The sequence below is a fragment of the Bacillus sp. AK031 genome (assembly GCF_053903065.1).
In genome coordinates, this window is the sequence record NZ_CP096424.1 from 1,089,059 (window position 1) to 1,146,729 (window position 57,671).

The window sequence follows — 57,671 nt, forward strand, 5'->3', positions numbered from 1 at the left end:
ACATTAGCTTAAAAGAAAAAGGCTATCTATAAGCAGTGGTTAGGGGACTACCTGAATGGGTTGTTCCCCTTTTGTATTGTTCATTTAAGTGTACTTTTTAGAACAGTCCATTAAGCACCTTTATACAGTATTTTTCTTGTTCGTTAATGTTCAAAAACACTTTACGTCCATTCATTAAGTTGTATGGGTGTTTACGAACACTTATTAATAAATCAAATGAAGGGGAGAGAAATAGAATGCAAATAAAGAAATTTGGCTATGTACGTGTAAGCAGTAAAGACCAGAATGAAGGTAGACAAATTGAATCCATGAAGGAGCAAGGCATTGAGGAAAGGGATATATTCATTGATAAGCAATCAGGGAAGGATTTTGAGCGTAACGACTACCAACTTATGAAAAGGTCATTACGTGAAGGAGATGTTTTATATATACATTCTCTTGACCGTTTCGGCAGGAACAAAGATGACATTCTGCATGAATGGCAGGAAATCACCAAGAGCATAAAAGCCGATATTGTCGTGCTGGATATGCCGTTACTTGATACGACGAAATATAAAGACAACATGGGGAGCTTCATATCTGACCTTGTGCTACAAATATTGTCATGGATGGCCCAGGAAGAAAGGGAACGCATCCGTAAAAGGCAGCGGGAAGGAATAGATGTTGCTTTAAAGAAGGGTGTTCAATTCGGCAGGCCAAAAGCGGAACCAACAGAAGAATTTTACCAAGCATACGGCAAATGGAAAGCAGGGGAAATAACTGCCACAGCTGCCATTGAGGAGGCAGGAATGAAGCGCACAACATTTTATAAGCTGGTGAAGCAGTTTGAAGCAGAGGAGGAGGGAGCGTGAGGACTTTAAGCCAAATACATTAAGCTTATGAAGAGATTATGCATGATATAGAAGGAGAGCCTTTCAGAAGCTTGAGTCTAGCTAAACTAATGGAAGAAATGGAGATGTATTACAAGGTCCCTGCTTTACGAAATGCAGCCTGGGAGAGCCAGGACAGGACTGTCACAGCATTATACAGAACGATTAGTATGAGCAGAGAACTGTAGTTAAAGCATTTCGCATATTTCTTTGTTTAACACCAGCTTTAACACAAAAAGAAGCCCTCTAACCTTCAAAGCATTGGTATCAAGGGGTAGAGGGCTTCTTTTATTTGAATAGGACCTTATTTACAAAGAGCTTACGTCGACGCCTCTGGGAGGGAGGGGTTATCTTTTAAATAAATATCAATAGCTTAATGAGATTTTCTTTATTGATAGTGTTTTCGCTCCGTCAATCCTAACCTACTATTTAACAATTATATGAATTAATTTACAATGGTATATAAGGACGAAAATCTTCTGAATAGATTTGAGGTATCGTAAATGCTGAAAAATATTAAGTCAAAGCAATTATCAATGTGGTTGCAAAATAACGTGAACGAATCAAAAGATAAAAAATACAGGCATCGCCTTTTAAAAGAAAATAAAGATAAAAGAGTGGATATAATCGAAGAACTAAGAGATATTGTTTCGGAAGCTCATGATGACGCTAGATTGCGCCTTAGAAAAGTAGTAGACACATCTTTGCATCCACTTGAAAATGAAGAAAGCTTTGACCCTGCTCAAGGCTATCCTGAACTTTTTGATTTGACAACCCTTAAAGGTTATTTTGGCGAAGTGTTTGCTGGATTAATTGCAGAGAATTTTTCCCCTTTTGGAGAAGACTGGAGAGTACCTGTCTTTTCATTTAGATACCATGAAATTGCATTTGACCAATTGGAAATGTATAGGCTTACTGGAGAAAAACTTAATACCATTCCTGGAAGAACAGGAGACGACTGTTTAGCATTTGTAATGGATAAATCACATAAGATAAGTAAAGTCCTTTTTTGTGAAGCTAAATGTACAGCAAATCATAAAGCGAGTATGATTTCGGATGCACATATTAAAATTAGTAGTATGAATCTTATTCCTGTGGAAGTGAGAAGATTGATTGATACATTAAAAGATTACGAGGACAGTGAGTCACGGAAATGGGTTAAATCACTTCGTGAACTATATATTAAAGGGACGCAAAATGAAAGATATGACTTAGTTAGTTATGTATGTGGAAAGTCCCCAGTAAGGTCTAAAACAAGGAAGAGCTGGATTCCGTCAAATATGCCTCACCCATCATATGAAGGAAAACGGAAGTTAGAAGCCGTGGAAGTTCATTTAAATGATGTGGAGGATTTAATTAGAGAAGTATATAGGAAGGTAGATTAATTTAATGGCAGAGCATGATGAAGTAAGGGACTTATATAAGGAACTTAAACAACAAATTCACAAGAGTATTTTGCCCCCTTCAGTTGCGAAACTGTATAGTCAATTTACTAGGCTTAATATGAAGCAACCAGGTTTGAAGGGTTGGGAAAATGAAGAAGAATTTTCTCATCGCTTAAATGATGCTGTTACATTAGTTGATGCAGGATTATTTGAAAAAGACTTTAATGGCGAAGAGTGGAGAGACCTTTTAAAAAGGGCTGGAGAAATACTAGAGTGGTTATCCCATCCTGAATTAAATACAAATCAGTTGCCACTAAAGTTACTGGCAGCATCAGCTTATCAATTAGCGGGATTCCCAGCTCTTGCTATGGGATTATTGAAAACCCGTGCGGTTGAGCAAAATGAATCGCTTTTACTTGAAGCTTTGCTAAAGGCTGATTTCCAAGGGTTGATTGAATTGATAGTAAAATATTGGGAATCTGAAAAAGAAGCAATAAACCAAGAAGACGACTATTCTCTCTCAATTCAACACTGGATAATTAATGAAACGGTAAAAACTCTAGGAATTATTGCATCCTACATGCGGTGGGGAGAAGAAGACCGTGTTGAAAAAGCCAAAAAGAAATTTTTAGCGATTACAGATGTGATTATTGATGGAAAAGACCCATACTCATGGTTACTAGCTAAGTTATGCAGTGAGGTTATTTTAGAGTTTAGTGAAACATCTTTAAGGCGCCATGTTGGAGAACTTTCTCTTGGTATTCCAATATCTGGTCAGAGAGCTTTTCAAAGATATTTGCGAAATAACTATCTTGAAGGAAAAACATTAGCATGGAATTCACAAATAAAAGGTATAGAACGTTTAAAGCAAGATGAATCTTTTGCGTTATGTACGCCAACAGGTTCAGGTAAAACAACTATCGCCGAATTAGCAATTATAAAAAGTTTGTTCATTTCTGAAGAGAAAAAGGATGAATTTTCAAGTGCAATAAATATTAGGTCTAATGCTGCTCCTATTGTGATGTATCTAGTACCATCAAGGGCACTTGCCACAGAGGTAGAAAACAAATTGTCTAAAGTACTGCAAAACCTAAGCGATAGCTCAATTATTGTTAGTGGCTTGTATGGTGGTATAGATTGGGGACCAACAGACGCCTGGATTACATCTGATAAACCAACTGTTCTTATATGTACATATGAAAAGGGAGAAGCGTTATTACGGTTTCTTGGTCCTTTATTTTTAAGTAGAGTCGAATTAGTTGTGATAGACGAGGCTCATTCTGTGCAGTTTGATGGAAACTACGATACATTAATTACTTCTGACAACCGAGGGTTACGCTTAGAAATGCTTGCTAATCGATTAATTTACAATATGGAAAACAAAAAGGTTATTGCATTGTCAGCGGTGGCTGATGGAGGAATTCAGGCATTATCTAACTGGATTTCAGGAGAATTAGAAACACAACCAGAAGTTACGCAGTATAAAAGTACCAGGCAATTAATCGGTCGTCTAGAATGGCAACCCACAGGTAATTTTGAATTTAGATACGACATTCTTAACGGTTGCCACCTAAAATTCGCTGAAGACGGCGGCAAAAATGATGTTCCATATATTAAAAACCCGTTTGATGCTTTTCCAAAGAATTTTAGTGATTTAAAAAAGAAGTATGCTAATCAGACAGTCGGTAAACGACAGCGTCCATACTTGTTCTGGGCGGCCATTCAAATGGTGAAACCTGATAAACAAGGTCTCCAACATACTGTATTAATTTCAATTACCCAGCACATAAGTGGGTATGCTGAAGACTTTGTGGACTTTTTTGAAAATATAATGAACGATGTTGAATTACCCCAATTTTTCACCCCGCCACAAGAACAGAAAAAAGCTATTTTGTGGGAAAGATGTCTCAGGTCTTGTGAAGATTATTTTGGAGTTGACTCGTTTGAGTATAAGCTTTTAAAGAGAGGTATTGTAGTCCATCATGGCAGCATGCCTGGTTTAATGTCTAGGCTTCTAATCGAAGTTATAAATGAACGTATAGTAAAGCTAGCATTAGCAACATCTACATTATCTGAAGGGGTTAATTTGCCTTTTGAAACTGTAATTATACCTACTATTATAAGAAGTGGAAAACCAATAGGGTTATCTGAATTTAAAAATCTTATAGGAAGAGCTGGGAGGCCTGGAGTAGGTACGGAAGGAAAAAGTTTAGTCATGCTGGAGAAGTTAGGTGGAGATTACAGTGCGGAAAATGCCCGTAATAATTATAACGGTATTATAAATGAAATAACAAAACAAAATGAAATATCTAACGCTGAAGAAAGTGAGAGTCCGCTTGCTGAATTAATCAGATATCTTGTGAAAAAGTGGGCGGAATTAACTGGTTCAAATTCAGTAGAAGAGTTTTACAAATGGATAGAAGAAGTAAGTCCTTTGAATATGGATTCTTCTGATATAGAAAAGGAAGAAGTGGTTATGTCATTAGATTCCTTAGACAGCATTTTACTTCCTTCAATTGTAGAATTCGAACAAATGGAGTTTGAAGAAGGCGATATTGTTAATAGGTTGAAAATTGAGGAACACCTCAAGAGTTTATGGGAGAAAACGTATGCTTATTACACTAATTCAGATATTGGTGTAATGAAAGAAGTTTTCTCTATTAGGGGCGGAACAATCTTTGAAAATATCTATCCAGATAAAGATTTAAGAAGACGTTTTTACCGTACTAGTTTATCTCCTGTGAATGCTAATCAATTGATACAAGAATATATGGAAATTAATGAGCACTTAAAGGTGGGTGCTGATTATGCTAAATGGACTAAAGAGGAGAAAATTTCCTATATTTCTAAAGCGATAGAGGTTATTACGAGTCTAAATAAGTTCAAAATTCAAGATGGCGTCGGAAAAGTGAAGTCTACTGATATCCTTCATTGGTGGTTGAGTCCCAGTACAGCAAGTAAAAAGCCTAATAGTAAGCAGAAGTCAAAATGGATAAAATATATAAAAAGAAATTTTGAATATATATTTAATTGGGGACTAGGAAGTGTTATTTCTTTATCACTAGATGATGCCCATGGAAGTGAGCTAAAAGAAACTAAAATTGAGGAATGGCCTGAGACAGGGCTACCTTGGATTGTATTTTGGTTAAAAGAATTAATAGTCTGGGGAACATTGGACCCAGTAGCAGCATATTTATTAGCTCATGGAATAGACTCCACACGTTCAGATGCTGAAGAAAGAGCGAGTGAATATTATGAAAATAATTCAGACTTCGAGTCTAATGATGATATTTTAAATGCCTCCAAAATTAGGGCATGGGGAGAAGTCCATTCTCATAATAAAAAGAAGAATCATTTAGGTTTAGAAACTAAAATAAATGCTGCTTTATCTGCGGACTTTAAAGGAACGAAGGTAAAAAAGTGGAGAGTACTACCTGTTCTTTCTAAAATGAATATAATTTGGATTGACCCAGCTGGCTATGAATTAGCAACATCATTAATTCCTGAAGGATGGAGCGAAAATTATATTAAGAAATATGATTTTGTATTGGATACCAGGGAAGCTGTCATAGTTATTTCACCATATATTTAATTCTGGATAAGTTGTTTATGTACACAATTCACATTGAATTTTAATAGCCAAATTACTGTGAATGTGGTGGTTGGATGCGAAGTGGGCGATTACTGTGTAACTACCTAGCTAAACAGCCCCCTTTAACCCCCATGCTTTCACCGCATTCATAGCTTTTTACTACTAATCGTGGCGGAATTGAGAGAAGCGAACGGCTAAAATCCTGTTTTAGTACTAAACTGATAATATTGAATTAATATGCGTGCTCAATTATAATAGGATGAAAGTCAATCGGTCAAAGTTCGAAAAGTGACCGTTATACTAAAGGAATGAAAAACGCAGCAAGTCCCAGTAGCTCAGCAGGATAGAGCAACGGCCTTCTAAGCCGTCGGTCGGGAGTTCGAATCTCTCCTGGGACGCCACTTATATTACATAAACCGGCTTTAAGGCCGATTCACAGAAGCCTTCTGAATCACTTGATGATTTAGAGGGCTTCTTTTTTGTGTTTTACCACCCAGGCACATTGATTGTTATCTTAAATATGCAGGGTACCTTCTAGGTGTTTTCCATGAAAGTCAACCCCATTCTTTTGTCTAATTGGAATAGTTTTGCTAAACTGAAACCATAAAATTGAGTAGGGCGGTTACGCTGATGAATAAAGGAAGAAAAGGTAATAAAATTGTTTACTTCCCCCAGTTAAAGGAGAGGCTTTTTGAAAAAGGGATCGATGCCCTCCAGAACAGCAATCTGGAGGAGGCTGTCAATCTGATTGAGCAGGCATACGAGATGGACCCGGCAGACGGTGAAATCGGTGCAGCGCTTGTCGTCTCCCTTTATGAGAGCAAACGTTATCAGAAGGCGAAAGACCTTTGCAAGGAACTGCTGCATGAGGGGCAGGGGGATTATTTTAAAATTGTCGAATTGTATTTGATGATTTTGATACAGCTGAATGAACATAAAGAAGTGGTGGGAACCATTAGTGCATTATTTGATGAAAAGGAAGTGCCTGTTGATAAAGAAGAGCATTTCAGTAAATTGCTTTCTTTCAGTACCAAGGTCCTGCAGGGAAAAGAGCCTCCCTCTTCGCTCGAGCCTGTCCAACCCGTTGAATCCACGAAAATTCTGGAAGAAAAGGATTTGCAGGAGCAAACATTCATTTTGGCTGAGCTGGTGAATCGAAATATCCGGCCTTACATTCCGGAACTTCTAAATGCATTGGAATCAGAAGAGACTCACCCGTTTATCCAGACCATGATTGTCAATGTAATGAGGGAACATGGATTCAATGAAGAGGTAGAGGTAAATAAGTTTGGAAAAAAGACTTCCTGTATCCCGGGCGAATTGGAAGACGTTTTTCAAACTGACTTTTACCTGGGAGTACTCCAGCAAATTGAAGACCTGATGGCACAGAGAAATCCTTCTCTTCAGCAGCAAGTGACAGACTCTTTCAGCAGGCACAGCTTTTTGCTTTATCCATCCCGAATGGATTGGTCTTATGAGCTTGTGGCATTGGCTTATCTGGAATACGGGCTTAATCTTTATGGAGAAGGCTTATCCTCAATAGGCCTGGAGGAGAGAAAGGAACAAAATTGTGAAGAACTGGAATCTATCCTCTCATTTATTTCTGAACTGGAGACTGTGACATCTCCTGTGATTTAAAGCAGGAGTAACCAGAATTTAAGGCTTGGAGTTGAAAGAAGGATTTCATATGTTATAATATAATGGTTGCAATGTGAAGATTTTTCATATTCGAGAGATAGTGTTCTGTTACATAGGCAAACCTATCTAAATATTTATTTTGTACTAACTATAATCATTTATAGATTGTTGGAGGGAAAAGTATGTCTGCTAAATGGGAAAAAAAAGAAGGGAACCAAGGAGTTCTTACAATTGAAGTCGATGCAGATACAGTGAACACTGGTCTAGACGCTGCATTCAAAAAAGTAGTAAAGCAAGTTAACGTACCTGGATTCCGTAAAGGGAAAATGCCTCGCGGAATGTTCGAAAAACGTTTTGGTGTTGAATCTCTTTACCAAGATGCTTTGGATGTTATCCTGCCGGAAGCTTATGCTAAAGCTGTAGAAGAAACAGGAATTCAGCCTGTTGATCGTCCTGACATTGACATCGACCAAATGGAAAAGGGCCAAAAACTTATTTTCACTGCGACTGTCACTGTAAAGCCAGAAGTAAAACTTGGTGACTACAAAGGACTTGAAGTAGAGAAAATGGATACAGAAGTTACTTCTGAAGATGTAGAGAACGAATTGAAATCTCTTCAAGAAAAGCAAGCTGAACTTGCTGTTAAAGAAGAAGGAACAGCTGAAAATGGCGATACTGTCGTAATCGATTTCGAAGGATTCGTTGATGGTGAAGCTTTTGAAGGCGGTAAAGCGGAGAACTATTCTCTTGAATTAGGTACAGGTTCTTTCATTCCTGGTTTTGAAGAGCAATTAGTTGGCGTTGAAGCTGGAACAGAGAAGGATGTTGAAGTAACATTCCCTGAGGAATACCATGCAGCTGAGCTTGCTGGCAAGCCTGCAGTATTCAAAACAAAAGTTCACGAAATCAAAGCTAAGGAACTTCCTGAACTTGATGATGAATTTGCGAAAGATGCAGATGAGGAAGTTGAATCTCTTGATCAATTAAGAGAGAAAATCCAAAAGCGCCTTGAAGAATCAAAGAAAAATGAAGCTGAACAAACAGTTCGTGACACACTAGTGGAAAAAGCTTCAGAAAATGCTGAGATGGAAATTCCTGATGCAATGGTTGACACTGAAGTTGACCGCATGATGCAGGAGTTTGAACAGCGCCTTCAAATGCAAGGTATGAACCTTGAGCTTTACTTCCAATTCTCTGGTCAAAAAGAAGAGGATCTTCGCGGTCAAATGAAAGAAGATGCAGCGAAGCGTGTACGCACTAACTTAACTCTTGAGGCAATTGCTGAAGCAGAAAACCTTGAAGTTTCTGACGAAGAAGCTGAAGAGGAAGTTGCTAAGCTTGCTGAGCAGTACAATATGGCTGCAGAAAACATCAAGCAGGCTCTTGGCGGTCTTGATAACCTGAAAACAGATCTTAAAATCCGTAAAGCAGTAGAAATTCTTGTGGATAACAGCAAGACTGTTGCATAATAATAACTATAGAAACAAGGCGCGAGTGAAATCGTGCCTTGTTTTATAAAACAAAGGATTTTTCCGCTCTTCTTGTGCCTTGTGCTGCATAACCCTCAAGGGAAAGAAACATAAATCTTATTACAATCTCTTTACATAATTAGAAATAAGGGAATAGGAAAGACGGTTTTTGGATAAAGCTTAATAAGCGGGCAGAAAGTTGGTCAAATCTTTAAATTTCCTTTCCGGACATATAGTATGATAAAATGCAATACATAAACTTAAGAAATTTCGAAACGACATAGCTTTTTATAAGGGGTGAATTTCATTGTTTAAATTTAACGATGAAAAAGGACAATTGAAATGTTCTTTTTGTGGTAAGACACAAGATCAGGTCCGAAAGCTTGTAGCGGGACCAGGTGTTTATATATGTGACGAGTGTATCGAGCTTTGCACCGAAATCGTGGAAGAAGAGCTGGGAACTGAAGAAGAAGTAGAATTCAAAGACGTTCCAAAGCCTAAAGAGATCAGGGAAATCCTTGATGAGTATGTCATAGGACAGAATCAGGCAAAGAAATCCCTTGCGGTTGCGGTTTACAATCATTACAAGCGAATCAATTCCAACAGCAAAGTGGATGATGTTGAACTATCAAAAAGTAATATCGCTATGATCGGGCCGACAGGAAGCGGTAAAACCCTTCTTGCCCAGACATTAGCAAGAATACTCAATGTGCCGTTTGCAATTGCGGATGCAACATCACTTACTGAAGCAGGATATGTTGGTGAAGATGTAGAAAACATCCTTCTTAAACTGATCCAGGCTGCTGATTATGATGTTGAGAAAGCGGAACGCGGAATCATCTATATTGATGAAATCGATAAGGTTGCAAGAAAATCGGAAAACCCTTCGATTACGAGAGATGTTTCTGGTGAGGGTGTACAGCAGGCGTTGCTTAAGATTCTTGAAGGTACAGTTGCAAGTGTTCCTCCACAAGGCGGAAGAAAGCATCCGCATCAGGAATTCATTCAAATCGACACTTCTAACATCCTGTTCATTTGCGGCGGAGCATTTGACGGTGTGGAACAAATTATCAAGAGACGTTTAGGCCAGAAGGTAATCGGTTTTGGTTCAGACCCGAAAACAGTCAATGTTGATAACGATAAATCATTATTAACGAAGGTTGTTCCGGAAGATTTGCTGAAATTCGGTCTGATTCCTGAATTCATCGGGCGTCTTCCGGTAATTTCCAGCCTTGCGCCTCTTGATGAGGATGCTCTTGTTGAAATCCTGACAAAGCCAAAGAATGCACTTGTAAAACAATACCAGAAGATGCTTGAGCTTGATCAGGTCGAATTGGAATTTGAGGAAGATGCACTTAGAGAAATCGCAAACAAAGCGATTGAACGCAAAACAGGTGCCCGCGGCCTTCGTTCCATCATTGAAAGCATTATGCTTGAGGTAATGTTTGATCTTCCTTCAAGAGAAGACATAAAAAAATGTATCATTACTCAAGGTACGATCACGGATAACGAATCACCTAAACTTCTATTGGAAGATGGTACAGTTATCGAAGGAAATGACGAAGAAAAAACTTCAGCATAATAATCAGTCCCCCTGGAAGGATATCCAGGGGGCTTTTATATGTGCTAAGCAATAGAACTCCTGCCTGTAAATGATCGAACGAATATTACATGAAATGATAATAGTAATCAGGTGGGGAAATTCAATACTTTGATGTCTTCTCTGAATAATGTTTGTTCTTTAATTATTTTTATTTTAAATACTGATCGATTAGAGTCGCACGCCTGGAGAGGAAATCAATCTACACACTAAATTCCAATTCACTGCATATCGTTCATCCCTTCCCAGAAAAACTTGTTTATTCCTCCAGGCTCGAGGAGATACTACTCTATAACAACAAGTAATTACTGGAGGGAAAGACATGAGTTGGACAGGAATTGCACTGATCATCCAACTGTTTTTTGGGGTGATTATCGGTTTATATTTTTGGAACTTGTTAAAGAATCAAAGAACACAGAAGGTCTCTATTGACCGTGAATCAAAAAAAGAAATGGATCAGCTGAGAAAAATGCGTTCGATCTCTTTATCAGAACCGCTTGCGGAAAAAGTACGGCCGCAAAGCTTCACTGATATCGTAGGCCAGGAGGATGGAATAAAAGCATTGAAAGCAGCTCTTTGCGGTCCAAACCCGCAGCATGTCATCATATATGGGCCGCCTGGAGTAGGGAAAACAGCGGCTGCAAGGCTGGTCCTTCAAGAAGCTAAAGAGCAGCTGCAGTCTCCTTTCAAACGTTCTTCCGTTTTTGTTGAACTGGACGCCACTACCGCAAGATTCGATGAGCGGGGTATTGCTGATCCCCTGATTGGTTCGGTACATGATCCGATTTACCAGGGAGCGGGTGCAATGGGGCAAGCAGGCATTCCCCAGCCAAAACAGGGAGCAGTTACAAATGCCCATGGCGGCGTCTTATTTATTGATGAAATCGGCGAATTGCATCCTATACAAATGAATAAATTGCTGAAAGTGCTTGAGGATCGAAAAGTCTTCTTGGAAAGTGCCTATTATAGTGAAGAGAATACACAAATACCTACCCATATCCACGATATATTCAAGAATGGCCTCCCGGCTGATTTCCGACTGATTGGAGCCACCACAAGAACACCTAGTGAAATTCCTCCTGCTATCCGTTCGAGGTGTATGGAAGTGTTTTTCAGGGAATTAGATAAGGAAGAAGTTATAAAAGTTGCTCAGAATGCATCGGAAAAAGTGAACATTTCCATCAGTAAAGATGGGGTGGAACTCCTGGCTTCCTATGCCAGAAATGGACGGGAAGCGGTCAATATGGTCCAAATTGTCGCAGGTCTAGCCATTACAGAAAATAGACAAAACATTAATGACAGAGACATTGAGTGGATGATCCAATCCAGTCAGCTTTCCCCTAGAATGGATCGGAAAATCGGCGGTAAATCAGCGATCGGCCTTGTTAACGGCCTGGCGGTTACAGGCCCGAACACCGGTTCATTGCTCGAAATCGAGGTAACGGTCATACCGGCTAAGGAAAATGGAAGCATCAATATAACAGGAATTGTTGAGGAAGAAAGTATCGGAGATAAAGGCAAGTCAGTCAGAAGAAAAAGTATGGCGAAGGGATCAATCGAAAATGTCCTTACCGTTCTGAGATCCATGGGAGTGCCTGCCGACCAGTATGATATTCATGTCAATTTTCCGGGGGGGATTCCTGTAGACGGACCTTCTGCAGGAATTGCAATGGCAACAGGTATCTATTCATCAATATATAGAATACCGGTTAAATCAGACATTGCCCTGACTGGGGAAATCAGCATTCATGGTTTTGTTAAACCTGTTGGAGGCGTGTATCCAAAAGTAAAAGCGGCAAAATTGTCTGGAGCATCTGCAGCTGTCATTCCTGCTGAGAATATGGGAGCGCTGCTGCAGGAGATTGAGGGAATAGATGTCTATCCGGTCAAGCACTTGCAGGAAGTTTTCAATTTAGCTCTTGATAAAGACAAAGCTGAAGAGGAAAAAACATATACTGAAGAGGCAAACAAGAAAAGTGTATAAATATCAATAGGATAGCCTGTTCTTCAGACACAGCACAAGCAAAATTCATGAAGGTTTTGCGGATTATCGTTACAATTGAGAGGGAGGGATTCTTCAGTCCTCCCTCTCATCTGATGAGAGAACTTATTGTGTAATTTGGACTGAATCTTTCCAAAATGGACACCTATATACAAATAAGATAGAATTGTACAAAGACTAGTGAGATGCAAAAGGGCAAGAATATTTGGAGGTGTATTTATGGCAAAACAAAAAGAAATAACGCTCCCCCTCCTTCCATTAAGAGGTCTGCTTGTTTATCCAACAATGGTCCTTCATTTAGATGTGGGGCGTGACCGCTCCGTCCAGGCACTTGAAAAAGCCATGGTGGACGACCAATATATTTTCCTGACTACACAAAAAGATATGAATATAGATGAGCCAGGTGTAGATGACTTCTATGAAATGGGAACATTGACGAAGGTGAAACAAATGCTTAAGCTGCCTAATGGGACAATCAGGGTCCTGGTAGAGGGTATTCAAAGAGCGGAGATAAGCAGCTTCACAAATGAGGAGAATTTTTATGAAGTAAATATCTTCACCCATGAAGATACGGAAGAAAAAGAATCTGAAACAGAAGCACTCATGAGAACATTGTTAAATTATTTCGAGCAATACATAAAGCTTTCGAAGAAGGTATCTGCTGAAACCTATTCAACTGTTTCAGACATTGATGAACCCGGAAGGCTTGCTGATATTGTTGCTTCCCATCTTCCATTAAAAATGAAAGAGAAACAAAAAGTTCTTGAAACACTGGATATTAAAGAAAGATTGCAGCTTGTCATACAGACAATCAATAACGAGAAAGAAGTCCTGAATCTTGAGAAGAAAATCGGCCAGCGCGTAAAACGATCAATGGAACGCACCCAAAAAGAATATTATCTGAGAGAGCAAATGAAGGCGATTCAGAAAGAACTGGGTGATAAAGAGGGTAAAACCGGCGAAATTGAAGAGCTGACACAAAGAATTGCTGAAGCAGAAATGCCTGAATCAGTTGAAAAGACAGTTCTTAAAGAACTTGGCAGATATGAAAAAGTTCCATCCAGTTCTGCTGAAAGCTCTGTTATCAGGAATTACATTGAATGGCTGGTTTCTCTCCCTTGGTCTGCACAGACGGAGGACGATCTTGATATCATCAAGGCGGAAGAAATTCTTAACAGGGAACACTTCGGGCTGGAAAAGGTAAAAGAACGTGTGCTTGAATATCTGGCTGTTCAAAAGCTGACACAGTCACTAAAAGGACCGATCCTTTGTCTTGCAGGTCCTCCCGGAGTCGGTAAAACAAGCCTTGCCAAATCGGTTGCGGAATCACTTGGAAGGCACTTTGTCAGAATTTCGCTTGGCGGAGTTCGCGACGAATCTGAAATTCGCGGCCATCGACGCACCTATGTAGGGGCAATGCCGGGAAGGATTATTCAAGGCATGAAAAAAGCGGGAACGATCAACCCGGTCTTCCTGCTGGATGAAATCGACAAAATGTCCAGTGACTTTAGAGGAGATCCTTCTTCAGCAATGCTTGAAGTCTTGGATCCGGAGCAAAACTCCAATTTCAGCGATCATTATATTGAAGAAACCTATGATTTATCAAAGGTCATGTTCCTTGCCACAGCAAACGACCTTTCTACCATTCCGGGACCATTGAGAGACCGTATGGAAATCATTACGATCGCCGGTTATACAGAACTTGAAAAGATCAATATTGCCAAAGACCACTTGCTGCCAAAGCAAATAAAGGAAAACGGCTTAACGAAAGGCCAGCTTCAAGTAAGAGATGAAGCTTTGCAGGCCGTAGTCCGTTATTACACAAGAGAAGCCGGGGTCAGGGGCTTGGAACGCCAGCTTGCCACTCTTTGCAGAAAAACAGCTAAGGTGATTGTCTCTGGAGAAAGAAAAAAAGTCGTTATTACAGAGAAAAACATCGAGGATTTCCTTGGCAAGAAAAATTTCCGTTACGGCCAGGCAGAGACTGAAAACCAGGTCGGGGTGGCAACTGGGCTTGCTTACACTTCAGTCGGGGGAGATACCCTGCAAATCGAGGTTTCTCTATCACCGGGTAAAGGAAAGCTCGTGCTGACAGGAAAGCTTGGAGATGTCATGAAAGAATCAGCACAAGCTGCTTTCAGTTACGTGAGATCAAAAGCAATGGAATTAGACCTGGAAGAGAATTTTTATGAAAAATATGATATTCACATCCATGTTCCAGAAGGCGCCGTTCCTAAAGATGGGCCATCAGCAGGTATCACGATTGCCACAGCACTTGTATCGGCACTCACTGGACGCGAAATCAAAAGAGAAGTCGGCATGACAGGAGAAATTACCTTGCGTGGAAGGGTTCTGCCAATCGGCGGTTTGAAAGAAAAGTCGCTTAGTGCCCATCGTGCAGGACTTCGGACAATCATCCTGCCAAAGGACAATGAAAAGGATATTGACGATATCCCTGAAAGTGTCAGGAAGGATCTGAAGTTTGTCCTTGTATCACATATAGAAGAAGTATTAGAAACAGCTTTAGTAGGTGAGAGAAGTGAAAGTAAATAATGTAGAGCTTGTCATCAGTGCCGTAAGACCAGAGCAGTATCCAGGAGATTTCCTGCCGGAATTTGCGCTGGCTGGACGCTCTAACGTCGGGAAATCTTCCTTTATCAACAGGATGATCGGACGGAAAAGCATGGCGAGAATTTCATCCAAACCAGGGAAAACACAGACATTGAACTTTTATAAAATCGAAGAAAGTTTATATTTTGTCGATGTGCCCGGTTATGGGTTCGCAAAGGTATCCAAAAGTGAACGTGAAGCATGGGGCAGAATGATCGAAACGTATATCACATCAAGGGAACAGCTTAAGGCAGTTATCCAGATAGTTGATTTGCGCCATCCCCCTACCAATGATGATATTATGATGTATGATTTCCTGAAACATCACGGCCTTCCATGTGTCATCATTGCCACAAAGGCCGATAAGATTCCTAAAGGCAAATGGCAAAAGCATTTGAAGGTAACAAAAGAGACATTAGAGCTTGAAGAGGGAGACGATATCATTCTCTTTTCTTCAGAAATAGGCTTAGGCAAGGACCAGGTCTGGTCTGCTCTTAATGCAAGGAGATAATAATAAGTTGATCATGAGGCAGATTCCTACGGGAGTCTGTCTTTTTTGTTTTTTCTTTGGTTTGAAAACAGTCGAGGAGGTTGGGGGTTCGGACAGAACTCGAGGAGAATGGTGAGTTGCAGTCCGAATGAGAGGGGGATTCGGACAGAACTCGAGGAGAATGGTGAGTTGCAGTCCGAATGAGGGGGTGATTCGGACAGAACTCGAGGAGAATGGTGAGTTGCAGTCCGAATGAGGGGGGGATTCGGACAGAACTCGAGGAGAATGGTGAGTTGCAGTCCGAATGAGGGGGGGATTCGGACAGAACTCGAGGAGAATGGTGAGTTGCAGTCCGAATGAGAGGGTGACTCGGACAGAACTCGAGGAGAATGGTGAGTTGCAGTCCGAATGAGAGGGTGATTCGGACAGAACTCGAGGAGAATGGTGAGTTGCAGTCCGAATGAGGGGGTGATTCGGACAGAACTCGAGGAGAATGGTGAGTTGCAGTCCGAATGAGGGGGTGATTCGGACAGAACTCGAGGAGAATGGTGAGTTGCAGTCCGAATGAGGGGGTGATTCGGACAGAACTCGAGGAGAATGGTGAGTTGCAGTCCGAATGAGGGGATGGTTCGGACAGAAATCAAGGAGAATGGTGAGTTAGAGTCAGAATAAGGTGGCATTCGATATGGCTGATAAATAAGTAGCGCCTCGTTGGCCGAAAAAGCGAAGACCAACTTCTTTTCGGAATACTGCCTGCGGGCTTAAAGGGGCGGTGAACGCTTTTATTGCATAATTGCATTTTTTATTTCATAAAAGTAATTGATGTTTAAATTTTGTTACAAGGGGAAAGGAAAAGTAAGGATATTAAGGCATGTCAGTGGATTTAAAAGGATTTGACGGCTTATTTATTGTGGACCCTATTTTTGCCAATATTTAAATGAATCTCAATTAATTTGAATTTTGAGAATTATCCATTGATTTGCTAACATAATAAATAGGTCAAAAAAGTTTCGAGGGGGAATTAGTAGAAAATGAGAAAATTATTCAGTTTTGCAGCGTTGTCACTCTCGGCAGCATTAATTACAGGGTGCGGTTCGAGTGAAACAGGATCCGGCAGTGCATCTGACAGCGGATTTGATTTAGTGGATGAAGGGAAATTTACATATGCAGCTTCAGGAGAATTCAAACCCTTCAGTGTAACCAGCGGAGACGGAACAATGACAGGCTTTGACATTGAAGTCGCTGAGGCGGTTGCAGAAGAACTTGGTCTTGAACCTGAACAAAAGAAATTTAAATTTGCGGGGATTGTAGAAGGTGTGCAGGCAGGCCGCTTCGATGCCGCTGTAGCCAGCCATACAATCACGGATGAAAGAGCGGAAATGGTCGACTTCTCTACTCCGTACTACTATTCAGGACCTCAGATTTTCGTGCGTCCGGACAGTGGAGTAGAAACACTGGCAGATCTGGAAGGCATGGAAATTGCTGTCTCTAAAGGATCGACTTATTCAGACACTGCAAGTGAAGTGACAGATCAAATCAAGACATATGACAGTGATGTTGTAGCACTTGAAGCTTTGAGCAAAGGTAAGCATGATGCTGTCATCACCGACTTTATCACTGGTAAGGAAGCTATCGGTGCAGGTCTTGAAATCGATGCAAGAGAATTGATTGGCCGAAGCGAGCAGGCTATCGCTGTTGCTCAAGACAACGATGAATTGCTGGAAGCCATTAATGAAGCATTAGAAACACTTAGAGAGAATGGAACATTAGAAGAGATCAGTCAAGAATACTTTGGAGAAGACATTACAACTGACCCTGAGGGAGAATAAACATCATCAACATTAGGGCGGATGTGTTGAATTTCAGCGCATTCGCTTTTTCTATCCAATTTTTGAAACCACAGGCGAAGTTGCAGAATGGATGTTCGCTTTAAGCAAAAATCCACCCAAAAATATATCAATGAAATGATTAGCAAATACTTCAGAAGCAGGAGGGAATAAGGTGAACTTTTTTGAAACATTTATAGATACCTCAGATGTTTTTCTTAAAGGGATGCTGCTTACATTTGAGCTGACTGTGGTATCGGTTTTTATAGCTATATTTATAGGACTATTCTTTGCCTTTTTAAAAATATCGAAAATAAAAGTTTTAGAGTTAATAGCTGATCTTTATATTTTCGTAGTGCGGGGAACTCCGCTTATCGTACAGATCTTCATCTTCTACTTTGGCCTGACGGCATTGCAAATCTCCGGTTTCTGGTCTGTTGTGCTGGGACTTGCTTTTCACAACGGTGCATACATAGCCGAGATATTCCGGGGTACCATCCAGTCAATCGATAAAGGCCAGATGGAAGCTGGGCGTTCACTGGGAATGTCTACAGGATTGACAATGAGAAGAATTATACTTCCACAGGCCTTCAGGAGGGCTCTTCCCCCGCTTGGCAACCAGTTCATTATCGCCTTGAAGGATTCCTCTCTGGCATCTTTCATCGGAATGTATGAACTATTCAGTGTAGCGACAACTCTGGGATCTAATAATTTCGATTATATGACATATCTGTTGATTGTTGCTGTTTACTACCTCGTATTGGTATTGTTCTTCTCTGTGATTGTTAATTTTGTTGAGAAGCGCATGTCTTTAAGCGATTAATTGAACTGTACTTCCAAAATAGATGGAGGGATATAAATTGAGTCAGGAAATGATTAAAGTAGAAAAATTAAATAAATCCTTTGGCGATCTTCACGTGTTAAAGGATATTGATATGAATGTCAAAGAAAGTGACGTAGTTTGCTTGATCGGGGCCAGTGGCTCAGGAAAAAGCACACTGTTGAGATGCTTGAACTTCCTCGAAATGAAAGACAGCGGTAAGGTTATCATTGAAGGAGAAGAAGTTAATAAGGGAACACATGATTTAAATGAAGTAAGGGCAAAAGTGGGAATGGTGTTTCAGCATTTCTATCTCTTCCCTCATAAGACGGTCTTAGAGAATGTTATGGAAGCCCCGGTGCAAGTGAAGAAAGTCTCCAAGAGCAAGGCTAAACAAGAAGCAATGGATTTATTAAGCAAAGTAGGCCTTAAGGATAAAGCAGATGTTTATCCTTCCAAACTTTCAGGCGGCCAGAAGCAGCGTGTTGCCATTGCCCGGGCACTGGCAATGAAGCCGGACATCATGCTGTTTGATGAACCTACGTCAGCGCTTGATCCTGAACTGGTGGGAGAAGTCCTTTCGACTATGAAGGAATTGGCACTGGAAGGGATGACGATGGTTGTCGTAACCCATGAAATGGGCTTCGCACGTGAAGTCGCCGATTGGGTAGTATACATGCATGATGGCAGAGTGGTCGAGGTCGGCCCTCCGGAAGAACTTTTCGGCAACCCGAAAGAACAGAGGACACAAGAGTTCCTCGATTCGATTTTATAAGAAACAAAAACAGGAACCGGCTAGTCCCGGTTCCTGTTTTTATTTTGAGGTCAGAAGACATATACTTTGTGGTTTTGAGGTTAGGAGCTGGTTCTGATCCAGCTTCAGCGACCGATGGGTCTTAACTGGGCGATTACGTTTTTATTTCCTCTTCATCAATAAATAGACTCCTATCAAGACGATGATCAACGGCCAGAACTCGCGGATCATGTTCACTCCGCCTTGAAGGAATCCCAACCAAATTAAAACTTTATCATAAAACAAAAGAATAATAGCTAGAATAAGAAAGAGTACACCTTGGAACAAGCCATTGCCAGTCCTTTGATACCTCAGCAGAAACCCTAAAGAGATGATAAGGATGAATATACCGATATGGTCCGGCCAGAGTGCAGCCATTTTTGTAACATGAAAATGCAGGCCGAAACCAGTGAGTATTGTCCCAGGGAGGATTGACTCATAATCTTTCCCTTTGTAACCTTGAGCAAGAAAAGCTGCACCGACAATAATGAGAAGCGTCGGCCATGTGTAAAACTCTCTGAAGATCGTCACATTGGATTGCTCCAGATAAAAATAGATGCCGAACCCTATTAAAATCATCCCGGGGAATAGTCGTTGTCCTTTCATAATTGCCTCCAATTTGTATACTTGAATAATGATGCCGGTTTTGTTACTCTAACATAGGTAAGTATGTCGAATAGAATAAGATTATGTAAATTTTTAAATATAGTGCTTTATCTGAAACAAAGGTCGGACATATGAGTGATAACAGGTACGGTTACTCGCGATAGCGGTATATAGATAAGCCGACTCCACTTTTAATGTTAGCACAGGTTTCATCGTATGTTCACATTTATTTAAATGGGATATTTGTCGTACATGTTATACTATAGTCAATGATTAATTTTGGGGGTGTCATTTCTGTCATGCATATTATTACAGTCGGATTAAACTACAAAACGGCCCCTGTCGAGATTCGTGAGCGTTTATCTTTTAATGAAGCAGACCTGCAAGCAGCGATGAAAGCACTTAAGGATAAGAAAAGCATTCTTGAGAATGTGATCGTTTCTACATGTAACAGGACGGAAGTATATGCGGTCGTAGATCAGCTTCATACAGGTCGTTATTATATTAAAGAGTTTCTATCACAATGGTTTGATATCGAGAAAGAGGAGTTTACTCCTTATTTGTTCATATATGAGCAAGAAGGTGCGGTTGAGCACTTGTTCAATGTTACCTGCGGGTTGAATTCCATGGTGGTCGGTGAAACGCAGATTCTCGGGCAGATCCGCTCAAGCTTTTTGTCAGCCCAGCAGTCAGGCACTACAGGCACTGTCTTCAACCACCTTTTCAAGCAGGCGATTACACTTGCCAAGAAAGCCCACTCTGAGACGGAAATCGGATCAAATGCTGTTTCTGTCAGCTATGCTGCTGTTGAGCTTGCTAAAAAGATTTTCGGTGATTTAAGCGGGAAGCATGTTCTCATTCTGGGTGCAGGCAAAATGGGAGAACTGGCTATCCAAAATCTTCACGGCAGCGGCGCTACAAAGGTAACGGTCATTAACCGTACCTTTGAAAAGGCTGTTTCTTTGGCTGACAAGTTCAATGGACATGCAAAAACACTTCAAGAGCTGCAATGTGCTCTAGTAGAAGCTGATATTCTTATCAGTTCCACAGGTGCAAAAGGCTACGTAATTACAAAAGAACAGATGGCCGGCGTTGAACGAATGAGAAAAGGCCGTCCACTTTTCATGGTGGATATTGCGGTGCCGCGAGATATCGACCCTGCGGTTGAAACTCTTGATAGTGCATTCCTTTATGATATAGACGACTTGGAAGGCATTGTTCAAGCGAATATGGCAGAAAGGCAAAAAGCAGCTGAAACCATTTCCATTATGGTGGAAGCAGAAATTGTTGCTTTTAAAGAATGGCTCAATATGCTGGGAGTCGTCCCGGTTATTTCCGCACTTCGTGAGAAGGCTTTAGTGATTCAGGGGCAGACAATGGAGAGCATAGAACGTAAAATGCCGAACTTGACTGATCGTGAACGCAAAGTTTTAAACAAACATACTAAAAGTATCATTAATCAACTATTGAAAGATCCAATTCTCCAGGTGAAGGAATTGGCAGCACTGCCTGACGGACAGGAGAAACTGGACTTATTCATCAAAATTTTCAACATCGAGGAACAGTTGCAGCCACAGACAGATGCACTTGAGAGCAAGGGGAAAGAAAAGACAGGAATTGCGACTCAACTTACGCCTTCTTTTCAATCATAAGCGAGGTTAATGCCGATGTTTGAACAAGTGATGACAAGGCTGCATGAACTAATGATCGTTCTGTATGCTATCAGTATTCTTTTTTACTTCATAGATTTCTTAAACAAAAACCGGAAGGCGAATATGTTCGCCTTCTGGCTTCTTGCGATTGTTTGGGTACTTCAAACAATCTTTTTGTTTCTTTATATGATGCGTACCGGCAGATTTCCAGTCCTCACTATTTTTGAGGGGCTTTATTTTTATGCCTGGGTATTGATTACGCTGTCTCTCGCCATCAATCGTGTGCTTCGGGTAGATTTTACAGTTTTCTTCACGAATGTCCTCGGCTTCATCATCATGGCGGTACATACCTTTGCGCCAGTCCAGGTTGAATCCAGTGCAGTGGCAGAACAGCTCGTTTCAGAGCTTCTGTTGATACATATCACGATGGCGATACTGTCTTATGGGGCTTTTTCTCTGTCTTTCGTGTTTTCGTTGCTGTATTTATTGCAGTATAAACTGTTGAAACAGAAAAAATGGGGTCCGAGGTTATGGCGGATCAGTGATTTGTCGAAACTGGAGAAGGTATCCTATATTTTAAACAGCATTGGGGTCGCGATGCTGCTATTGAGCCTGATTCTGGGTCTTCAATGGGCATTTATTAAACTTCCGGACTTTCTCTGGTATGACCCTAAGATTATTGGTTCATTCATTTTATTAATTATATATAGTGTGGTTTTATATTTGAGAGTACGTAAAGAGGTATACGGTAAGAATTTGGCACTTTGGAATGTAGGTGCCTTTCTGGTCATATTGATTAATTTTTTGCTGGCCAGCCGTCTATCATCGTTTCATTTTTGGTATTCATAAGTTTAGGAGGTTCATCATGCGAAAAATTATTGTTGGTTCACGAAGAAGCAAGCTTGCATTGACACAAACAAATTGGGTCATTAATAAGTTGAAAGAATTGGATTCTTCCTTTGAGTTCGAGGTGAAAGAAATTGTAACCAAAGGGGATCAAATCCTTGATGTGACTCTGTCCAAGGTCGGAGGAAAAGGCTTGTTTGTCAAAGAGATTGAACAGGCGATGCTTGATAAAGAAATCGATATGGCTGTACACAGCATGAAAGACATGCCGGCTGTATTGCCTGAAGGTCTTCGTATCGGCTGTATCCCTGTAAGGGAGGATCACCGTGACGCCTTCATTTCCAAAAATCATGTACCTCTCAACGAATTGCCTGCTGGATCCATCATAGGAACGAGCAGTCTAAGAAGAGGGGCTCAAATTCTTGCGCAGCGTCCTGATTTGGAAATCAAGTGGATCCGTGGGAACATTGATACAAGATTGTCAAAGCTTGAGACTGAAGACTATGATGCGATTATACTAGCGGCAGCAGGCCTTTCACGTATGGGCTGGACGTCCAACGTAGTAACAGAATTCCTTGATCCTGAAATTTGTGTACCGGCTGTCGGGCAAGGTGCATTGTCCATTGAGTGCCGTGAAGAAGATGAAGAGCTTCTTGGATTACTTGGCAAATTTGCTTCTAGTGAAACAACCAAGACAGTTACAGCTGAACGGGCTTTCCTTCACAAAATGGAAGGCGGCTGCCAGGTACCGATTGCTGGATACGCTGAGCTTATACAGAATGATGAGGTTAAACTGACTGTACTAGTGGCCTCACCTGATGGGAAAGATATATACAAAGAAACGGTTTCTGGTAAAGATGCAATTAGAGTAGGCGAAGAAGCTGCAGCTATTTTGACTGAAAGAGGTGCAAAAGCACTTATAGATAAGGTGAAAGAGGAGCTGGATCAGTAATGCAGTCCTCTTTACCGCTTTCAGGTAGAGATATTCTGGTGACGAGAGAAGAAAAAGCTGCAGAAGGAATGGCGGATAAGATCAGGCAATATGGGGGGATCCCCCATATTGTCCCGCTCATTGCATTTCGGCCTCATACGGATCAAAATGAACATACATATTTAGAAAGACTGACATCCTATGAATGGATTTTTTTTACGAGTAAAAATGGTGTGATTTTCTTTTTTGAAAAACTGAAAGAGAAGAATATTTCTATTGAGGGATCAAGGCTGAAATTTGCTGCAGTAGGCAAGAAAACCTGTGAGACCTTGGAGAGTTTTGGGGTGAAAGCTGACTTCGTTCCTAAAACATATACAGGAGCTGATTTTGCTGAAGAGTTTGCTGATGTAATGAATAATGTAAGCAGTGTTCTTATCTCTAAAGGGAATTTAGCTAAAGCTACCATTTCAGCCTATTTTAAGGAAAAGAATATTCATTGTGATGAATGGATTACATATGAGACTTACTTTCCACAAGACAGCTCAGAAAGATTAGCCGCATTTTTAACGGCGAGGAAATCAGTAATTTTAACCTTTACCAGTCCTTCGACAGTCAGAAGGTTCATGAATATCATCACCAACAATGGCCTTTTGGAAAAGGTGAAAAAGTTGACTGTTGCCTGTATCGGACCGGTAACAATGAAAGCAGCTGAGCAATATGGTTTGACAGTGGAAGTTGTACCTGAGAAATTTACAGTTGAAGATATGATCGACCAGTTAAGTGATTATGTTGTATCAATAAAAGAATAGGAGGAAAAGGAATGAAAGATTTGAAATTCAACCGCCACCGCCGTCTGCGCCAGACAGAAAACATGAGAGCCATGGTCCGCGAAAATTTTTTGCGTACAGAGGATTTAATTTATCCGTTGTTTGTCGTTGAAGGGGATCAAGTTAAGAATGAAGTAGCTTCAATGCCTGGTGTATATCAAATTTCACTTGACTACTTAAAAGCCGAAATGGACGAGTTAAACGAATTAGGCATTAAATCTGTCATTCTATTTGGTGTACCTGCAGAGAAGGATGAACTTGGTAAAAGTGCGTATGATGCGAACGGTATTGTCCAGCAGGCAACCCGTTTAGTCAAGGAGCATTATCCAGAGATGGTGGTTGTTGCAGATACATGTCTTTGCCAATACACAAGCCATGGTCATTGCGGAGTCGTAGAAGGCGGAAAAATCTTGAACGACCCGACACTTGACCTTCTTGCCAAAACGGCTGTCAGCCAAGCACAGGCAGGCGCTGACATCATCGCTCCTTCCAATATGATGGATGGATTTGTAGCTGCCATCAGACAAGGATTGGACCAAGCAGGTTTTGAAGATGTTCCGGTAATGTCATATGCAGTAAAATACTCATCCAGCTTCTACGGACCTTTCCGCGATGCAGCCCACAGCTCACCACAATTCGGTGACCGCAGAACGTATCAGATGGATCCTGCCAACAGAAGAGAAGCCCTTAGGGAAGCTCAGTCTGATATGGAAGAAGGCGCAGATTTCCTGATTGTAAAACCGGCTTTATCTTATTTGGATATCATCCGTGATATTAAAAATGAATTCAATGCACCAGTGGTTGCCTACAATGTCAGTGGTGAATACTCCATGATAAAAGCGGCAGCCGCAAATGGGTGGGTTGATGAAAAATCAATGGTCATGGAAAAGCTGACGAGCATGAAGCGAGCAGGAGCTGACTTGATCATCACATATGCTGCAAAAGATGCGGCTAAATGGAATAAAGGGGAATAAGCTCATCAGTAAGATTTAAAAAAGTACATCTTTATCAACTTTAAGGTGGAAAGATGGCTAATTTTAAAGAAAACGGAGGAACTTATAATGCGCAATTATGACCAGTCAAAGCAGGCATTCAAAGAAGCAGTCACATTAATGCCAGGCGGGGTGAACAGTCCTGTCCGCGCTTTCAAATCAGTGGATATGGATCCGATTTTCATGGAAAAAGGAAAGGGCTCCAAGATCTATGATATCGATGGAAACGAATATATTGATTATGTTCTTTCTTGGGGACCGCTGATTCTTGGCCATACCAATGAAAGAGTCGTTCAATCCATTAAAGAAGTTGCCGAGCTTGGTACAAGCTTCGGTGCACCGACAACCGTTGAAAACAAACTGGCCAAGCTTGTGATAGAACGTGTGCCGTCAATTGAAATCGTCCGCATGGTTTCATCGGGTACAGAAGCGACAATGAGTGCCCTTCGCCTTGCGAGAGGATACACAGGACGCAACAAAATCATCAAGTTTGAAGGTTGCTACCATGGCCATGGAGATTCCCTGTTGATCAAAGCAGGTTCAGGTGTGGCTACATTGGGACTGCCGGACAGCCCAGGAGTTCCTGCAGGTGTTGCTGAAAATACAATCACTGTTCCCTACAATGATTTAGAAAGCCTGAACTATGCATTTGAACAATTCGGTGAAGACATTGCCGGGTTAATCGTTGAACCGGTAGCTGGCAACATGGGGGTTGTACCGCCGCAGCCTGGATTCCTTGAATCTCTGCGTGAAATTACCGAGAAACATGGTGCATTGCTGATCTTCGATGAGGTTATGACTGGTTTCCGTGTCGGTTATAACTGTGCTCAAGGTTACTATGGAGTAACACCGGATCTTACATGTCTTGGAAAAGTAATCGGGGGCGGCCTTCCAGTAGGTGCTTATGGGGGTAAAGCTGAAATCATGGAGCAAATTGCGCCAAGTGGTCCGATCTATCAGGCTGGAACGCTTTCAGGAAATCCGCTTGCCATGACAGCTGGATATGAAACATTGAGCCAGTTGACACCAGAAAGCTACAAAGAGTTTGAAAGAAAAGCCGACAGACTTGAAGAAGGCCTCAAAGCGGCAGCTGAGAAGTATGATATTCCACATACAATCAACCGTGCCGGATCGATGATTGGCATCTTCTTCACTAACGATGAAGTGAAGAATTATGAAGGGGCAAAAAGCTCAGACCTTGACCTGTTTGCATCCTATTACCGCGAAATGGCGAATGAAGGTGTCTTCCTCCCGCCATCTCAATTCGAAGGCCTGTTCCTGTCAACAGCCCATACAGATGAAGATATTGAAAAAACAATCGAAGCTGCTGAAAAAGCGTTTCAGAGAATTAAAGGATAATGATATCAGAGACAAAGCCGTTCAATGGCTTTGTCTTTTTTTGATTTTAAGCAGTTTGTAAAGAATAATCACTAATCCATTAAACCTTTCAAGACAGAGTTTAATGGCTGTTTTATTATATGCTATTGTTTTTTTTTGTTTTTCTAAGTGGAATTTTAAACTTTCTTGATTGGAGCGGAAGGCGTGCGACCTCCAGCGGGATTAGCGTGACAGGTGAGACCCCGCAGGCGAAGCCGAGGAGGCTCAACGCACGCCCCGCGGAGTCGGACGCCTGGAGCGGAAATCACTCTTACACTGTTAAATATCAACAGAAATTCTTAAAAGACTGAATCTAAAAGACAAAAATACTAAATTACCTAAAATCAATTCATATTCTTCCCCTCAGCCTCATAAGTTGATAATGACATTGATATACCTTGTAACGGAATTGAAAGGAGGAGTTTTCTTTGTCACAAGAACAACAATCGTGCTTGCGATTTTCATTGGAAGAGGCTGTTTGGTTTAAAAAAGGACAGGAAGTAGAAGAATTGCTTTCCATCTCTTTAGATCCCCATATAACGATCCAAGAGCAGGAACAATACGTATTAATCCGGGGAACACTGGATTTAACAGGTGAATATCTACCGTCTAACACAGCGGAGGAAGATGAGCCTGATAATTGGTACGACTTCCAACATAACGGGAAATATGTTCAAAGGGTGGATCACAGAGAAAAAGGAGAGTGTGAGTTTTCCCACAGCTTTCCCGTTGATGTAACCATCCCGAAGAATCGTATAGCCAACCTGGATGAAATTGATGTTTATGTAGATTCTTTTGATTATGTTGTGCCTGAGAATGCCTGTTTAAAGCTGAATGCTGATCTTACCATTTCCGGCATTTATGGTGAACAGCAGGCCCATGCGCCGATTGAACTTGCAGAAGATCAAGTGATTGAACCCGTTTACCGGGCTGCTCCGACAGCTGAAATCTTCCAGGAAACCGAAGAGTATCAAGCAGAAGAAGAGCTGGAAGAACTTGAGTATGAAGAAGAACGAGAAGAAGAGGCGGATTCTGAAACTGAGGTTTATTATGAAGAAGAGGAAGATGGCAGTGAAGAGGATACGTATGAGCCGTTCACTGTAGAAGGACGAAAGGTTCCTGAGGAAGAAGAGGAAGTCGTAATTCCTATTTCTTATGAAGCACAACAGGATTCTCCACCTGTCTTTGCCTATGAGCAGGAGGAAGAACCCGAGTATGCCAGAGGGGAACAGGGCAGCTATGAGGAAGAAGTTCCGGAAGCAGCTGAAGAGGTGGAATATGAAGAATCATCGTCATTGATGTTCGAGGAGGAAAGCAGTTCCTCAGAAGAAATTCAAGCCAAGAAAAAACCTTTATTTAAGAAGAAAAATGAAACGATTTCGTTGACTGACTTTTTCGCTAGAAAGGATGAGGAAAGAGCAGCCAAAATGAAGGTGTGTATTGTCCAGCAAGGTGAAACTCTTGAGGTGATCGCAGATAAATATGAATTGTCGATTCCTCAATTGCTGCGCGTTAACCATCTGGAAGCGCATCAGGATGTATCTGAAGGGCAGGTTTTATATATTCCCGAGGAAGCTGTCTATAAAAATTAACCAGTGGTGAGCAGGGTCTGATCCTTGCTCTTCTGTTTTTTAAAGCAATATTTATGATCATTGCTGCTGGGAGTAAAGAAGACAGAATTTGGATTTTCCGCTTGTTATGTAAGCATAATAAGCTGTCAGTTTTAATAAATGAAGCAGGTGAATGCAATGGCTATAGACCAAAATTTAACTGCTGTTTTAAAACCATACGGTGTCCATCCGAGGTTTATAGAGGGCTTCGGGAAGGTGAAGAAGGTATATACAGAAAAAGGGACACTAGCGGTCAAGAAGATTGCGGCCAATACGGGTGTCGACTTTGTGAGGAATGTACAGCACCTCTTTCAGTCGGGTTACCACCGGATCGTGCCGATTTATCCTACTCTTGACGGCCGTTATGCGGTTTGGCATGAAAATGAATTGTATTATGTTATGCCCTGGCTGTCCAATGAAGTGAAGGAAGACCGGTTTGAACGGCACCAAACACTTTTTCGTGAGCTGGCAAGGCTTCATACTCTTTCTTCTAAAGAGCAAAAGATTGGGAAAGAGGAACGTGAGGAACATTATGAAACATTGAATTCCAGGTGGGAGAAGGAACAGAATTTCCTCGAAGAATATGTTGAACTTTGCGAAAAGGAATGGTATATGTCTCCTTTTCAGCTCTCATACTGTATGTACTTTGGAGATACTTCGCAAGCTTTAAGATTTGCAAGAAAGAAGTTTGACAGCTGGTACGAGGAGACCAAAACACTTGAAAAGGTAAGAAGTGTGGTTGTACACGGCAAGATTTCCCCGGAACATTTTCTCTATGATGAACGGGGAGCGGGATACTTCAGCAATTTTGAGAATACGAGAATCGCCTCACCAATCCATGATATTCTCCCATTCTTGTCAAGGACACTTAAAACATACCCAAAAGCCTACGATGAATGCTTTGACTGGCTGATGACCTATAGCAGCCACTTCTCATTCAGGAATGAAGAAAAACTTTTGTTCTTGAGTTACCTGGCCTATCCAAGCGGATTGATCTCCATTGTGAAAAAATATCATGAAACCCCTAGAGAAAAACGAAATGAATTAAAGTTCCTTCAAAAGCTCCAGCATCATTACTGGCTGTTGAAGAACACTGAGTATATTGTCATGAAGTGGGAAGAATGGGAACAGAAGAAAAAAGAAGCACAGCAGAACACTCAAGAAGGAGCTTCATCCTCATAGCGGGGAGAAGCTCCTTTTAGATCCATTCAAAATAAAGGGCAACCGCCAGTAAAATGAAGATGGATAACAGAAGTACATCAAAAGTGGTGGGCAGAAGGATTGTACGAATTCCTTGGAATATACAAAACGGAACACTGAACTGCTTGCAGACATTCCGGCACGTTCGAAGCCATGGAGGGAGCGTATAGGGATTGTATTTTCTCCGCATAATAGTGTCCTCCTTAATCGATTTATTCTATTCTATGTATAAGCGCATTTTTTTGTTCCAATTTTGTCCGAAAAGTTTTTTGTATTATTTTTTAAAAAATGGGCGATAATGATTGACGAACAGAATTGAAATCCGATACTATATTGAATAATAGTAAATACCTTTCAAATGCAAAGAAAGGGAAGAGTACTTTGACACTCTCCTCAAGAGAGGGAAATCATCTGCTGAAAGATTTCCCAGGAGAAGACAAAGGAATGTCGCCCTTGAGCAGGTTCCGTGAAAGAACAGTAGCGGAGTCCGGTTTAAAGCCGTTATCTCAATGAAGTGCCAGGCATATTCTTCTGCCTGTGTAAAAAGGTGGTACCGCGAATCAGCTCCCTCGTCCTTTTAGACGAGAGGAGTTTTTTTTATTTTTCTGGGAGAAACCAAAAAGCAGTAACTCTAAGGAGGAAACGATTATGGAAAACAATGAAATCAGCATGCCAACCAAATATGATCCGCAGTCGATTGAAAGCGGACGTTATCAGTGGTGGCTTGAAGGCAAGTATTTTGAGGCGAAGAGCGATAAGGAGAAAGAACCTTATACCATCGTAATCCCGCCGCCGAATGTAACAGGAAAGCTTCACCTTGGTCACGCCTGGGACACAACTCTTCAGGATATCCTGACACGGATGAAGAGAATGCAGGGGTACGATGTGTTATGGCTGCCGGGGATGGACCATGCAGGAATTGCCACTCAGGCAAAAGTAGAAGAAAAGCTGCGTAATGAAGGAACGACACGCTATGATCTCGGAAGGGAAAAATTCCTTGAAGAAACATGGAAATGGAAAGAGGAATATGCAAAACATATCCGTGCCCAGTGGGCGAAGCTGGGTCTTGGCCTTGACTACAGCAGAGAGCGGTTCACATTGGATGAAGGATTGTCGGATGCGGTTAAAGAAGTGTTCGTTACACTTTATGAAAAAGGCTTGATTTACAGAGGCGAATATATCATTAACTGGGATCCGGCAACAAAAACAGCTCTATCTGATATCGAGGTAATCCACAAGGATGTACAAGGGGCATTCTACCATATGAGATACCCTCTTGCTGATGGATCCGGACATATTGAAATTGCCACGACCCGCCCCGAAACAATGCTTGGCGATACAGCGGTTGCAGTTCACCCTGAAGATGATCGTTACAAACACCTTATCGGCAAGAAGGTAACACTTCCGATTACAGGCCGTGAAATTCCAATTGTAGGCGATGATTATGTTGATATGGAATTCGGTTCCGGTGCAGTTAAGATTACACCTGCACATGACCCTAACGACTTTGAAATCGGAAATCGCCATAACCTCGAGCGCATACTGGTTATGAACGAAGACGGAAGCATGAATGCTAATGCAGGCAAATACAAGGGCTTAGACCGCTTTGACTGCCGCAAGCAAATTGTGAAGGATCTTCAGGAAGCAGGCGTTCTTTTCAAAATCGAAGACCATATGCATTCAGTTGGCCACTCAGAAAGAAGCAATGCAGTAGTAGAACCTTACCTTTCCACACAATGGTTTGTTAAGATGCAGCCATTGGCCGATAAAGCGATCGACCTCCAAAACGGTGAAGAGAAAGTTAATTTCGTCCCTGATCGTTTTGAAACATCTTACTTGCGCTGGATGGAAAATACCCGCGATTGGTGTATCTCACGCCAGCTTTGGTGGGGCCACCGCATTCCGGCCTGGTATCACAAAGAAACAGGCGAGATTTATGTTGGCAAAGAAGAGCCTGCTGACATTGAAAACTGGAGACAGGAAGAGGATGTTCTGGACACATGGTTCAGTTCAGCTTTATGGCCTTTCTCCACTATGGGTTGGCCTGATACTGAAGCAGAAGACTTCAAGCGCTATTACCCAACAAACTGCCTCGTAACAGGCTATGATATTATCGGTTTCTGGGTTTCAAGGATGATATTCCAAGGTCTTGAGTTCACAGGAAAACGCCCATTTGATGATGTGCTGATCCATGGCCTGGTTAGAGCGGAAGACGGACGTAAAATGAGTAAGTCATTAGGCAACGGTGTCGATCCAATGGAAGTGATTGATCAATATGGAGCAGATGCGCTGAGATATATGCTATCTACAGGAAGTTCGCCAGGCCAGGATTTACGTTATTCAACAGAGAAAGTTGAATCTGTTTGGAACTTCGCGAATAAGATCTGGAATGCTTCCAGATTTGCGCTTATGAACATGAACGGAATGAAATATGAAGAAATTGACTTGTCTGGTGAAAAATCAGTGGCAGATAAGTGGATCCTGACCAGATTGAATGAAACGATTGAAACGGTAACAAAGCTTGCTGACCGTTATGAATTCGGAGAAGTCGGCCGTAATCTTTATAACTTCATCTGGGATGATTTCTGTGACTGGTATATTGAAATGGCAAAGCTTCCATTGTATGGAGAAGACGAAGCAGCCAAGAAGACGACAAGATCCATTCTTGCCTACGTTCTTGATAATACAATGAGACTCCTTCATCCATTCATGCCGTTTATTACCGAGGAAATATGGCAGAACTTGCCGCATGAAGGCGAATCAATTACAACAGCAGCATGGCCGTCAGTAAAAGAAGAATACACTGACAAAACGGCTGCCGAAGAAATGAAGCTGCTTGTCGAAATTATCCGCTCGGTTCGCAATATCAGAGCAGAAGTTAACACTCCGATGAGCAAACAGATTAAGCTGCTTCTGAAAGCGAAGGATGAACAAACACTGAACACGCTTGAAAAAAATAAAGCATATATCGAGCGTTTCTGTAATCCGGAAGAAATGACAATATCCACTGATATTGAGGCACCGGATAAAGCGATGACGGCTGTTGCCACAGGTGTAGAACTCTTCCTTCCATTAGAAGGATTGATTAATATCGAAGAAGAGATTGCCCGCCTGGAGAAAGAATTAGAGAAATGGAATAAGGAAGTTTCCAGAGTTCAAGGCAAGTTGAATAATGAAAAATTTGTAAGCAAGGCGCCTCAGAAGGTTGTTGATGAGGAACGTGCAAAAGAAGCAGATTATCTTGAAAAACGCAGTACAGTTCAAGCTCGTATAAATGAATTGAAAGGCCAATAAGAAAGCTGATCAACGGGACTGGTCCATGATGATGTTCACTCATTGTCTATTAGGACCGGTCCCGGTTTTAGATAGGAGCGACAGAAATGATACACACTTATGAAGAAGCCGTTAATTGGATCCATTCGAGATTAAGGCTTGGCATTAAACCTGGATTAAGCAGGATGGAATGGCTTATGGAAAAAATGAATCATCCTGAGAAAGAGCTGCAAACGGTTCATATTGCCGGGACGAATGGAAAGGGATCTACACTTACTTACCTGCGAAATATATTGGAAAAAGCAGGATACACTACGGGGACATTTACTTCTCCCTATTTTGAAGTATTCAATGAAAGAATCAGTGTGAATGGAACGCCGATAAGTGACGAGGAGATTATCCAACTCGTCAATGTCGTGATTCCTTTGGCGGAAGAACTTGAAAAAAGTGATTTGGGCGGACCGTCGGAGTTCGAAGTCATAACGTGTATGGCATTGTATTATTTTGCGAGAATCAACCCGGTCTCCATTGTTTTATTTGAAGTTGGACTTGGGGGAAGATTGGATTCGACCAATGTAATTGATCCGATTGTTTCTGTCATAACGAATATAGGGAAAGACCATACTCAGTTTCTCGGTGATACGATAGAAGAAATCGCCTTTGAGAAAGCAGGGATCATAAAAGAAGGAAAGCCTGTCGTTTCAGCAGCATCTGCCCCTGGAGCTCAAGAAGTGATTATCAAAAAAGCAGATGAAAAACAGGCTGATTTATATCTATTGAACCGGGAATTTGAAGTCGATTATAAAGGTCCTTCTCCTTTAGGGGAGAAGTTTGGCTTTTCAAACACTGCAGGAAACAGTTGTTTTGAGATCAGTATGATTGGAAGGCATCAAACTGAAAATGCAGCCCTTGCTGTCCAAACAGCTCATCTTCTAAGAGAGAAGTATTCTTATCAGATAGATGAGGGTGCGGTCGCAGATGGTTTGGCTGCTGCCTATTGGCCGGGCAGAATGGAACAGGTTCATAAAGAACCCCTGATATACCTGGATGGAGCCCATAACCCTGAGGGGATGCAGACATTGACTGACACAATCCAAAACAGATTTAAAGAAAAGGAAGTCCGAGTCTTATTTGCAGCTTTAAAAGATAAGGACTTGCAGCCCATGACAGGAATGCTCGAACAGAGTGTGCCATCCATAGCTTTGACTTCATTTGAATTTCCGAGAGTAGCTTCGCCTGAAGAACTGGCAAATCATTTTCAATTGGATCATCATCATATAGTGGAGGATTGGGAGCTTTACGTGAATAACTTTATGAACAATGCTGAAAAGAATGAAATTCTCATCGTGACCGGATCACTCTACTTCCTGTCTGCGGTTAAGCCGGTGATCGTCAATGATGGACTGAAATTGTAAAATTACCATGACATTTCGTTAATACTTTGATAAAATATTCTTAAACTTGTGACTTTTTAACTAAATTTGGCAGGGGTGCGAAATGCTCCTGTTCCATGACAGATAAATAGACTTTAATGAGAGGAGGGGATTTTGATGGGTATCAGCAGGGCGCATGAAACAATAGTTTGGATAGTGTGGGCACTTCTTGTTCCTGCAGGACTATACTTTACCTATCAATACTTCCCTCCTGTCAATGCTAATATGCTCAGCATGCTGGCATTCATCATTTTTACGATCATAATATCCGTGATGCCCATCGTCATAAACGGGCTCCCGATCCTGCTGATTCAGTGGGTATCCTTAGCGGCATTTTTGAAATTTGGCCTTTTCTTTGAAGTTGTTTTAATGCAAATTGCGATAACCTCCTATATGATCAGGCTCCGAATCGGGAAAAATGATTTTTACCGTGTGCCTTGGAATTCTATTATGTTCTTCATGATGTCTGTGTTCAGCGGGGTAGTTTATTTGGCAATAGGGGGAGAGATCGGATATTCTCCTGTTGGATCTCTGTTTATTCCTGCATTGATCTATCAAGTCTCTTCTATTCTGCTAAACCAGATTCTATTGATTGGGTTTTATGCCTTCCTGAATCGGAAAATTAAAATTTTCGGTGAAGACCTAAAGTGGGACTTCTCCGCTATGATGATCATGTTTCCACTCGGGCTCGGCCTTTACTACCTTCAATACCAAATCGGGCCGATTGCCCTCTTCCTGATCGGGCTTCCATTCATTTCAGGAGCCATGATTTTAAGACTTTACAACTCTTCAGAACAGATTAACCAGTACTTGCAAAAGGCGGTGGAGATCGGTCATCAGCTTACTGAAAGCCTGCAGGTAAATGAGGTGCTTCATCTCTTCCTGGAGAAAATCTTGCAAACACTGCCTGTTGAGTATGCTTATATTCTGGACGTTAAAGGCGACGAGCTGGTGCTCCTCAGAAGAGTTGAAAATAATGAGAGCAAGTCGATTGACCTTCCTCCTTTAAAAAGGAATGAAGGAATCAGCGGGCTGGTATGGGCAACTGGAAAGTCGGCTTTGTTTCATAATAAGTCAGACTGGGCTGAAGTAGTAAGGGGATACATGCCTGAAGATGTGGAAAGCGTTCTTTCCGTCCCGATTGTCAGGAACCAAAAAGTAAGAGGCGTGTTGCTGCTGGCATCCTCAAAAAAGAAAGCCTATAAAAAGTATCAGTTAATGATTGTTGATATTCTGTGTTCCTATCTTGGCGTTGCAATCGCCAATGCCCGCCACTATGAGGCGACAAAACGGAACAGTGAACGCTGCGCATTGACCAAATTGTATAACTACAGATATTTTGAAGACCTTCTATCCCGTGAGTTTGAAGCGATGGAGAAAGGAGACAGGAACTTCCTCTCGCTCATCATGCTGGATATTGACCACTTTAAATCAGTCAATGATAATTATGGGCATCAGAGCGGCAATGAAATTCTTTATGAGCTTGCCCGCCGGTTGGAAACTTTGATTGGGGATGAAGGTACGGTTGCCAGATATGGTGGAGAAGAATTTGTCATCCTGCTTCCGGATACCACCAAAGAAGATGCTTTTCTCATTGCTGAGATAGTAAGAAGAACCATTGCAGACCGTCCATTTATTCTGCACAGTAATCTTGAAACCGAAAGAAAGGCACTTCCGATTAAGGTTACCGCCAGTATCGGAGTCGCAACCGCCCCTCTGGATGCCGATGAAAGCATGTCATTGATCAGGCATGCAGACCGTGCCTTGTATACCGGAGCCAAACAGGCCGGAAGGAACAGGGTAGCTGAATATGTGAAGTCTTCTTGATCCCCGCTTTTACAGCGGGGTTTCTTTATGTAAAAATTTCGCAAAATGAGCACTTTGGTCTATGTTGTGGAAGGATTGCTTGCTATAATAGTAGATAAGTAGCTAATTAACAATATTTTTTGACAATAAATGACAATGAGGAGGGGAGAATTTGAGTTTGAGAAAAAGGTATTCGTCAGGAATCATATTTACTATCATTATCAGTTTTATTCTACATACCTCCTTTGCCGCTGCAGCAGCCACTCCTTCCATAGACTTTTCCGTACAGCCAAGTGCAACTGAATATGTTAAGCCTGTCAACAGTGATGCAGAGGGACGCCTGGATATTGAAGTGGCTCCAAAGGGACAAGCCACTAATGAAGAACGTAAACCAATTGATGTTGTATTTGTCCACGATACTTCAGGATCAATGAAGGATTCCTTTGGCGGGGTGAAAAAAGCTACAAGTGCGGAGAATGCACTGAAAGAATCACTTAAATTTTTCCAACAGAATAAACAGAGCCAGGATAACTATTATTTTGTTCCGTTTGATAGTGACGTAAGTTATAAAAGCTATGGGAATAAAAGAGTAGAACCGACTGAAGGCATTGGCGAAATACAATCAATGGCCGAGAATCTGGATTACGGGGACATGTCGTGTTTTATCTTTTGGTGTAATGAAAAATATGATTTCAGTGTCGGAGGTACAAACTATACCCAGTCATTGGACTATGCTTTATCCAAGTTTTCAGGTATGAGAGATTCAAAGAGATACATCATCTTTCTAACGGATGGAGAACCGACTTCCCTTAAACTTAATAATAAGCAATATACACTTTACAACAATGGCTCGGCTGCTATAGGAAATTCCTATGCCAACTATAATACTGTTAAAAGTATCATCCATGAAAAAGCAGTAAGCTCAGCAGAAAAACTAGGGCAAAACGATGTGAAAATGTACAGCATCGCTTTTGCAGAACAAGGAGAAGTAAATTACCAACTGCTTGAAACCATGTCCAACAAAACTGGTGGAAGGGCAATACAGGCCAATCCTGACAGTCTGTCGAATGTCTTTACCGATATTTCAAAAGAATTTAACTCTCCTTCCATAGAGGGAGAAGTTCAAATAGACTTGAATAAGTTCAATGGAAAAGTGAAACTTGCGCCAAATTCAGATGCCTATGTAGATAGCAATAATGTGGTGCATATGAAATATAAATTCACTTATCCAATCGGCCAAAAACCTACACCGGGCAATATACAAATGAGCCTGCCGCTTCAATTCACACAAAAGGGCCAATATGTATTTGATAATATCAAATTAATATATAAAGATTTTGATGGGAGAACCCAGCCGGCGATTACTCACGACAGTGTGACTATCAATATTGTGGAAGAAGCAGCTCCAAAGTTTGAGAGTGCAGTCAAAATTAACGGCAACCAATATCACACCCCTGAAAACCTAATTAAGATGGGGATGCAAAATAATGAACATAATGAATTCTCAATTGAATATGACTTAACTCCAGCCGGGGTACTTCAGGCAAACAGGTCAGGTGTGCTGAACAACATACGAATTGTCCAGCCGCTTCCTGATGGAATAAGTCTTAAGAGTGAATCTTTACTGTCATCGATAAGCGGCTTGCTTACAAACTCATCCGTTAATGAAATTACTCACAATGGTCAAAGGGCGATTGAGATAAAGCCCGGCAGAGCAATCAATTATAGCGGCAGTCAATTCTCGCCTGCTCGGTTGAATTTGAAAGCTGTTCTCCAGGCGGACTTTGCAATGACCTTAGTTAAAATGCCAAAAGCAGTGATTTACTATGGCGATTCGAACTTCAGTGCCCAAAATCATACTCTGACTTCCCACTCAGGATATATTGGGCTTCAGGTTATCTTGAAAGGAATGACGGACAGCTTCACTTACATTGGAGACCACGCCGGCAAACTGGTGAAAAAGAATGATGCAAGCGGTGAAGTACTTGCAGCGGTAACTCCTAAAGCACTGCCAGTAAGCGGGCTGGAACTGATTGACGGCAGCACAATCAGGGTTCATTACAGGGATAATACTGTTCAAGATGTATATTTAAAAACGAATTTTGAAGTGTTTGAAACTGAAACAGAAAAACTACTCACAAATAATGAAGAAACACCTGGGCCGGCAGCCTTTAAGGTAAGTAAACGTGTCGGCGGGCAGGATGTGGTTTATAAATACAAAATTATCTCTGAAGAAATTGAGACAGACTGGGTTGATTTTGATCCTTCTCAAGCTGTCGAACTTCCATCAGGTTTGATTGGCTCTGTTGAGATCTTGGTCAAAACAGAGGGTGGATTTACACTTAATCAAAATCCAGTAACAAAGAGAATCATCTTGATTAAAAAAGTTAGTGAAATTATCGCATCTCCTAATCCGATAGAGGTAAAAGTTGGAGAGTCTGTAGAGATCGAGATAGAAATCCTTCCTATAGATGCTTCGAATAAGAATATCGAGGTATACCTTGAAAAAGGCAATGGAGACACAGCAGCCAGATACACATTCGAGGGGATTTTAAACAATCGTGCACATAGGATCCTTGGTGTTAACCCAGGTGAGGACCGACTCGTTATTGAGGCAAAAGATGGATCTGGCGTAAAAGTATTTATTCCGGTTACGGTACTTGATCCATATGTAGAGCTGGATGAAGTTCGATTTAAACAAGCCAAAATCAATTTGCCTTTAACAGATCAATGGATCCCGATAGATGCATTCCTGATCTTTAATCCATCAGATGCTACCAATAAGAATCTGGCAGAAACGATTTCATCCACCGATACAATTGAAGTCATTAAAGAAGATGGAGAATGGTATATAAGGACAGAAGAGCTTGGTTATACCACCATAACAGTCGTAGCAGAGGAAGACAGCTCAATTACCGACTCAGCGGTATTTGAAGTCGTGACACCTGAAGAAGGCGGAGAAGATAATCCTTATATAGACGGCAGATGGTAACAAAAAAAGCTTTCCCAATCGGGAAAGCTTTTTCTATTGCACTGAAATTTCATCACTGAAAAGAGAAAGAAATTCTGTTTTAGGAAGAGCATCAATTTTTTGTAGAAGAATATCCCGGTTGTAATTGATGTTAAATCTTGATAAATGATAATCCTGGTCAATCTTTGTCGAGAACAGATCTGCCTGCTGAATGTTGTCAATTTCCCCTCTGATCGCATTAATTTCAAGAGTGTCATTAGCGAATACGCCTCCATCAATATGGAAAAGGGAGCCAACCCCGTACAGTTCTGCGCTGTCGTCCGTGTAAAAGAATGCTTTCAACGGTTTTATGCTTGATTCAGAAACCGTCCCCCTGAAGGATTCCGGTTCTTCACTATCGGCGAAATTTTTATATTCATTCATCCGTGTCATCGTCAGCTTTTCTCCAGATAAAAGTACAAGTTGTTTAGTATTGTTTTCATTTCCAGATATGTTTAAGTTTGAAATAAAAGCTTCACCGCCTGCATAGATGACCGAATCGAAAATCACCTCATCATCTTCCGGCTGGTCTCCTTCGTTACTATTTCCTTGAATTAAAAGGTTTTCTCCAGCAAATAAGTTACCTACAATGGTTGACTGGCTGTCCAGAGATTGAATGGTCAGTGATCTCCCTGCGAGCATATAGCCTGGCTGGCCCTGGCCCTCACTATTAAATAATAAACTATTGTTCCCCTGGATTGTAATATTCCCTGCTGAAATTACATTTCCATTAATTTCAATAGAATCATCTAAATTGATTAAATGGATATCACCAGTCGCAATAATGTCATTAAGGTTGATTGACTTGTTGCCAATAATGTAAATATCTCCATCGGCAATGATTTTACCTGGAAAATCCAGAATGGAATTTACACTGGAAATGACCAGGTCGCCAGGCACCTCAATTGTGGAGCCCAGGCTGTTATCTATGAGTTTATAGCTTAAATCATTCACATTGTTAAACAGATCGAGTCCAAGGATATCTTCAAGTCCACCGTTTACAATATCCAACGGCTGTTTCAGCAAGTCAGGTAAGTTTGCCAGACTGAAGGTATATCCTCTCCTGATAGACTGCTCCAGCTGCTGTGGTAAATTTTGTATTGTTGAAGTTTGAGAGAAACCCTGGTCCTGCTGAATTTCATTGACTCTTTCTGTAAAGGTCTTTTCAAAATCGACACTGATAAATTGGCTGTCATTCTTCAGGAGCGGAAGTCTTTGATGATAAAATTTATCAGCAGTCAAGTAATCCATCACAGCTTTATAGTCAGATTGTGATGCATTAATGTATATATCCCCAAAGATAGACGGGTAGGGTGTTTCTATTTCCTCCTGATCGCCGTCTGTCAATTGGTAATGGGCATTTTTATCAATGGCCAATTCATTGCCGAAAACATTGCCGGCGATATTCGGGGACCCATTCAATATGGTCTTCTCTCCGGCACCGGCCGCATACTTCAAAAATCCCGGGAGCGGGGAAAGGATGATCCGCTTTCGGATAGTGCGAGTCACTTTACCCTCCTTTGTGTCAGGGGTTTGTACAGTTACGACAAACTCCAACACTCTTGTCAGCTGAAGGGATGGGTTGATATCAAAGGTTTTAAGGCTTGCAAGGCTGCCGCCCAAGCACTGATGATCATCGCCGGGTATCAGATATTTAGGGCTGTTTGAAGTCACATCTACTATATTCACGCAGGATATACTGTCATTCATTGAACCAGTTCCGATTTTGGAGGTGAAGTGGGATGTCAGTTTTGATGTAAGGTCCAAGGGGGACAGTTGTTCAATTTTGAAGTTATTCTGGACAAGTTTGGTAGATAAGTCAGCTGTCAACTCATCAATTAACTTCAGTCCTTCATATGTTATGTCGATGTCAGTTTCCCTCACTTCCGTTCTTTTTGCACCCCCAATGGAAGCAGAGAGTACCCCCATCCCGATGGTGATGACGACCAAAGAGGTGATCATAACGGTTATCAAGGTATTTCCCTTTTGATTCAATTTCATTTTTCTCCCCCTTTGTATTAAAATCCAAACTGGCTTTGCAGGTTCAATTGTTTATTATGCCTTATATGGGAAACTTCAAAGTCCAATTCCACTATTGCACTTGTACACTTCCCATCCCCGTCTGTTTCTGAACAGGTGTAGCTGATTTGCGAATCTTTGAAGTCAGAAGGTGTTTCGATGGTTGATCCTCCGGTTGTCCAAACCTGGCGTCCGTCAACCTGCGATAACTTCATTTCAAAATATTGCTGTTCAGTCCTTTGTTTATCCTGGTCAATGACTGCTGGATTATATTGGTTTTGTGCCGTTTCGACACTATCAACAAACTTAAGGCAGTTTTCTTCATCGCATTCCATAACATAATCGAACGGCATCGAGTACAGGCTTTTCATCATCATTGCGGATACATAGTCTGCATCCTCTCTAAGCTGTGATTCTATGCTGACCTTTTCATATATTTTATATCCCGTCAAGAAAGTACCGTAAATGACAGGGAATAAAATGGCGGAGATAGCTATTGTCAGCAAGAGTTCAATCAATGTGAAGCCTTCTTCAGCGTATATCTTCACTTTTAACCGTTCCATCAACCGCTGTACTGAATTCCTTATCATTCGTTATCCACCTCACCTCTGCAATAATGGGAATATAATAGTCCAGCTCTTCCCGTTCACGAGAAGGTACTTCTTCTGATTTTATATCTACTTCATAGGTAGTTTCATTAATTGAAATATCTTTACAGTCTGCCGGAACTAGGTCTCCGGGGGAATATGTCTTATATCCATCATCACAGATTTTAAGGTGTAAATAATGGGTTTCAGGAGATTTTTTTCCTTCGTTGACATCTGAAAATGCCCGTTTCGTTACCAAAAAGCTTTGGTTCTCCATATACATTAAAGCGTTCCGGGCAACATTGACTGCAACGGTTTTCTTTTGATTCATATTCGTATATGTACCAGCCTGGAAGAAAAAATTCAGGAAGACCAATAATACAGTACTTAAAATGGTTACTGAGACTAATACCTCAATAAGTGTCAAACCTTGGTGATTTCTTAAGTTATTTGACAGTTTCATTCTGTCACCTTCTTTCAAAATGCCTAAGTTTATTATACAATATCTAAGAGTCGAATAATGTAGAAGTAGTACTAATTTCATAGAAATTTAATACTTGATGAAGGGAGTGGAAGGATGGAGCAATATATTTTCGCACTGATCGCCTTTGCTGTGCTGCTGCCTGTGTTATTTTTCCTGCCGGGAGAAATAACCAAAAAAGGAAAAGCAGGGATAGCCGGAGGGGCTTTGCTGATTTCTCTTCTGGGTCTGCTGGCAATGAATCAGTATTCGCTTTGGATGGTAGCCATTATATTATTCATTTTAGTTATTGTATCTTCCCTTATGATTGGAAACCGTTTCAGTTCATTGGTAGCGGCTGAAGAAGGGTTGAAAGATGCCAATAATTCCACAGCAGCTGAAAATCATGAAGACAGGCTTGAGGTTGAAACAGAAAATAAAGTTCTTTTTACTTCCTTGGAAGAAGAACAAGAAGTTTCTCAAAATGAAGCTGCAGAACCCCTTTTGGCGGATACACCTATAGAAGAACCAACAGAGATCCCGCAAGAATCAGATAGCGCTGCTGAAGAGTTGGAAGAACTTCCTATTTTGTCTGATTTGGAAACTGAGGAAGAAGAAGCAGATGAGGTTGATGATGACCTGCATAAAGAGCTGTTTGCCAATGAATCCGCATTTGTTGAAACCTTGCAGGAAGAGCAGCCTTCTTCCCAGCAAGAATTAAGTGAGATTGAAGCACTTATTGAGAAGGAAGCTGAATGGGATCAAAGTCAACTCTCCAACGAAGAAGATTTGGAATTGATTGAAGAAGGTACCATTACAGAAGAAGAGATGCCAAAGCTTGAATCTCAATCTTCGGAAATGGATATGGACGAAGAGGAACAAACAGTAGAATTGAGTGAAATTGAGTTATTGATTTCTCAAACCGATGATGACTCCGAAATTCCTGAGCTGGACCTTCCAGAAATTGAAGAAGATAGAGAAGTTCTTGAAGAGGAAAAAGCCGAAGAAGATGGACTGGCTGATATGGAAGAGGTCGAGCTGACTGAACAGGAACTTGACTTCCTTAAAGAGGATGAGGCAGCTTCACAAGGCGAACAGCCGGCTCCCGTAGAAGCTGATGAAGACCTTATACCACTTGAGGAAGAAAATCTTCAGGATGGCATTCTAACAGAAGAAATCATCATGGAAGACGAAACGATTGCAGGTGAAGGAGATTCTGTTACGAAGGAAAATCCTAACGAAGAAGCAGCCATTATAGAAGAGCAGGGAGATATCCAGTCCAGTTCTCCATTACAAACCCGTGTCATCCATGCGATAGCAGAAGAATTGGCATATTACAGGAAAAAGCTCTCAGTCGAAGATTTCGAGGCGATGGTCCATCAATATATGCATCCTCAGCTGCATGACAGAGATTATTATGTGCTTTCCAAGCAGCTGATTCAGCGTTATACCGAATCAAAAGATTACAAAAAACTGAAATTATTTATTGAAGAAATCGAAGGCAGATTCATTTCTTATCCGGTTCTGAAGAGCGAATTGAACCTTTATAAAGAAATGGCCTGGAAAAATATCATAAAACAAATGATGGAACAGGAAAGGGAATAGGTGTGAGTTTATGAAGAAGAGTGCTGAAATTGTAGGTTTGCCGATTATTAGTATCAGTGATGGAGTGGAAATCGGAAGTGTAAAATCGCTTGTCATCAATCCGGAGAAGGGTTCAGTCGACTTTCTGACAATCGAGCATGAGGACTGGCAGGTAAGCGTGAAAGCGATTCCCTTCAAAAAAGTTATTGGGATCGGTGAATATGCTGTAACGGTGGAAAACGGCAATGCGGTGATTGACCTCAACGAAATTCCGATTGCCAATGCACTTGTAAACAAGAAAATCAGAATTACAGATACGAAGGTTATGTCAAGAAAAGGCCAATTGATCGGCGAAGCGAAAGAATACTATGTGGATGATGAAACAGGAAACATCATCGGTATCCTTGTTCATATGAAAGAGGATGAAAAGGTACTGAAATCTGATCAAATCCTTACTTATGGAAAAGACATCCTGATTGTTCAAGAAGGATCAGCTGGCTTCTTCAAGAATGCAGTCGAAGATCTTTTGCCGGAAAATGACAACAATCATATCGGCGGTTCTGAAGAAACAGAGAGCGATGACTTGGAAGATATCAAGAGGCAGCAATCTCAGCTATTGAAAGGAAAAAGAGTCACAAAGGATATTTTTTCAGTATCTGGTGATATCCTGATCGCCAATGGAACTATCCTTTCAGAAGAAGATATCAAAAAAGCACAAAATGAAGGGCCATCCGTATTTGTAGAATTGACAATGAATACCCAAGACTAATGTGAAAGGAGCACCAGACATGGAGAACAGACCTTTTATCAAAGTATTTTTCCCGTTGCTCTCTGCCACCGTATTTATTTTTGGTTTTTCCCATGCCGGCTCTTTTGCACTTAGTAAATTTACGGAAGCCGGTACACTCGGCCAATCGGCAATGGTTGCTTCCGTAGCGGTCGGAGGCCAGTCGGAACAAGAGGCGGCTGAAGCTTTATCCCAGGCAGTGGCTGAGTGGAGAGCAGAAGCTGTCATGAAGGCTGAATTTTCGGGAGAAGAGATGACTCTTGATTTGTCAGTTTTCGAGATTGATATAAACCGCAGTATCCAGCAAGCCGGGGAAGGGGGGTCTGTCCCATTAGCGGTGTCCTTGAACAAAGACAAGCTGATGGAACAACTAGTTTCCGCTTTTCCCGATATGGCTGTAGATGAAATGGATGCTGCTTCATTCCAGGCAGATCTTATCAGCCAAGCTTCCATGCTGCCAAGCAATTCGATCCTTTCATTAAGTGATTATTTTACGGAAGGAACGGTTGAAGAGGTGACAGCTGAAGCGTTGACAGGAGAAATTTCAGTAACGCCTTCTGTAAAGAGATTTATAGAAGCTTTTCCACAGATTACTATAAAAGAAGGCACTGAGTTCTCTTTTCTTCGCCATCTGGAGGAAAACGGTTTTATGACCGATGCAAAAGGAGAAGATCTCAGTGTTATCGCGTCACTTCTTTATAAACTGGTCCTACAATCCAACTTTTCGATAATAGAACGAAATACCAGTTCAGAATTACCGGAGGACATTGAACTTGGATATGAAGCAAAGATTGACAGCGGAAATAATCAGGACTTTGTTTTTGCCAATCCCAATAAAACTGATTTCGTCATTCAATTAGAGCTTTTGGATAACCAACTTTATGGAAAGCTTGTCGGTTTTCCTTTTGCAGCCGATTATAAAGTTACTCTGAAAGATAAAGAAGAGTTCCCTCCAAAGAAAATTGTTCAATATAATCCTTTCCTTAATGAAAATGTTGTGCGAGTAAGCGAAGAAGGCCAAAAGGGTGTCTTGATAAAAGTATATCGCCAAAGCATTGCTGAAAATGGGGAAGTGCTGCAAGACGAATTGATTGCGGAGGACTTCTATCCTCCGGTTCATCGAATTGAGATTCATAGTTTAGAAGCAGCCCCTGAAGGTTCTGATCCGGAAATAGTAGATTTGCCTGCTGATGGCAGCAATGATTCACAAGGCAGTGAAGGGCCGCCTCCTAATTCAGGAAGTGATGAGGGTCAAGATGAGCAGGAAGAAAATACGGGCAGCAAAGATTCCAATGATGATAATGATGCCGGTGATGAAAAGGATCAAAAAAAAACATCACACAATAATAGTGCACAAGCAAAATCTGCAAAATGAACAAAGTAAATTTAGATAAGCTGGTGATAGGATGGTACAGACCAGAAAGAGGCTCGGAGATCTCTTAGTTGAAGCGGGCCTGATATCAGAAGAAAAACTAAATAGGGCACTGCAGGAAAAAGAACAGGGGCAAAAACTCGGTGATGCCTTGTTGCAAAAAGGCTATATTACTGAACAGCAGCTCATCGAGGTCCTTGAATTTCAGCTCGGGATTCCTCACGTCAGTCTTTACCGCTATCCTTTTGATACAAACCTATTTCACTTGATTCCCAAGGAAGAGGCCAAAAGAAATCTGATGATCCCTCTGAAGAAAGAGGGCGAAAAGCTCTACGTGGCGATGGCTGATCCGATGGACTTCTACACAATTGAAGATCTGAGGCTCTCGACCGGGTTCCAGATAGAGACAGCCATCGCGACAAAAGACGATATTCTGAGGGCTGTAACCAAGTACTATGACACCGAAGAAGGCTTTGAGGAACTGGTAAATGACAAGCCTGAAAAAAATAAGGTTGAAGAACAGACGATCGTCGATCAGGATTCACCGATTGTTAAGCTGGTCAATCAAATTCTTTCCAATGCCGTGACTCAAAAGGCGAGTGACATCCATATCGATCCCCAGGAAACAAAAGTGGCGATTCGCTACCGGATTGATGGTGTCTTGAGAACGGAAAGAAATCTGCCTAAGCATATGCAGAGCATGCTCATTGCCAGAATCAAGATCATGGCCAACCTCGATATCACAGAATTCAGGATCCCTCAGGATGGAAGAATCAAGACGAATGTGGACTATAGGCCGGTGGATTTGCGTGTGTCGACACTGCCGACTGTTTTTGGCGAGAAAGTCGTTATGCGTATTCTCGACTTGAGCAGTGCATTGAATGATATTAAACAGCTTGGCTTTAATAAACTGAATTACAAACGTGTCATGGATATGATTCAGCAGCCAACCGGGATTGTGTTGATAACCGGGCCGACCGGTTCAGGTAAATCTTCCACCCTTTATGCAGCCCTGAACCATTTGAACAGTGAAGAAGTCAATATCATCACGATTGAAGATCCAGTAGAGTATCAGTTGGAAGGCATTAACCAAATCGGCGTGAACTCAAATGTCGGACTGACTTTTGCCAAAGGATTGAGATCTATCCTCCGTCAGGATCCGAACATCATTATGGTCGGGGAAATCCGGGATAAAGAAACCGTCGAAGTAGCCATCCGTGCTTCCCTGACAGGGCATCTCGTTCTCAGCACGATCCATACCAATGACTCGCTTGGTACGGTGACAAGGTTGCTGGACATGGGCGTAGAACCATTCCTTGTAGCATCCTCACTGAGCGGAATCGTAGCTCAGCGGCTTGTCAGGAAAGTATGCCGCGACTGCGGAAAAGAGCAGGAGCCGTCTAAACGGGAAATCGAAATTTTTGCCAAAAGAGGTATGAAAATTGACAAAATCATGCGTGGAAAGGGCTGTTCTTCCTGCAACATGACGGGATATAAAGGACGCCTTGCCATTCATGAAGTGCTTGTCATGAATGATGATATGAAAAAAGTCATCCTGAACGGAGAACCGTTCTCCATGCTTCGGGAACACGCCGTTAAAAATAAAACGATCTTCCTAATCGATGATGGCTTGCTGAAAGTAAAGCAGGGCTTGACCACAACCGAAGAAATCCTTCGGGTAGCAATTTTGGAATAGGTGATGATAGTGAAGGAAAAAATTGATTATTTATTGCGTTCAGCTTATGAATTGAAGGCATCTGACATCCACCTGACAGTCGGTGCACCGCCCGTTTTCCGCCTCCATGGAGACCTGAAACGATACGGAAAAGAAGTCTTAAAGCCGGCGGATACAGAAGGAATGGCGAAGTCCATCATTCCGGAAGACCTGTGGAACATGTTCCTGGATCAGGGAGAGCTTGATTTTTCCTATGGTATTCCAGGGGTTTCCCGTTTCCGCATCAATGCCTATCAGCAGCGCTCATGCATCTCGCTGGCAATCCGGATTGTGCCGACGAGCATACCGAGCATAGATGAACTTGAACTTCCTCCTGTTTTGAAAAGAATTACAGAGAAGCCTCAGGGGCTCGTATTGGTTACAGGGCCGACCGGAAGCGGAAAGTCTACGACGCTCGCCTCAATGGTCGATCATATAAACAGGACGATGAGAAAGCACGTTATTACGTTGGAAGATCCGATTGAGTACCTTCATAAACATGGCAGCAGCATTATCGACCAGCGTGAAGTGGGCTTTGACACGAAGAATTTCTCGCGCGGCTTGAGAAGTGCCCTCAGACAGGACCCCGATATTATACTTGTCGGGGAAATGCGAGATCTGGAAACCATTCATACGGCCATTACCGCTGCAGAAACCGGACACCTGGTATTTGCCACTTTGCATACCTCAAGTGCAGCAGCAACGATTGAAAGGATTGTCGATGTCTTCCCTCCAGAGCAGCAGGCGCAAGTCAGGATCCAGCTCGCTTCCGTGCTGGTCGCGATTCTTTCGCAAAGGTTATTTCCGACCGTTGATAAGAAAGGGCGCAGAGCGGCGACGGAACTTCTCGTTAACAATGCCGCAATTGCGAATCTGATCCGTTCCGAGAAAGTCCACCAGATCGATAATATTTTGCAGACTTCAAAAGGAATGGGGATGCATCTCATGTCTTCAAGTATTAAGAATCTATATGAAGCAGGCATTATCAGCCGCGAATCTGCCTTCCCTTATATCGGCATGGAGCAGCCGTCCTAGATGGCCCGCTTTAAATATACAGGGCGCGGACGAACTGGCAAGAAGTCAGGAATATTGACGGCAGCATCGACAAGGGAAGCGATGCTCAAGCTCAAGAACCAGGGAATACGTGTCATTGAAATGAATGAAGTACCGGAAACACTGCTGACAAAAGATATCGCCATCGGCAACCCGGTCAAACTGCAGCATATGGTCATTTTTCTCCGCCAGTTCGCAACGCTTCTGCAGGCTGGTGTAACCGTAGTGGATGCAACGGACATCCTTTCCTCTCAAACAGAAAGCAAGGTTCTTAGCAGAGCCTTGTCTGACATTGAGCTGGAACTTAAGGATGGTAACCCGTTGTCAGATGCACTGGCAAAGCATCGAAGAATATTTGAACCGATGCTGATCAATATGGTCAAAGCCGGAGAAGCTTCCGGAAGTCTTGATGAGACACTGGAAAGCCTGGCGACACACTATGAAAAGCAGCATATGACCAAGCAAAAGATCGTTTCTGCTCTTGCCTATCCGGCAGTGGTCGGCGTCATTGCGATTGCCGTTGTCATCTTCCTGCTGGTTGCCGTCGTGCCGACCTTTGTCACGATGCTTTCAGATTTTGGCGGAGAGCTCCCTGCGATCACTAAATTCGTACTGGGTTCCAGTGAATTCATGCAGAAATACTGGTATCTGGTTACGGCAGCGATGGCGGCATTTGCAGCCGGCATCATGGTGATAAAGAAAAATGAAAAAACAAAATACTACTTTGACTACGCGATGCTGCGCATGCCGATTTTCGGAAGCATGATTCAGAAAGCGGCACTGGCCAGGATGACACGAACATTAAGTTCTCTGTTCTCCAGTTCAGTTCCGATCCTGCAGGCTCTGGCAATCGTCGAGAAAGTTGTTGAAAATGAGGTTATTGCCCGCGTTCTTCGTAATTCAAGGAATTCCCTTGAAGAAGGAACCTCACTGACAGAACCGATGAAAAAGCATTGGGCGTTCCCGCCGCTTGTAACGCAGATGATTGCCATCGGAGAAACAACCGGTTCTCTGGACAGCATGCTCGGAAAAGTCGCTGATTTCTATGAAAAAGAAGTTGAAAACAGTACGGATAGGTTGAAATCATTGATAGAGCCTTTAATGATTGTATTCTTGGCCGCATTGGTAGGAACCATCGTCACCTCGATTATGGTGCCGATGTTCGAGATCTTTAACAATGTCCAAAATTACTAACAATTTCTTTGAAATTTTTACAAATTACCACTTTAACTGACAAAATTGTCATGTATAATTAAAACAGGAATACTATTTACCTAATCTAAAAGAATCATAGGAGGTACGAAAAATGTTTAAGAAAGTCGGTCAAAAACTGAAAGACCAAAGAGGTCTGACTCTTATCGAGTTACTTGCTGTCGTTGTTATCCTTGGTATTATTGCTGCTATTGCTATTCCTAGTATTGGTGGGATTATTAATAACTCGCGTATTGATGCACATATTGCTAATGCTCAACAAATGGTTAGTGGAGCTAGGTTAGCTGTTACGGCAAATGAAGCTGATGATGGCGATAAAATTTCTTTGGATACTCTTATTAGTGATGGTTATTTGGAAGAAGTAGATAATCCTTCTGAAGACTCCTATAGTCGTACTGGTAGTTTCGTTACTATAACAAGAGGCGATAACGGCAATTATTCTTATACTGTTACTTTAGCCGATCAAGATGGAAACCTACATGCCAGTGATATTAATCCAGACACTGCTACTAGGGGTAATATTGATCTTGATGGTACTGCTGCTCCAGCAGATGAAGACATTTAAGTCTAAAGTTACATTGATATTAAATGTTAATACTATTACTATTACTAACTTACGGCCTACTCCTAGGCTCCTTCTACAACGTAGTAGGCCTGCGGGTGCCGCTTAAACAATCGATCGTCAAGCCGCGTTCGGCCTGTCCGGGCTGCGGCCATACACTGACGGCAAAGGAATTAATTCCGGTTATATCCTATTTATTTCAAGGAGGAAAGTGTTCCCGCTGCCGGGGGCACATTTCTCCTCTTTATCCTTTAATCGAAGCTTTAACAGGTATTTTATTTTTAATCTCGTATTTCATCATCGGATGGGAGCCTGAACTTCTGGTCGCTCTCACACTTGTTTCGCTGTTTATGATCATCTTGGTTTCTGATATAAAATACATGATTATCCCTGATAAAGTTCTGCTGTTTTTTTCGGGGCTTTTTTTATTAGAGAGAATTTTTGTCCCTCTCACTCCATGGTGGGATTCACTTGCGGGTGCAGCAATCGGGTTTGCGCTTCTGCTCCTCATCGCTGTCATCAGCAAAGGCGGCATGGGCGGTGGAGATATTAAATTATACGCTGTCATTGGATTCGTTATGGGGGTCAAACCGATGCTTTTATCGTTTTTTCTGGCTACCCTTCTCGGTTCGGTGATTGGGATCATCGGGTTGGCATTCGGCTTCTTTCAGCGGAAAAAACCGATTCCATTCGGTCCGTTCATAGCAGCAGGAGCACTCATATCGTATTTCTGCTACAGTGACATCATCAATTGGTATCTATCATTATTAGTCTGGCAATAGGTAAAGGGGTTATAGTCAATGAACTTTGGGTTGTTTCGTCATAATAATAGAATAGCGAACCTGGTCATCACCGATACAGCAATCCGGTATGCAGACTTGAAGTCTGAGTCTCCTCTGGTCTTGCAAAATTACGGCGAAAAGCTTCTTCCTCAAGGTGTGATTGCGGATGGAAAGATCATTGACTATGAAACCCTTGCCATGATCCTGGAAGAGTGCATTCTTGACTGGGGGATAAAAAAACGGCAGGTCCGTTTCATTGTTCCGAGTACCTCTATTATCATTAAGAGAGTGCTGGTGCCTGCAGACATCAGGGAAGACGAATTGAAAGGGTATCTTTTCATGGAAATCGGCACCTCGATCCATCTGCCTTTTGAAGATCCGCTTTTTGACGTAGTACTGCTTGGTAAAAAAGAGGACAAACAGGAAATCCTGCTGGTTGCATCACCTGAAGAGGTCATTCATTCTTATCGGGATATCCTTGATGAAGTCAAGTTGAAGCCGGTTGTCGCCGATATATCGCCATTGGCACTGTACAGGTATTTTTATCATAATGATATGGTCAAAAGCGGTGACCATGAAATGATTCTTCAATTTGATGAAAAGCTGTTGACCATTTCGATTTTTCATAATAACCAGCCGATCTTCCTCAGGCCGATTTCATTTCAAAATGATGTGGAAATCTCGGAAGCGATGGAAGAGATGAGAGAGTCCCTTATTTACCTGGAAGATACGTTTAAAGAGATTGAGAAGGTATTCAGTTTCTACAAGTACTCACTGAACAAGGGAGAGGTCAACGTCGATAATGTCCTTTTGACCGGTGACCACCCGGGTTTGCAAGGAATCTATACCAGCCTGAAAGACAGAATTGACATCAATATCCGCAAATCCCCGTCAGGAGCGATACTGGCTGCGAATGGTGAAACGGTACCGGGATATTTTGACCTGGCTGTCGGTTTGGCCTTGAAAGAGGTGCTGTGATGCTGATTGACATTAACTTATTGCCAAAGAAAGAGCGAAAGCGCCGGCTACCTGTTTATATTGCGTTTGGAGCACTTATTTTAACTCTTTTGGGGGCTGCTTTCCTTCTTTTGCAAACACAGCTGTCACAGAACGAATTGGATAACCTTGCAAAAGACCTCGAAATGAAGAAGGAATACCGGCTTCAGCAGGAGACAGCGATTAACAGTATAGAGTCATCTGATGGCCTGGAGCAGTTGCAGACGGCTGTCGAATGGGCGGAACAGTACCCGATCGAAACGGTTCCGGTACTTGAACATTTAACCTCCCTTTTACCGGAAAGAGGATTTTTCAGGCAGTTCAGTTATACAGAAGATGGAAGAATCAATTTGAATGTCCAGTTCGATACGAGCAGGCAGGCTGCTTACTTCCTGAATGACTTGAAGAATTCCAAATGGATTGGCGAAGCGAAGCTGGTTTCTGTTGAAACGGCTCAGTCAAACACTTCTTCAGAGACAGTGATTTTGACTGAAGATAAAGTAATGCCGAGGTACATGGGACAATATGAAATTGCTTTGAACCCGGGTTTCATCAAGAATGAACTTCACGATGATAATAAAGGAGGGGATGACGAATGAACCTCCAATATGAAAAAAGAGAGTGGCTTCTGATTTCCGGCTCAATCTTACTTGCCATCATCATCTTAACGGGTATTTACTTCTTACTTTATAACCCGGTGCAGAAGGAAATTACCCTTCGTGAGCAGGAACTGGAAACAGAAGAGAAGTTGATTGCCCTCCTTGATGAGAAAACGAGTAACATTGAAGAGGAAACCTTTCAAAGCTCCATTGCCCTGCAAAAAAGGGTTCCGGTCAAGCCGATGACTGAAAAGCTTCTTCTTGATTTGGAAAAGGCGGAAACCGTATCGAACAGCTTTATTTCCAGCATGCAGTTTTCAGAGGGAGATGTCACACTGCCGCTGGCGTCACAGAGTGCAGAAGAAGACATTGAAAATCTTTCTTCTGCTAATGGTGGAGAGGGTGAAGGTTCAGAAGAGGCACCTGCACAAGAAATCCTTCCGCAAGGCTTGAAAAAGCTGAATGCAACGATTTCTGTGGAATCACCTAGTTATTTTGAAATGGAAAAGTTTTTGGAAGTGCTTGAAGATCTGGACAGGATTACCGAAATCGAACAGATTGCCTTTGAAGGTCCGGAAGAATCGACAATCCAAGGGGACAGTTATGATAAGGTCAGCTATAAGTTGGTCGTAGCAGCTTTTTACCTCCCTGATTTAATGCAATTGATCGAAGAGATGCCGGGGCTTAAGACACCGCCGCCTGCAAACAAGGTGAATCCATTCAGCAGCTACAGCGACCTGGAAGAAGATGAGGACGAATAAATGACTGCCAGCAAAGGGGCTGGATGAATTGAAACTGAATCAAAAGGGATTGACACTCGTTGAACTGCTTGCTGTCATTGTAATCATGGGTATTGTCGGCATGGTTGCCGTGCTTGCGATCGGCCAGATTATCGACAAGTCTAAGCATCAGGCTTTTGTGGCAAATGCCTATACATTGAAGGATGCCGCCAGTCTGTATGCGAAGGAATCTCTCTTATATGATAGAGAACTCACTAAAGTAACATATGAGACTCTTTACGAAAACAATATGATTGAAGAAATCAAGGATCCTTTTACAAATAATTTACTCGATCCGGAAAGTAACCAATCCTATGTAATAATCGATAGAGAACAAGTCAGCTCCATCTGTTTTATTGGAGAGACCAAAAAAATCTGTAATCAAGTTGATGATGATGAATCACCTGTGCTAATTGAAGACCTTGATACAGCAGCCATTCAGGACAATTGAAAAAATTGGCGAAAACCTCTGGGGGCAAGACGACAAAAGTCTTGTTCTTTTTTTTATGCCTTGTGATAGCATAAAAAAAACGACACAGAGGAGGGGGACATAATTGGACAAGCAGGGAAAAAAGGATGCCAGCATCACAATCAAAATCAACGGGGATAAAAAGAAGTTCAAGGAAGAAGAACTGCTTGTACATAATTGGAAGTTAGGAGAAGAAGAATCCGCCGCTGCTGAAGAGAGTGCCGAAGAAGATTCTTTCGACTGGGTCCTTCCTGATGAAGAACCAGTCCCTAAAGAATTCAAAAAAATTAATTATGTACAAAAAAAGAAGGGGAAAAGACAGTTTGGAAGTCGTCAGCTGACACCGGGGATTTCCCGGCTGATTTATACGCTAGTCGGTGCCATTGCAGTCTCCTTGGTTTTTGGATTAATTATTCTTAATGTCATTACAGAGGGAGAACAATCTGCACCGGCTATTCAGCTGCAAGAAGAGGAAGCTGCTGGAGCGGGAACTGGAACTGAGGCTGTGAAAGGAGCAGTAACGATTGAAAGCTTTAACGCTTCTGTGGTGCAAGGCGGGGCATTTTCTACTGAGGAGTCGGCAAAAGCTACGCAGGCATCATTGCAGGGTAAAGGGATTCCTACAGTGATCTTGGCCATGGATTCGAACCAGTACCTGTTCCTGGCTACCTCCGGGGATCTCGAAGGTGCCAAATCATTGGGAGAAAAGCTGGCTGCAGAAGACATCAAAGTCTATGCAAAAGATATCGTTCTTCCTGAGAAACAGTTCGAGGGAACAGAAGCGGATGCTGCTTTTGCCAAGAAAACAAAATCAGTTTTTACAGCACTGGCATCTGAAAGTTCAAATGCCTATACAACCGGCAAAGTAAATAACGAAAAAATGACGGAAATCTCAGCACTTATAAAAGAATTAAATGGGATGAAAGCAGATAGTGACGGGGTGAAGAACTTAAAGGAAAAACTTGAATCCGCAGCCCTTAATCTGCAGGAATATCAATCGTCCTCACAACTGCAAAAATTAATGGCTGCACAGCAATCTCTTCTAAGCTATCTAGAAGCCTATCACAAATTGTAGACTGTTCAGGTATTTTGTATATTTTCCGGGAAATATATAAGTAGATGCTGAGGGTAATGTAATTGGATCATTTTCAAAGGACAAAAGGAAAATTACCGAAAACTTGGAGGACGAAATCGCTTAAGATTTCGTCCTCTTTTGTCTAAATAAAGATAGGGTAAGTTTATTTTAGAAGATGAATTAACACTGGTATTAGCAAAAACAAAAACAGGATTATTAAGTGTCGTTATGTTGGTAAAATGGAAGAAGATTGTTAATGGTTTTACACTACATAAATGAAAAATTAAACTGCAAACTATATATGATTGGAGCGGAAGGTGCACGACCTCCTGCGGGACTAGCGGGACAGGTGAGACCCCACAGGCACAGCCGAGGAGGCTCACCGCCCGCCCCGCGGAGTCGTGCACCTGAAGCGGAAATCTTAGCACAATTAAAGATTCAGATTAATAAGCGTCGAACAATCCCAGCTCCTCTTAATAGTTGTGAATAGGACAACTATTTGGTACGATGAACTTGTATCTCCCAATCTTACGGAAGAAGGGAAAGGTGTATGAATTGTCAAACCTCATTTTAGCTTCAGGTTCCCCCCGCAGAAAAGATCTTCTACAACAAATCCAACTTTCTTTCACTGTCTCAATCAGCCATGCAGATGAAACATATTCAGAAGGTTCACCGCCTCATGAAGTCGTCATGGAACTCGCGAAACGAAAAGCACTTTCTGTTGCAAAAGACAATCCAGGTTCATTTGTGATCGGCTCCGACACCGTTGTGGTCCATCAGGATGAAATTCTGGGAAAACCGGCTGATTCCACTCATGCCAAGCAAATGCTGCGAGCCCTTTCTGGAAACACACACTCAGTTTATACAGGTGTAGCCATTGTGAAAGACGATCAGCAAAAATTGTTTTACAAAAAAACGGATGTAACGTTTTGGGAGCTGGCAGAAGAGGAAATAGATACCTATACAGCTTCTGGTGAACCAATCGATAAAGCAGGCGGTTATGGAATCCAGGGATTTGGCGCCTTCCTTGTAAAAGAAATTCATGGTGATTATTTTTCAGTTGTAGGACTGCCGATTTCCCAGGTATACCGCAGCTTGCAGGAGATGGGTTATCACCCATAAGCCTATTTTTTCTCTTATGACTCCCAATCGTTAGCCATGGGAGGAAAGATGAATTGACGGAAACGAAACTGATGATAAGGGACTACCCCACTGATGAGAGGCCAAGGGAACGCATGGTGCAGAGCGGTCCGGCAAGCTTGTCAAACCAGGAGCTGCTGGCAATCATTTTGAGGACAGGCACAAAATCGGAGTCTGTTCTTCAATTGTCAAATCGTGTCCTGACGACCTTTGAAGGATTGAGGCTTTTAAAGGAAGCATCCCTCGAGGAAATCACGGATATCAACGGAATTGGTCTGGCAAAAGCCGTTCAGATAATGGCCGCTGTTGAAATTGGGCGGCGCATCGCGAATCTGGAATATGATGACCGGTATTCGATACGTTCTCCTGAAGATGGTGCGAACTATGTTATGAATGATATGAGGTTCCTGTCACAGGAGCACTTCGTCTGCCTTTATCTCAATACCAAGAATCAAGTATTGCATAAGCAGACGATTTTTATCGGAAGCCTGAATGCTTCCATCGTGCATCCCCGCGAAGTCTTTAAAGAAGCTTTCCGGAGGTCGGCAGCTTCCATCATTTGTATCCATAACCATCCTTCCGGTGACCCGACCCCCAGCCGGGAAGATATCGAGGTCACGAAGAGGCTGGCTGAATGCGGAAAGATCATAGGGATAGAGGTTCTTGACCACCTGATCATCGGAGAGAAGAAATATGTCAGTTTAAAGGAAAAAGGCTACTTATGATACTTTGTTTTCTGGAATGGTTGAGCTATAATATTGTTTATGATTTTTGCAAGCTTGGTTAAATATAAAGTGAAAGCACTTATATAGATTGGAATGTGCCCATTCCGTATTAGAAAGGGAGATACAACAATGTTTGGAACAAAGGATCTTGGAATAGATTTAGGAACGGCTAATACACTCGTATATGTTAAAGGAAAAGGAATCGTCGTCCGTGAACCATCAGTCGTCGCTTTGCAGACAGACTCAAAGCAAATCGTCGCTGTTGGGAATGACGCTAAAAATATGATTGGCAGGACTCCCGGCAATGTCGTTGCCCTGAGGCCTATGAAAGACGGTGTCATTGCCGATTATGAAACAACTGCGACTATGATGAAATATTACATAAAGCAGGCTACGAATGGGAAGGGATCTTTTTCACGTAAGCCTTATGTGATGATCTGTGTTCCATCAGGCATAACAGCGGTTGAAGAACGTGCTGTCATAGATGCGACACGCCAGGCGGGGGCAAGGGACGCTTACACGATTGAAGAGCCTTTCGCAGCAGCGATTGGTGCCAATCTGCCTGTTTGGGAGCCGACTGGAAGCATGGTAGTCGATATCGGCGGCGGAACGACTGAAGTCGCAATCATTTCCCTGGGCGGAATCGTTACAAGCCAATCCATCAGGGTTGCCGGAGATGAGATGGATGAGTCGATCATTAATTACATCAGAAAAACCTACAACCTTATGATCGGGGACCGTACAGCTGAAACAATCAAAGTTGAAATTGGTTCAGCAGGCGATTCGGAAGGCATTGATACATTGGATATTCGCGGCCGTGACCTACTGACCGGCCTGCCGAAAACGATTGAAATCACAGCAGACGAAATTGCTGCTGCCCTTCGTGATACGGTGTATTCCATTGTGGATGCAGTGAAGAGCACCTTGGAGAAGACTCCGCCGGAGCTTGCAGCAGATATCATGGACAGAGGAATTGTCCTGACAGGAGGAGGCGCACTTCTTCGCAACCTCGATAAGATCATTAGTGATGAAACGAAAATGCCGGTTCTTATAGCAGAGAATCCGCTTGACTGCGTGGCTATCGGCACAGGGAAAGCAT

At 42.0% G+C, this 57,671-nt stretch carries 47 protein-coding genes, 1 tRNA gene and 1 other annotated feature (2 of these 49 running past the window's edge); of the genes, 43 read left to right on the plus strand and 5 right to left on the minus strand.

The window, feature by feature from the left end:
* The 15 genes from radC (M1E09_RS05430) to M1E09_RS05500 form a co-directional block, all read left to right on the plus strand.
* On the plus strand, positions 1 to 32 hold the 3' portion of the coding sequence (radC, locus tag M1E09_RS05430; protein WP_456273838.1) for a RadC family protein. Its footprint begins 577 nt before the window's first position; 32 of the gene's 609 nt are visible here — the last part of the coding sequence; its start codon lies beyond the left edge, outside the window; the stop codon is at positions 30 to 32.
* Positions 33 to 236: 204 nt separating this feature from the next.
* Complete coding sequence (locus M1E09_RS05435; protein ID WP_456273839.1) at positions 237 to 851, plus strand: recombinase family protein; 615 nt, start codon at positions 237 to 239, stop codon at positions 849 to 851.
* 38 nt (positions 852 to 889) lie between these two features.
* Positions 890 to 1,057 carry a hypothetical protein gene (locus M1E09_RS05440; RefSeq protein ID WP_456273840.1) on the plus strand — a complete coding sequence of 56 codons (168 nt, stop codon included), beginning with the start codon at positions 890 to 892 and terminating at the stop codon, positions 1,055 to 1,057.
* Positions 1,058 to 1,372: 315 nt separating this feature from the next.
* Positions 1,373 to 2,254, plus strand: coding sequence for a hypothetical protein (locus tag M1E09_RS05445; protein ID WP_456273841.1), 882 nt, complete (start codon positions 1,373 to 1,375; stop codon positions 2,252 to 2,254).
* Positions 2,255 to 2,258: 4 nt separating this feature from the next.
* On the plus strand, positions 2,259 to 5,846 hold the full coding sequence (locus M1E09_RS05450; protein ID WP_456273842.1) for a DEAD/DEAH box helicase: 3,588 nt from the start codon (positions 2,259 to 2,261) through the stop codon (positions 5,844 to 5,846).
* Positions 5,847 to 6,170: 324 nt separating this feature from the next.
* A tRNA-Arg gene (locus M1E09_RS05455) sits at positions 6,171 to 6,247 on the plus strand.
* A 229-nt stretch (positions 6,248 to 6,476) separates the two neighbouring features.
* Positions 6,477 to 7,484 (plus strand): tetratricopeptide repeat protein, encoded by a 1,008-nt coding sequence (locus tag M1E09_RS05460; RefSeq protein WP_456273843.1) that lies wholly within the window; start codon positions 6,477 to 6,479, stop codon positions 7,482 to 7,484.
* A 182-nt stretch (positions 7,485 to 7,666) separates the two neighbouring features.
* A complete protein-coding gene (gene tig / locus M1E09_RS05465; RefSeq protein ID WP_456273844.1) occupies positions 7,667 to 8,953 on the plus strand; it encodes a trigger factor in 1,287 nt (428 codons plus the stop codon).
* Between the two features lie 307 nt (positions 8,954 to 9,260).
* Positions 9,261 to 10,535 (plus strand): ATP-dependent protease ATP-binding subunit ClpX, encoded by a 1,275-nt coding sequence (gene clpX / locus M1E09_RS05470; protein WP_456273845.1) that lies wholly within the window; start codon positions 9,261 to 9,263, stop codon positions 10,533 to 10,535.
* A gap of 340 nt (positions 10,536 to 10,875) precedes the next feature.
* Complete coding sequence (lonB, locus tag M1E09_RS05475) at positions 10,876 to 12,537, plus strand: ATP-dependent protease LonB (protein ID WP_456273846.1); 1,662 nt, start codon at positions 10,876 to 10,878, stop codon at positions 12,535 to 12,537.
* A gap of 237 nt (positions 12,538 to 12,774) precedes the next feature.
* Positions 12,775 to 15,108, plus strand: a complete 2,334-nt coding sequence (lon, locus tag M1E09_RS05480; protein WP_456273847.1) for an endopeptidase La — start codon at positions 12,775 to 12,777, stop codon at positions 15,106 to 15,108.
* The gene (gene yihA, locus M1E09_RS05485) at positions 15,095 to 15,676 is read left to right on the plus strand and encodes a ribosome biogenesis GTP-binding protein YihA/YsxC (RefSeq protein ID WP_456273848.1); all 582 of its coding nucleotides are present in this window, start codon (positions 15,095 to 15,097) and stop codon (positions 15,674 to 15,676) included. The genes lon and yihA overlap by 14 nt, the downstream gene beginning before the upstream one ends.
* Positions 15,677 to 16,686: 1,010 nt before the next feature.
* The gene (locus tag M1E09_RS05490) at positions 16,687 to 17,484 is read left to right on the plus strand and encodes a transporter substrate-binding domain-containing protein (protein WP_456273849.1); all 798 of its coding nucleotides are present in this window, start codon (positions 16,687 to 16,689) and stop codon (positions 17,482 to 17,484) included.
* Between the two features lie 223 nt (positions 17,485 to 17,707).
* Entirely contained in the window at positions 17,708 to 18,304 is a 597-nt protein-coding gene (locus M1E09_RS05495) for an amino acid ABC transporter permease (protein WP_456274908.1), read from the plus strand.
* 49 nt (positions 18,305 to 18,353) lie between these two features.
* Positions 18,354 to 19,076 (plus strand): amino acid ABC transporter ATP-binding protein, encoded by a 723-nt coding sequence (locus M1E09_RS05500; protein ID WP_456274909.1) that lies wholly within the window; start codon positions 18,354 to 18,356, stop codon positions 19,074 to 19,076.
* Positions 19,077 to 19,217: 141 nt separating this feature from the next.
* Here the strand turns inward: M1E09_RS05500 and M1E09_RS05505 are convergent, their stop codons facing one another.
* Positions 19,218 to 19,700 (minus strand): LiaI-LiaF-like domain-containing protein, encoded by a 483-nt coding sequence (locus M1E09_RS05505; RefSeq protein WP_456273850.1) that lies wholly within the window; start codon positions 19,698 to 19,700, stop codon positions 19,218 to 19,220.
* A 299-nt stretch (positions 19,701 to 19,999) separates the two neighbouring features.
* Here M1E09_RS05505 and hemA point away from each other — a divergent pair, with 299 nt between their 5' ends.
* The 8 genes from hemA (at position 20,000) to ysxE (ending at position 29,117) form a co-directional block, all read left to right on the plus strand.
* Positions 20,000 to 21,352 carry a glutamyl-tRNA reductase gene (gene hemA / locus M1E09_RS05510; protein WP_456273851.1) on the plus strand — a complete coding sequence of 451 codons (1,353 nt, stop codon included), beginning with the start codon at positions 20,000 to 20,002 and terminating at the stop codon, positions 21,350 to 21,352.
* A gap of 15 nt (positions 21,353 to 21,367) precedes the next feature.
* On the plus strand, positions 21,368 to 22,201 hold the full coding sequence (gene ccsA, locus M1E09_RS05515; protein ID WP_456273852.1) for a cytochrome c biogenesis protein CcsA: 834 nt from the start codon (positions 21,368 to 21,370) through the stop codon (positions 22,199 to 22,201).
* Between the two features lie 16 nt (positions 22,202 to 22,217).
* Positions 22,218 to 23,150 (plus strand): hydroxymethylbilane synthase, encoded by a 933-nt coding sequence (hemC, locus tag M1E09_RS05520; protein WP_456273853.1) that lies wholly within the window; start codon positions 22,218 to 22,220, stop codon positions 23,148 to 23,150.
* Positions 23,150 to 23,938 (plus strand): uroporphyrinogen-III synthase, encoded by a 789-nt coding sequence (locus tag M1E09_RS05525; RefSeq protein WP_456273854.1) that lies wholly within the window; start codon positions 23,150 to 23,152, stop codon positions 23,936 to 23,938. Before hemC ends, M1E09_RS05525 begins: the two co-directional genes overlap by 1 nt.
* Before the next feature lie 11 nt (positions 23,939 to 23,949).
* Entirely contained in the window at positions 23,950 to 24,930 is a 981-nt protein-coding gene (hemB, locus tag M1E09_RS05530; RefSeq protein WP_456273855.1) for a porphobilinogen synthase, read from the plus strand.
* Between the two features lie 87 nt (positions 24,931 to 25,017).
* Positions 25,018 to 26,307, plus strand: a complete 1,290-nt coding sequence (gene hemL / locus M1E09_RS05535; protein ID WP_456273856.1) for a glutamate-1-semialdehyde 2,1-aminomutase — start codon at positions 25,018 to 25,020, stop codon at positions 26,305 to 26,307.
* A 446-nt stretch (positions 26,308 to 26,753) separates the two neighbouring features.
* Positions 26,754 to 27,917 (plus strand): stage VI sporulation protein D, encoded by a 1,164-nt coding sequence (spoVID, locus tag M1E09_RS05540; protein ID WP_456273857.1) that lies wholly within the window; start codon positions 26,754 to 26,756, stop codon positions 27,915 to 27,917.
* 156 nt (positions 27,918 to 28,073) lie between these two features.
* A complete protein-coding gene (gene ysxE / locus M1E09_RS05545; protein ID WP_456273858.1) occupies positions 28,074 to 29,117 on the plus strand; it encodes a spore coat protein YsxE in 1,044 nt (347 codons plus the stop codon).
* A 16-nt stretch (positions 29,118 to 29,133) separates the two neighbouring features.
* On the opposite strand, the gene M1E09_RS05550 is transcribed toward ysxE, so the two are convergent.
* Positions 29,134 to 29,325: a hypothetical protein gene (locus M1E09_RS05550; RefSeq protein ID WP_456273859.1), complete on the minus strand. Its 192-nt coding sequence runs from the start codon at positions 29,323 to 29,325 to the stop codon at positions 29,134 to 29,136.
* A gap of 164 nt (positions 29,326 to 29,489) precedes the next feature.
* Positions 29,490 to 29,715 (plus strand) — a binding site (T-box leader).
* A 68-nt stretch (positions 29,716 to 29,783) separates the two neighbouring features.
* Between M1E09_RS05550 and M1E09_RS05555 the strand changes: the two genes are divergently transcribed.
* The 4 genes from M1E09_RS05555 to M1E09_RS05570 all read left to right on the plus strand — a co-directional run bounded on the left by M1E09_RS05555 (position 29,784) and on the right by M1E09_RS05570 (position 38,639).
* A complete protein-coding gene (locus M1E09_RS05555; protein WP_456273860.1) occupies positions 29,784 to 32,429 on the plus strand; it encodes a valine--tRNA ligase in 2,646 nt (881 codons plus the stop codon).
* An 86-nt stretch (positions 32,430 to 32,515) separates the two neighbouring features.
* The gene (locus tag M1E09_RS05560) at positions 32,516 to 33,823 is read left to right on the plus strand and encodes a bifunctional folylpolyglutamate synthase/dihydrofolate synthase (RefSeq protein ID WP_456273861.1); all 1,308 of its coding nucleotides are present in this window, start codon (positions 32,516 to 32,518) and stop codon (positions 33,821 to 33,823) included.
* Positions 33,824 to 33,958: 135 nt separating this feature from the next.
* Complete coding sequence (locus M1E09_RS05565) at positions 33,959 to 35,668, plus strand: diguanylate cyclase (protein ID WP_456273862.1); 1,710 nt, start codon at positions 33,959 to 33,961, stop codon at positions 35,666 to 35,668.
* A gap of 151 nt (positions 35,669 to 35,819) precedes the next feature.
* Complete coding sequence (locus tag M1E09_RS05570) at positions 35,820 to 38,639, plus strand: vWA domain-containing protein (protein WP_456273863.1); 2,820 nt, start codon at positions 35,820 to 35,822, stop codon at positions 38,637 to 38,639.
* A gap of 33 nt (positions 38,640 to 38,672) precedes the next feature.
* Here the strand turns inward: M1E09_RS05570 and M1E09_RS05575 are convergent, their stop codons facing one another.
* The 3 genes from M1E09_RS05575 to M1E09_RS05585 are packed head-to-tail and all read right to left on the minus strand — an operon-like array spanning position 38,673 to position 41,726.
* The gene (locus M1E09_RS05575; protein ID WP_456273864.1) at positions 38,673 to 40,658 is read right to left on the minus strand and encodes a hypothetical protein; all 1,986 of its coding nucleotides are present in this window, start codon (positions 40,656 to 40,658) and stop codon (positions 38,673 to 38,675) included.
* 17 nt (positions 40,659 to 40,675) lie between these two features.
* A complete protein-coding gene (locus M1E09_RS05580) occupies positions 40,676 to 41,266 on the minus strand; it encodes a PilW family protein (protein ID WP_456273865.1) in 591 nt (196 codons plus the stop codon).
* Positions 41,208 to 41,726 (minus strand): type IV pilus modification PilV family protein, encoded by a 519-nt coding sequence (locus M1E09_RS05585; protein ID WP_456273866.1) that lies wholly within the window; start codon positions 41,724 to 41,726, stop codon positions 41,208 to 41,210. The genes M1E09_RS05580 and M1E09_RS05585 overlap by 59 nt, the downstream gene beginning before the upstream one ends.
* 114 nt (positions 41,727 to 41,840) lie before the next feature.
* Between M1E09_RS05585 and M1E09_RS05590 the strand changes: the two genes are divergently transcribed.
* From M1E09_RS05590 to M1E09_RS05665, 16 genes are all read left to right on the plus strand, one after another.
* Positions 41,841 to 43,328, plus strand: a complete 1,488-nt coding sequence (locus M1E09_RS05590) for a hypothetical protein (protein WP_456273867.1) — start codon at positions 41,841 to 41,843, stop codon at positions 43,326 to 43,328.
* A gap of 10 nt (positions 43,329 to 43,338) precedes the next feature.
* Complete coding sequence (locus M1E09_RS05595) at positions 43,339 to 44,076, plus strand: PRC-barrel domain-containing protein (protein WP_456273868.1); 738 nt, start codon at positions 43,339 to 43,341, stop codon at positions 44,074 to 44,076.
* Positions 44,077 to 44,095: 19 nt separating this feature from the next.
* Positions 44,096 to 45,469, plus strand: a complete 1,374-nt coding sequence (locus tag M1E09_RS05600) for a VanW family protein (RefSeq protein WP_456273869.1) — start codon at positions 44,096 to 44,098, stop codon at positions 45,467 to 45,469.
* A 31-nt stretch (positions 45,470 to 45,500) separates the two neighbouring features.
* A complete protein-coding gene (locus M1E09_RS05605) occupies positions 45,501 to 47,162 on the plus strand; it encodes a GspE/PulE family protein (RefSeq protein WP_456273870.1) in 1,662 nt (553 codons plus the stop codon).
* Between the two features lie 9 nt (positions 47,163 to 47,171).
* The gene (locus M1E09_RS05610; protein ID WP_456273871.1) at positions 47,172 to 48,215 is read left to right on the plus strand and encodes a type IV pilus twitching motility protein PilT; all 1,044 of its coding nucleotides are present in this window, start codon (positions 47,172 to 47,174) and stop codon (positions 48,213 to 48,215) included.
* Positions 48,216 to 49,427: a type II secretion system F family protein gene (locus M1E09_RS05615; RefSeq protein WP_456273872.1), complete on the plus strand. Its 1,212-nt coding sequence runs from the start codon at positions 48,216 to 48,218 to the stop codon at positions 49,425 to 49,427.
* Between the two features lie 112 nt (positions 49,428 to 49,539).
* Complete coding sequence (locus M1E09_RS05620; protein ID WP_456273873.1) at positions 49,540 to 50,010, plus strand: prepilin-type N-terminal cleavage/methylation domain-containing protein; 471 nt, start codon at positions 49,540 to 49,542, stop codon at positions 50,008 to 50,010.
* A 23-nt stretch (positions 50,011 to 50,033) separates the two neighbouring features.
* The gene (locus M1E09_RS05625) at positions 50,034 to 50,789 is read left to right on the plus strand and encodes a prepilin peptidase (protein ID WP_456273874.1); all 756 of its coding nucleotides are present in this window, start codon (positions 50,034 to 50,036) and stop codon (positions 50,787 to 50,789) included.
* A gap of 18 nt (positions 50,790 to 50,807) precedes the next feature.
* Positions 50,808 to 51,767 carry a type IV pilus biogenesis protein PilM gene (gene pilM, locus M1E09_RS05630; RefSeq protein WP_456273875.1) on the plus strand — a complete coding sequence of 320 codons (960 nt, stop codon included), beginning with the start codon at positions 50,808 to 50,810 and terminating at the stop codon, positions 51,765 to 51,767.
* A complete protein-coding gene (locus M1E09_RS05635; RefSeq protein ID WP_456273876.1) occupies positions 51,767 to 52,384 on the plus strand; it encodes a PilN domain-containing protein in 618 nt (205 codons plus the stop codon). The genes pilM and M1E09_RS05635 overlap by 1 nt, the downstream gene beginning before the upstream one ends.
* A complete protein-coding gene (locus tag M1E09_RS05640; RefSeq protein WP_456273877.1) occupies positions 52,381 to 53,145 on the plus strand; it encodes a hypothetical protein in 765 nt (254 codons plus the stop codon). The genes M1E09_RS05635 and M1E09_RS05640 overlap by 4 nt, the downstream gene beginning before the upstream one ends.
* 28 nt (positions 53,146 to 53,173) lie before the next feature.
* Complete coding sequence (locus M1E09_RS05645; protein ID WP_456273878.1) at positions 53,174 to 53,614, plus strand: type II secretion system protein; 441 nt, start codon at positions 53,174 to 53,176, stop codon at positions 53,612 to 53,614.
* A 103-nt stretch (positions 53,615 to 53,717) separates the two neighbouring features.
* Positions 53,718 to 54,707 (plus strand): hypothetical protein, encoded by a 990-nt coding sequence (locus M1E09_RS05650; RefSeq protein WP_456273879.1) that lies wholly within the window; start codon positions 53,718 to 53,720, stop codon positions 54,705 to 54,707.
* Between the two features lie 555 nt (positions 54,708 to 55,262).
* Positions 55,263 to 55,829 (plus strand): Maf family protein, encoded by a 567-nt coding sequence (locus tag M1E09_RS05655; protein WP_456273880.1) that lies wholly within the window; start codon positions 55,263 to 55,265, stop codon positions 55,827 to 55,829.
* Between the two features lie 71 nt (positions 55,830 to 55,900).
* Positions 55,901 to 56,572, plus strand: a complete 672-nt coding sequence (gene radC / locus M1E09_RS05660; RefSeq protein ID WP_456274910.1) for a RadC family protein — start codon at positions 55,901 to 55,903, stop codon at positions 56,570 to 56,572.
* 129 nt (positions 56,573 to 56,701) lie between these two features.
* A protein-coding gene (locus M1E09_RS05665) for a rod shape-determining protein (RefSeq protein WP_456273881.1) crosses the window boundary here: on the plus strand, positions 56,702 to 57,671 show its 5' portion. The gene runs 35 nt beyond the window's last position; the window shows 970 of its 1,005 coding nt (coding positions 1–970); it begins with the start codon at positions 56,702 to 56,704; the stop codon falls past the right edge of the window.

Bases quoted from the DNA above. Each gene is read 5' to 3' on its own strand.
- M1E09_RS05435 (WP_456273839.1), top strand. From the start codon at position 237: ATGCAAATAAAGAAATTTGGCTATGTACGTGTAAGCAGTAAAGACCAG.
- M1E09_RS05440 (WP_456273840.1), top strand. From the start codon at position 890: ATGCATGATATAGAAGGAGAGCCTTTCAGAAGCTTGAGTCTAGCTAAA.
- M1E09_RS05445 (WP_456273841.1), top strand. From the start codon at position 1,373: ATGCTGAAAAATATTAAGTCAAAGCAATTATCAATGTGGTTGCAAAAT.
- M1E09_RS05450 (WP_456273842.1), top strand. From the start codon at position 2,259: ATGGCAGAGCATGATGAAGTAAGGGACTTATATAAGGAACTTAAACAA.
- M1E09_RS05460 (WP_456273843.1), top strand. From the start codon at position 6,477: ATGAATAAAGGAAGAAAAGGTAATAAAATTGTTTACTTCCCCCAGTTA.
- tig (WP_456273844.1), top strand. From the start codon at position 7,667: ATGTCTGCTAAATGGGAAAAAAAAGAAGGGAACCAAGGAGTTCTTACA.
- lonB (WP_456273846.1), top strand. From the start codon at position 10,876: ATGAGTTGGACAGGAATTGCACTGATCATCCAACTGTTTTTTGGGGTG.
- lon (WP_456273847.1), top strand. From the start codon at position 12,775: ATGGCAAAACAAAAAGAAATAACGCTCCCCCTCCTTCCATTAAGAGGT.
- M1E09_RS05490 (WP_456273849.1), top strand. From the start codon at position 16,687: ATGAGAAAATTATTCAGTTTTGCAGCGTTGTCACTCTCGGCAGCATTA.
- M1E09_RS05495 (WP_456274908.1), top strand. From the start codon at position 17,708: ATGCTGCTTACATTTGAGCTGACTGTGGTATCGGTTTTTATAGCTATA.
- M1E09_RS05500 (WP_456274909.1), top strand. From the start codon at position 18,354: ATGATTAAAGTAGAAAAATTAAATAAATCCTTTGGCGATCTTCACGTG.
- M1E09_RS05505 (WP_456273850.1), bottom strand. From the start codon at position 19,700: ATGAAAGGACAACGACTATTCCCCGGGATGATTTTAATAGGGTTCGGC.
- hemA (WP_456273851.1), top strand. From the start codon at position 20,000: ATGCATATTATTACAGTCGGATTAAACTACAAAACGGCCCCTGTCGAG.
- ccsA (WP_456273852.1), top strand. From the start codon at position 21,368: ATGTTTGAACAAGTGATGACAAGGCTGCATGAACTAATGATCGTTCTG.
- hemC (WP_456273853.1), top strand. From the start codon at position 22,218: ATGCGAAAAATTATTGTTGGTTCACGAAGAAGCAAGCTTGCATTGACA.
- M1E09_RS05525 (WP_456273854.1), top strand. From the start codon at position 23,150: ATGCAGTCCTCTTTACCGCTTTCAGGTAGAGATATTCTGGTGACGAGA.
- hemB (WP_456273855.1), top strand. From the start codon at position 23,950: ATGAAAGATTTGAAATTCAACCGCCACCGCCGTCTGCGCCAGACAGAA.
- hemL (WP_456273856.1), top strand. From the start codon at position 25,018: ATGCGCAATTATGACCAGTCAAAGCAGGCATTCAAAGAAGCAGTCACA.
- ysxE (WP_456273858.1), top strand. From the start codon at position 28,074: ATGGCTATAGACCAAAATTTAACTGCTGTTTTAAAACCATACGGTGTC.
- M1E09_RS05550 (WP_456273859.1), bottom strand. From the start codon at position 29,325: ATGCGGAGAAAATACAATCCCTATACGCTCCCTCCATGGCTTCGAACG.
- M1E09_RS05555 (WP_456273860.1), top strand. From the start codon at position 29,784: ATGGAAAACAATGAAATCAGCATGCCAACCAAATATGATCCGCAGTCG.
- M1E09_RS05560 (WP_456273861.1), top strand. From the start codon at position 32,516: ATGATACACACTTATGAAGAAGCCGTTAATTGGATCCATTCGAGATTA.
- M1E09_RS05565 (WP_456273862.1), top strand. From the start codon at position 33,959: ATGGGTATCAGCAGGGCGCATGAAACAATAGTTTGGATAGTGTGGGCA.
- M1E09_RS05575 (WP_456273864.1), bottom strand. From the start codon at position 40,658: ATGAAATTGAATCAAAAGGGAAATACCTTGATAACCGTTATGATCACC.
- M1E09_RS05580 (WP_456273865.1), bottom strand. From the start codon at position 41,266: ATGATAAGGAATTCAGTACAGCGGTTGATGGAACGGTTAAAAGTGAAG.
- M1E09_RS05585 (WP_456273866.1), bottom strand. From the start codon at position 41,726: ATGAAACTGTCAAATAACTTAAGAAATCACCAAGGTTTGACACTTATT.
- M1E09_RS05590 (WP_456273867.1), top strand. From the start codon at position 41,841: ATGGAGCAATATATTTTCGCACTGATCGCCTTTGCTGTGCTGCTGCCT.
- M1E09_RS05595 (WP_456273868.1), top strand. From the start codon at position 43,339: ATGAAGAAGAGTGCTGAAATTGTAGGTTTGCCGATTATTAGTATCAGT.
- M1E09_RS05600 (WP_456273869.1), top strand. From the start codon at position 44,096: ATGGAGAACAGACCTTTTATCAAAGTATTTTTCCCGTTGCTCTCTGCC.
- M1E09_RS05605 (WP_456273870.1), top strand. From the start codon at position 45,501: ATGGTACAGACCAGAAAGAGGCTCGGAGATCTCTTAGTTGAAGCGGGC.
- M1E09_RS05615 (WP_456273872.1), top strand. From the start codon at position 48,216: ATGGCCCGCTTTAAATATACAGGGCGCGGACGAACTGGCAAGAAGTCA.
- M1E09_RS05620 (WP_456273873.1), top strand. From the start codon at position 49,540: ATGTTTAAGAAAGTCGGTCAAAAACTGAAAGACCAAAGAGGTCTGACT.
- M1E09_RS05625 (WP_456273874.1), top strand. From the start codon at position 50,034: ATGTTAATACTATTACTATTACTAACTTACGGCCTACTCCTAGGCTCC.
- pilM (WP_456273875.1), top strand. From the start codon at position 50,808: ATGAACTTTGGGTTGTTTCGTCATAATAATAGAATAGCGAACCTGGTC.
- M1E09_RS05635 (WP_456273876.1), top strand. From the start codon at position 51,767: ATGCTGATTGACATTAACTTATTGCCAAAGAAAGAGCGAAAGCGCCGG.
- M1E09_RS05640 (WP_456273877.1), top strand. From the start codon at position 52,381: ATGAACCTCCAATATGAAAAAAGAGAGTGGCTTCTGATTTCCGGCTCA.
- radC (WP_456274910.1), top strand. From the start codon at position 55,901: ATGATAAGGGACTACCCCACTGATGAGAGGCCAAGGGAACGCATGGTG.